The sequence below is a fragment of the Larkinella terrae genome, assembly GCF_009668025.1.
GTDB lineage: Bacteria > Bacteroidota > Bacteroidia > Cytophagales > Spirosomataceae > Larkinella > Larkinella terrae.
The window spans coordinates 403,439-458,973 of sequence record NZ_WJXZ01000004.1; the positions used below are offsets into that span (position 1 = coordinate 403,439).

Sequence of the window (55,535 nt, forward strand, 5' to 3'; positions counted from 1 at the left end):
ATGTCGACAGTTTGAATGTGATGGCCAAACCGCTGGGCAATCTGACGGCCAGGTTTGAAAACACAACCGAACAACGGATTTCGACGGATGTGGCGCTGGTGGGTTCGGGAAACCAGGCGCGGGTGACCGGTTTTTACAAAGCTTCCGATCCGGCCAATGCGCTGGATTTCAAGGTTATTCTGGATTCACTGAGTGCCAGGACCATCGAAGCCTTCAGTTTCGGGCAATTGCGGCAAGCCAGCGGTCGACTGCGGGGCGAAGTCGATGTAAATGGTTCGATCGAACAACCGAGAATGAACGGTTCGATGTCGTTCGATTCGCTGGCGTTCAACGTTGCATACCTGAATGCCACCTACAAAATCGACGACGAAACCATCCGGTTTAACGAAAAAACCGTTACGTTCCAGGATTTCAGCGTCCGCGACGCCCTGAACCGCACGCTGACCACGAACGGAACCATTACGATCCGGAAACTGCCGGACGTGGCTTACAACCTGAACATCAAAGCCGACAAGTTTCAGGTACTGAATGCCACCCGGAAAGATAACGATCTGGCGTACGGCAACGCGGCCATTAGCGCCAATCTGAACATTCGCGGAAGTGGGACCAGCCCGACCATCAACGGTTCTGTCAAGCTCGAAGACGAAAGCAAGGTGACGCTGGTGCTGCCCGATCAGAGTTCGACCGTGAACGAAGCGCGCGAAATCGTCACGTTCATCGATCACAAAGACACGCTGGCGCTGCGCAAATACCTGGTGGCGATAAAACCGGACACGACCCTGCCCCGCGTGGCCTTTCAGAACCTGAACAACGCCCAGATCGACCTGAGTCTGGAAGCCAATGAGAAGTCGGAAATTACGATTGTGGTGGATGAACTCAACGGCGATAACCTGCGCATCCGGGGCAACGCCCAGTTGAACGTGGGCATCAGCCAGAGCGGGGCGATTTCACTGCTGGGTCGCTACGACGTTACCGAGGGGGAATATTCGTTGACGTACGAAGTGCTGAAACGCAAGTTTTCGATCCAGAAAGGCAGCTACATTACCTGGACGGGCGATCCGTTGCGGGCGCAGCTCGACATTACGGCTGTTTACCAAACCACGGCGACGCCCGCCAACCTGATTGCGAACGAAACCAGTGAACAACTCCGCACGGCGTCGAAACAGAAAATCCCGTTCAACGTATTGCTGAAAATGAAAGGACAACTGGCGGCTCCCGACATCAGCTTCGACATTTCGATGCCGGAATCGGACTTTCTGGCGTCACAGACCGTTATCGATGCGGTTAATTCCAAACTGACCCAGTTGCGGCAGGACCCTTCGCAGTTGAACAAACAGGTTTTCGGATTGCTCGTACTGGGCGGTTTTATCGCCGAGACCTCATCCAGCTCAACGGGGGGGGGGATCAATACGGAAGAAATCGCCCGGAACAGCGTGAGTAAAATTCTGTCGGATCAGCTGGAAAAATTCGCGTCCAGCCTGCTGAAAGGGTTTGATGTCAATTTTGATCTGCTATCGTCGAGCCAGTCGGCGGGGGTTAATAACACGGTGGGCTCCCGAACCGACCTGAACGTGGGCGTATCGAAGAGCTTTTTGCAGGGCCGCCTGACGATTTCGGTGGGTCGCAATTTTGTGCTGGAAAGCAATAATTCCACCATTACCCGCAACCCGAACGAAGTCTTTGATAATCTGTCCTTAAACTACAACCTGACCCGCGATGGCCGGTACATGCTGCGGGGCTACCGCAAGAGCGATTACCAGGCCGTTTTGGAAGGTTATGTCATTGAAACCGGCGTCGGGTTTGTCATTACGGTCGATTACAACCTGTTAAGCGAGATATTTCGGAAATCGGCGGAAAAAGAGAATCAATGAGAAAGAGTTTAGGACATATTGTTGCTTTTCTTGCGCTAACCGGCTGTCATGTGGCCCGACACATTCCGCCCGGGGAGAAGCTGTATATGGGTACCGAAATCAACGTGCAAACGGATTCGACGGTTTCCAAAAGTGAAAAAGAACAGATTGAAACGCAACTGGCCGATCTGGCCCGCCCGAAACCAAATAAGAAACTGTTCGGCTATCCGTATAAAGTCGGGCTGTATTACCTGATGGGCGAACCCAAAAAAGAGAAGGGATTCCGGGCCTGGTTCCGGCGGAAATTCGGAGAGGCACCGGTTTTTGCAAGTGCCAAAGCCCTGTCGTCCAACTCGTTGATCTGGATGGCATTTCTGGAAAACGAAGGATTTTTTCGCTCCACGGTTTCCGGCAGTCTGCGCGACAACCCGGACAGTTCGAAAAGCTACCAAACCGTCGGCGTGTATCAGGTGCAGGTACAACCCCGGTATTACATCGATTCGGTCGCGTTCCTGATGGACTCGACGACGCTGCGAAAACCGATGGAGCAGATCAAAAAGCGGACGCTGCTGAAAAAGGACAATCCGTACCGGTTTGACGTGATTAAACTGGAGCGCGAGCGGATTACGCAGGGATTGCAGCGCCAGGGCTTTTTTTATTTCCAGCCCGATTTTATTGCGGTTCTGGCCGACAGTGCCCAGGGCAACCACCGTACGCGACTGTATCTGGCCATTAAACCGGAAACGCCCCGGGCAGCTTTATTACCGTACTCGGTTCGGGATATTTATGTGTACCCCAACTACAGCCTGTCGTCCAACACCACCCGGAGGGATACCGCCCAGGAGCAGGCGGTTGAGTTTGCCAAACTAAAAATTGTAGACCCCGCGGGCGTATATAGTCCCAAGCTTTTTCGGGATATCATTGCGCTTCGTCCCGGCAAACGCTACAACAGCCGGGCGCAGGAACAGACGCTCTCGCGGTTTGTGAACGTGGGCTCGTTCAAGTTTGTCCGGAACCGGTTTGAGCCGGATCAGCAGGGCGATTCGACGGTGATGGACGTTTTTTATTACCTGACGCCCTACCCGAAGAAATCGGCCCGGTTTGAACTGGCCGGAACCAGCCGTTCCAACAACCTCGTGGGGTCGCAAATCAGTCTGAACTGGCGCAACCGCAACGTGATGGGACGCTCGGAACTGTTTACCATCAACGCCAATACCGGGCTTGAATTTCAGATTGGTTCGCGGCAAAGCGGCATCACCAATTACCGCTACGGCATCCAAACCAGTCTGACCTTTCCGCGGCTGGTTTCTCCCATTCCGATCAAACACTACGAGCGCGGGCAGACCTTGCCCCAAACGACGGTTTCGTTGAGCTACGATTTGATTGTTCGCCGGGAGTATTATCACCTGAATTCCTTCCTGACCACTTTCGGATATAACTGGCGAAGCAGCCAGCAGATGGAACATAGTTTCCAGCCCATCAGCATCAACTACGTGCTACCCTCGAGTTATGGAGAAAAGTTCTTCGCAATGGAAGACGACCCGGCCACGCGGCAGCAATACATTAATATTTTGCGCTCCGAACAGCTGATTTTGAGTTCGTTATACACCTATAACCTCAGCTCGTCGCCCCGCGGAGAATCGGCGTATACGTACCGGTTGAGTGTGAACGTTGAACCCGCCGGGAACCTGGCGTCGTTACTGACCAATAAAGTCAACGGTTTAGGGGAAGAAGTGATCTTTGGCGTTCCCTATTCGCAGTTTTTCCGAACGGACGTCGATAGCCGCCATTTTTTCAAACTGTCACCGGGCATCACCTGGGCGAACCGGATATTCGCAGGTTTGGGGATTCCCTACGGAAATTCAAATCAATTGCCGTTTGTCAAACAGTATTTTGTCGGTGGGGCCAACAGCATCCGGGCTTTCCGGCCCCGGGCGGTGGGGCCGGGTACCTATACCCGAAATCTGGACGGATCGGTCATTTTGCAGGACGGGGGGGGCGATATCAAGCTCGAGTTTAACACGGAACTTCGGCCTAAATTCAATAAGTATTTTCAGGGTGCCCTGTTTCTGGATGTCGGCAACGTCTGGATGTATTCCGATAAAAGCGCCTACGGAGCGGGTACGCAGTTCAAGTCAGATTTTTACAAACAACTGGCCGTTGGAACCGGTCTGGGGTTGCGGATCGACGTTTCGTATTTTGTCGTCCGCTTCGACCTGGCGTTTCCGTTGCGAAAACCGTGGTTGCCCGAAGGCCAGCAGTGGGTGTTCGACCAAATCGATCCGGGCAGCAAGGCCTGGCGACGCGACAACCTGATTCTAAATGTGGCCGTCGGTTATCCGTTCTAAAAAACCGGTATCGTTTTCATTACCTGATCATTAACTTTTACAAGAGACTTCACAATAGTTTTGCTTTTAGCCTTCCAATTCCCTATCTTTGCGCTCTGATTCGCAAAAAGTGCCTTTTTGATACTATTGGGGTGCTTTTCTGCCTACCTGCATTTGTAAATTAACTTCTGAATTATACTTCATTATGGCAACTGATCTTCGATACCTGCGAAACATTGGTATCGCTGCCCACATCGACGCCGGTAAAACGACGACCACCGAGCGGATTCTTTATTACTCCGGGGTTAGCCACAAAATTGGCGAGGTACACGAGGGGGCCGCTACCATGGACTGGATGGAGCAGGAACAGGAACGTGGTATCACCATCACGTCCGCTGCTACAACCGTCAACTGGAAATACCGGGACCAGAACTACCATGTCAATATCATCGATACGCCGGGCCACGTTGACTTTACCGTTGAGGTAAACCGCTCCCTGCGCGTTCTGGACGGTCTGGTGTTTTTGTTCAGTGCGGTAGATGGTGTAGAACCACAGTCGGAAACCAACTGGCGGTTGGCCAATAACTATAACGTTGCTCGTCTGGGCTTCGTCAATAAAATGGACCGCGCCGGTGCCGACTTCCTGAACGTTTGTCAGCAGGTGAAAGACATGCTCGGCAGCAACGCCGTGCCGCTGCAATTGCCGATCGGTGCCGAAGATAACTTCAAAGGGGTGGTCGATCTGGTCAACTTCCGCGGTATCCAGTGGAACGAGCACGATAAAGGAATGACCTTCCAGGAGGTGCCCATTCCGGACGACATGCTGGAAGAAGCGAAAGAATGGCGTGAAAAACTCCTCGAAGCCGTCGCTGATTACGACGAGTCGCTGATGGAGAAATACTTCGAAGATCCGGAATCGATCACGGAAGACGAAATTCTGACTGCTTTGCGTCAGGCTACGATCGAGATGAAAATCGTGCCGATGTTGTGTGGTTCGTCGTTCAAGAACAAAGGTGTTCAGACGATGCTCGACTACGTGATGTCGCTGCTGCCGTCTCCGCTCGACAAACCGGAAATTAAAGGAACGAACCCCAACACCGATCAGGAAGTGGTTCGTCACCCGACGGAAAGCGATCCGTTTACGGCTTTAGGTTTTAAAATTGCCACGGACCCCTACGTAGGTCGGCTCTGCTTTGTTCGGGTTTATTCAGGTGTCCTGGATTCCGGTTCGTACGTTCTGAACACCCGTTCAGGCAACAAAGAACGGATTTCGCGGATTTTCCAGATGCACGCCAACAAGCAAAACCAGATCGACAAGCTGCGGGCTGGTGATATCGGTGCTGTTGTTGGTTTCAAAGATATCAAAACCGGCGACACGCTTTGCGACGAGAAAAACCCGATCATTCTGGAATCGATGATTTTCCCGGATCCGGTTATTGGATACGCCATCGAGCCGAAGAAAACCGCCGATCAGGACAACTTCTCGAAAGCTATTGGTAAACTGATCGAAGAAGATCCGACCCTGAAAGTGGAAACCGACGAAGAAACCGGTCAGACCATCATTCGGGGTATGGGTGAGCTTCACCTGGAAATCATCATCGACCGGATGCGTCGTGAATTCAAGGTAGAAGTGAACCAGGGTGCTCCGCAGGTTGCTTACAAAGAAACGCTGACGAAGAACTTCGAACACCGCGAATTGTACAAGAAACAAACCGGTGGTCGTGGTAAATTTGCCGATATCGTTTTCGAAATCATGCCGGGCGAAGAAGGCAAAACCGGTCTGGAATTCATCAACGGAATCGTGGGTGGGGTTATTCCGCGCGAATTTATCCCATCGGTCGAAAAAGGCTTCCGCGAAGCCATGTCAACGGGTCCGCTGGCGGGTTATCCGTTGGATTCGATGAAAGTACGGTTATTCCACGGTTCTTTCCACGACGTTGACTCCGACTCACTGTCGTTCGAACTGGCGGCCCGCCTGGGCTTCCGCGAAGCGGCTAAAAATGCCGGTCCGAAACTGCTCGAACCGATTATGGCCGTTGAAGTTTTGACGCCGGAAGAATACACCGGTCCGATCACGGGTGACCTGAACCGCCGTCGCGGGATCATGAAAGGGATGGACTCACGCGCCGGTTCACAGGTAATTAAGGCCGATGTTCCGCTGTCGGAACTGTTCGGTTACGTGACCGACCTGCGTACGATGTCGTCCGGACGTGCAACCGCCAACCTGACGTTCTCACACTACGAGCAAGTTCCAACCAACTTAGCGGAAGGAATCGTAGCGAAAGCCAAAGGAACGGTAAGAGCTTAATTTTAATAAATGAACAATTAATAATTAACAATGAATAGTACCTGCCGTACGCATGAAACCGTTCATTATTAATTGTTAATTGTTCATTGAAAATAAAAGGTCGCGCTGCCGGAGTAAATGGTTCTTTCGGCAGCGGATCAACCGCCGGTTTTAAAAACCGGTTTTCTCTCAGAACCACAAATTGTCATGAATCAAAAAATTCGGATTAAACTGAAATCTTTCGACCACATGCTGGTCGACAAGTCGGCTGAAAAAATTGTAAAGGCCGTAAAATCGACGGGTGCCATTGTGAGCGGCCCGATTCCATTACCGACTGAGAAAGAGGTTTTCACCGTTCTGCGTTCTCCGCACGTTAACAAAAAATCCCGGGAACAATTCCAGCTCTGCACCTACAAGCGTTTGGTCGATATCTACTCAACCAGCGCCAAAACTGTCGATGCATTGATGAAACTGGAGTTACCGAGCGGGGTAGACGTTGAAATCAAGGTATAAAGTTTAAATTCTTCAGTAACTTTCGTGAGAAAAGTTTTTTGGAGAATAAAAATAGCGTACCTTTGCAATCCGAAATCGAAGTAAGAGCAAAGACATAACTCGGGTGAAGGTCCCACAAGGAAACCGCATCTGACTATTTTAGTCCGGTAACACATGCATTTGTGTCAACCGAGCGAAAGGTCAGGTGGAACACGCCTGGCCTTTTTTGTTTTTACCCTGATCACGGAAATAGTTGAGAATAAATAAACTACGGTTTGGAATAAAAGGAAGTAATTCCTACCTTTGCACTCCGATTTTTTCGGGTTCATACTTATAAATTCCTGCTTTACAACCACTTATTTATGTCTGGTTTAATTGGAAAGAAGATTGGGATGACCAGTCTGTACAATGCTGACGGGCAGGCTCTGGCATGTACAGTTATTGAAGCTGGTCCCTGTGTAGTTACACACGTAAAAACGCAGGATAACGACGGCTACGTAGCTGTTCAGTTAGGTTACGGCGAAAAGAAAGAAAAACGTACCAGCAAACCGCTGCAGGGCCACTTCAAAAAGGCCGGTACGACGCCGAAGCGCAAGTTAGTTGAGTTCAAAACATTCGAACAGGAGCTGAGCCTGGGTCAAACCCTGCAAGCCACGGATGTTTTTGCCGAAGGCGACTTTGTCGATGTCGTCGGAACGGTTAAAGGTCGCGGTTTCCAAGGCGTTGTGAAACGTCACGGTTTCGGTGGTGTCGGTGGGCAAACCCACGGTCAGCACAACCGCGGACGTCACCCGGGTTCAATCGGTGCCTGCTCCTTCCCGTCACGGGTTTTCAAAGGTCTTCGGATGGCCGGCCGCACCGGTGGCAACCGGGTGAAAGTTCAGAACCTGCGCGTTCTGAAAGTGCTGGCAGAGCAAAATCTGATCGTTGTGAGTGGCTCGGTTCCGGGCGCAAAAAATTCGTTCCTCATTTTAGAAAAGTAAATCATGGAGGCAGCAATTTATAACTCGAAAGGAGAGGATACGGGCAAAAAGATCACTTTGTCCGATGATATCTTCGGAATTGAGCCAAGCGAGCACGCGATCTACTTGGATGTGAAACAGTATCTGGCGAACCAACGTCAGGGAACGCACAAAGCAAAAGAACGCGCCGAGAATGCTCACTCGACCCGCAAACTGAAGAAACAGAAAGGTACGGGCGGTGCCCGCGCCGGTTCCATCAAATCACCGGTTTTTGTTGGTGGTGGAACGATCTTCGGACCTCGCCCCCGCGATTATTCGTTCAAACTGAACAAAAAGGTAAAGCAACTGGCTCGTAAATCGGCTCTTGCTGCCAAAGCGCAGGGAAACAGCGTTTCCATCCTGGAAAACTTCACGCTGGAAGGACCACGTACGAAGTCATACATTGAATTTTTGACTGGTTTTGATGCGCTGAATACGAAAACCCTGTTGATTCTGCCCGAGGTAGATACGAACGTGGTTCTTTCAAGCCGTAACCTGCAAAAAGCAAAAGTAGCGACGGCTGACACGGTCAACACGTATGATCTGATGCACGCCGACCGTCTGCTGATTGCTGAAGGGGCTTTGTCGAAACTTGAATCTCTTCTCCAGTAATTGATTATGGAAAACGTACTGAAAAGACCGATCATTACCGAAAAAGTGACAGCCCAGAATAAGAAGGGACAATACGGTTTTGAGGTGTCGATGAATGCCAACAAAATCGAAATCAAAAAGGCTGTCGAGAAATTGTACGGTGTTACGGTGACGGAAGTGAATACGATGCGTTGCTTCGGACACATGAAGTCGAAAAGCACGAAAAAAGGTGCTGTAACGGCGGGCCGCACGTCAACCTGGAAGAAAGCAATCGTAACGGTTGCCGACGGAGAGATCATCGATATTTACGCTGAAGCATAAGCGCAACCACGAACGACTAAACGAAGTAGTTAGGAATCATGGGAGTTAAGAAACTGAAACCAACAACCCCGAGCCAGCGTTTCCGCGTGGCCCCGGATTTTGCCGACATCACAACGGACAAACCGGAACGGAGCCTGCTGGTTACGATAAAAAGAACCGGTGGCCGCAACAATCAGGGCCATCGTTCGATGCGCTACATCGGTGGCGGTCACAAAAAACAATACCGGGTTATCGATTTTAAACGCGATAAAACCGGTGTACCGGCAACGGTTAAAACAATCGAGTATGATCCTAACCGCTCGGCCCGGATCGCCCTGTTGTTTTATGTAGATGGCGAGAAGCGTTATATCATTGCCCCGCAAGGCATCACCGTTGGACAGCAGGTCATTTCAGGTCCGTCTGTTCCGCCGGAAGTCGGAAACGCGCTGCCGCTGTCGGCTATGCCGATCGGTACCATCGTTCACAACGTGGAGCTGAAGCCCGGTAAAGGAGCCGCAATGGTTCGGAGCGCCGGAACGTACGCTCAGTTGGTTGCCCGCGAAGACAAGTATGCCATTCTGCGGATGCCTTCGGGCGAACAACGGATGGTGCTGGGAACCTGCATTGCCACGGTAGGCTCGGTTTCGAACCCAGATCACATGAACGTGAGCATGGGTAAAGCCGGTCGGAACCGCTGGTTGGGTATCCGCCCCCGCGTTCGTGGTGTTGCCATGAACCCGGTCGATCACCCGATGGGTGGTGGTGAAGGACGGGCATCCGGTGGTCACCCACGTTCACGTACGGGTCTGTACGCGAAGGGCAAGAAAACCCGCCCGGTGAACAAGTATTCAGATCGTCTGATCATTAGTAAACGGAAAAAATAAGAAGTAGATGGCACGCTCACTCAAAAAGGGTCCCTACATAGATTTTCGTCTGGAAAAAAAGGTGGACACCATGAACGATTCAGGACGGAAGTCCGTAATCAAAACCTGGTCTCGCCGATCAATGATTTCTCCGGATTTCGTTGGCCACACGTTCGCGGTGCACAATGGCAACAAGTTCATTCCGGTGTATGTCACCGAAAACATGGTTGGTCATAAGTTGGGTGAATTTTCACCAACCCGTAACTTCCGGGGGCACGTTGCGAAGAAAGACAAAGGCAAACGGTAAAAACAGTTTTCAGTTTTTGGTTTACGGTTTTTAGTTCTTCCATAAACTATCAATCATAAACTACAAACCATAAAAAAATGGAAGCAGTAGCAAAGCTAAAAAATGTGCCTTCGTCTCCTCGTAAAATGCGGCTGGTGGCCGATTTGATCCGGGGTCAGAAGGTTAGCAAAGCGTTGGGTATTCTGCGTTATCAACCCCAGGCCGGTGCCGCTCTGCTGGAAAAGCTGGTGCTCTCGGCGGTTGCTAACTGGCAGCAAAAAAACGGAGACGAACGCGCTGAAGACGCTGATCTGTACGTAAAGACGATTTTCGTCGACGGCGGTCGGATGCTGAAACGTCTGCGTCCTGCACCACAAGGTCGCGGCCACCGGATTCGCAAACGCTCTAACCACGTTACGGTCGTGATTGAAAGTGCCGCCGAATCACTGACGCTTGCACCCGTAGTTTCAACAGAAAACGCAGAATAACAAGACAATAAAATGGGACAAAAAGTAAACCCCGTTGGTTTTCGGCTTGGTATCGTCAAAGGATGGGACTCAAGCTGGTATGGCGGCAAAGAGTTTCCTGATAAGCTGGTTGAAGACGAAAGAATTAGAAAATATATTCAGGCACGTATTCCGAAAGGATCCATCGCCCGGGTTGTTATCGAGCGGACTCTGAAGCGGATCACCCTGACCATTCACACGGCCCGTCCGGGTATTGTGATTGGTAAAGGCGGTGGCGAGGTCGATAAGATCAAGGAAGAGCTGAAGAAAATCACCGGAAAGGACGTTCAGATCAATATTTTCGAAATCAAACGTCCGGAAATCGATGCGAAACTGGTCGGCGAAACGATTGCTCAACAATTGCAGGCACGTATTTCTTACCGTCGTGCGATGAAGCAGGCAATCAGCTCGGCAATTCGGGTAGGCGCTCAGGGAATTAAAGTTCGCGTATCGGGTCGTCTGGGCGGTGCTGAAATGGCCCGTACGGAAGAATACAAAGAAGGACGCGTCCCCCTGCATACCCTTCGTGCCGATATTGACTACGCTATTTCTGAAGCTCAGACGATTTACGGAAAAATCGGTATTAAAGTCTGGGTTTTCAAAGGTGAACTGTACGGCAAACGTGATTTGTCACCAGCGGCTCAGATTACCGCAGCTCAGGCGGATCGCGGCAACGACCGCGGTGAACGCCGGAATGATCGCGGAGATCGCCGGGGTGAACGCGGTGGCGAAGGCGACCGGGGTGATCGTCGCCGGGGTCGGAATGATCAAAACCGTGGTGGTGGCGGAGGTCAACGTGGTGGACAAGGCGGTGGTGGCCAACGTGGCGGCCAGGGCGGAGGACAACGCGGTGGCGGAGGCCAGGGTGGTGGCCCACGCAAAAGATAGTAAGAACATCGGACGTCATACCAGGCACGTCCTTTAGATACGACTAAAGATGTTACAACCAAAAAGAACCAAGTTTCGCAAGCACCAAAAGGGCCGGGTGAAAGGCATCGCCGGACGAGGCCATGAAATCGCTTTCGGATCGTTTGCTATCAAGTCGCTGGAACCCGGTTGGATCACAGCCCGCCAGATCGAAGCGGCCCGTATTTCCGTAACGCGTGCTATGAAGCGTGAAGGCCAGGTTTGGATCCGTATTTTTCCAGACAAGGTAATCACGAAAAAACCGGCCGAGGTACGGATGGGTAAAGGAAAAGGGGCACCGGAATATTGGGTTGCGCCCGTAAAACCGGGCACCATTCTGTTCGAAGCCACCGGTGTACCGCTGGATGTTGCGAACGATGCCCTGCGTTTAGCAGCTCAAAAGTTACCGATCAAAACAAGATTCGTTGTTCGTCGGGATTATCAGGAAACAGAAGACTAACTCGGGAATCGGTTACCGGTTAGGTTTTAAAAACCGCCATCGGGCAACCACCAACACATTCAGTCATGAAAAAGAACGAGATTAAGTCGCTGACGGTTGAACAATTGAATGAGCAGGTAGCGGCTGAAAAAGATCGCTTGCAAAAGTTGAAGTTTGCGCACGCTATTTCGCCCATCGAAAACCCGATGCGGATTCGCACGACGCGCAAATTGATTGCTCAATTACTGACCGAGCTGACTGTTAAACAAAACGCCAGCTAATTAAACGGTATCGACTCATGGAGCAGCAAGAAAGAAATCTGAGAAAAGAAAGAATTGGTAAGGTAGTAAGCAACAAGATGGAAAAATCCATCACGGTTGCGGTCGATCGGAAAGTGCAGCACCCCATCTACGGGAAATTTATGCACCGTACGAAGAAGTTCATGGCTCATGACGAGAAAAATGAGTGCGGCATCGGGGATACCGTCCGCATCATGGAAACCCGTCCGCTGAGCAAGAACAAATGTTGGCGATTAGTCGAAATCATTGAAAAGGCGAAGTAATCATGATCCAGCAAGAATCACGTTTGGGCGTAGCCGATAACAGCGGTGCCAAAGAAGTACTTTGCATTCGGGTACTGGGTGGAACCGGAAAGCGTTTCGCTACGGTTGGCGATAAAATTGTAGTGACGGTTAAGCAGGCACTTTCTTCGAGCAACATGAAGAAAGGAACTGTTTCGAAAGCAGTCGTCGTTCGGACGAAGAAGGAAATACGCCGGAAAGACGGATCGTATATCCGGTTTGAAGACAACGCAGCTGTACTGCTGAATAACAATGACGAGCCGCGCGGAACCCGCATTTTCGGACCCGTCGCCCGCGAATTGCGCGAGAAGCAATTCATGAAAATCGTTTCCCTGGCTCCAGAAGTATTGTAACCATGAAGAAAGCAGACACGCCTACGAAGTTACACATCAAAAAGGGAGATTCCGTTAAGGTGCTCTCTGGTAACTCGAAGGGCCAAACCGGTACAATCCTGCGCGTTTTGGTCGATAAACAACGCGCCGTGGTTGAAGGAGTAAACATGATCACCAAGCATGTGAAACCATCCGCAGCCAATCCGCAGGGAAGTTTGGAAAAACGCGAAGGAACCATCCACGTCAGCAACCTGATGGTGATCGATCCGAAAACGAACGAACCTTCCCGGACGGGCCGCAAACTGAATGACAAAGGCAAGTTGCAGCGGTTTTCAAAAAAATCGGGCAATTTCGTCTAATTGATTAGAAATCAGGAACGTATAAACAGATACGAAGGTGGCAACTCCGAGACTGAAAGAGAAATATACAAATGAGATTGTGGCTCAACTGAAGGAAAAGTTTCAGTACAAAAGCATCATGCAGGTGCCGAAACTGTCCAAGATTGTTGTCAACAAAGGGATTGGTGCCGCAGTCGCTGATAAGAAACTGGTTGATGTAGGCGTTGAAGAATTGACGATGATCACCGGCCAGAAAGCAGTGGCTACGATTGCGAAGAAAGCCGTTTCGAACTTCAAACTGCGCGAAGGCATGCCGATCGGGGCGAAAGTAACGCTGCGCGGTGAGAAAATGTACGAATTTCTGGATCGCCTGACCGCCGTTGCACTGCCCCGCGTTCGCGACTTCAAAGGAATTAGCGACAAAGGCTTCGACGGCAACGGGAACTACACGTTCGGTGTCCAGGAGCAAATCATCTTCCCGGAAATCACGATCGACAAAGTAAGTCGGATCTCCGGAATGGATATCACGTTCGTCACCACGGCGAACACGGATGAAGAAAGCTTTGCATTGCTGAAAGCGTTGGGGATGCCCTTCGCCGGTGGTAAAAAATAACGCATAAAGCGAATAAAAACATGGCAAAAGAATCCATCAAAGCAAGAGAGCGTAAGCGGATTGCCTTAGTTGCGAAATACGCTACCAAGCGTGCCGCACTGAAAGCTGCCGGAGACTACCTCGGGTTAGACAAACTGCCGAAGAACGCTTCGCCGGTACGTCTGCACAATCGGTGTAAGTTAACGGGCCGCCCTCGCGGATACATGCGGAAGTTTGGTATCTCCCGCGTAACGTTCCGTGAAATGGCGTCAGCCGGTAAGATCCCGGGTGTAACCAAGGCAAGCTGGTAACTTTCTCACCATCTTAGCATTTATCGAAACAATTCCCTAATTTTGCAGGCCATTTGAAAAAGGCATGCAGTTACTAATCAGGAGGAAATGAATACTGATCCCATAGCAGATTATCTGACTCGCATCAGAAATGCGATCCGCGCCAAGCACCGGGTCGTGGAAATTCCTGCTTCCAATATAAAGAAGGAGATCACTAAGGTACTCTTTGATAAAGGCTTCATTCAGAACTATAAGTTCGATGAAACCGGTCCGCAAGGAAGTATCAAGATTGCGCTGAAATACAATCCGGTTACGAAGCAGCCTGCGATCGTTGATTTGCAGCGCGTTAGCCGCCCGGGTCTGCGCCAATACAAAGGCGCAACGGATATTCCGCGCATTCTGAACGGCCTCGGTGTTGCCATCGTCTCGACCTCAAAAGGCGTGATGACGGACAAGGAAGCCCGGACGCTGAACGTAGGCGGTGAAGTATTGTGTTACGTATATTAATCAGAAACTATGTCACGCGTAGGTAATAAATCCATTGCACTGCCCGAGAAAGTGTCAGTTTCGGTCGAGAACGGTAACACCGTTACGGTGAAAGGTCCGAAAGGAACACTGTCGCAGAGCATCAATCCGGATATTAAGTTAGAAATCACCGACGGCGAGCTGAAAGTGGTTCGGCCGAACGACCAGAAACGCTTCAAAGCCCTCCACGGTCTGTACCGCGCTTTGGTTAACAACATGGTAACCGGCGTTAGCACGGGCTACCGTCTTGAGCTCGAAATCGTTGGGGTTGGTTACAAAGCCGTTTCGTCGAACAATGTTCTGCAATTGACGCTGGGGTACTCGCACGATATTTACGTGGCCATCCCGACCGAGCTGAACGTATCGACGGTAACAGAAAAAGGACAGAACCCGAAGGTAATTCTGGAAGGTATTGACAAACAATTGATTGGCGATGTTGCGGCCAAAATCCGCTCATTGCGTAAAGTAGAACCGTACAAAGGAAAAGGTATCCGGTTTGTGGGCGAGAAGATTCGTCGGAAAGCGGGTAAGTCTGCTTCCAAGAAGTAATAGGTGAACCATATAATAAGCACAGGCGAAAATGGCTGTCACGAAAGCAAGCAGGAGACTGCGTATTAAGAATCATATCCGGAATAAGGTTTCCGGAACGGCTGATCAGCCCCGGCTGTCGGTTTTTCGGTCAAATGCCCGAATTTATGCCCAGATCATTGACGATGAAAAAGGCCACACGCTGGTGAGTGCTTCATCGATTGATATCAACGGGAAAGATAAAAAAGGCGTTAACGTCGAACTCGCTAAGCAAGTTGGACAGGCTCTGGCTGAGAAAGCAACTACCAGCGGTATTACCCGGGTAGTTTTTGATCGCAACGGTTATTTGTATCATGGTAAGGTGAAAGCTTTGGCCGACGGTGCCAGAGAAGGAGGCCTTCAATTTTAAGCAACACAATGGTAACCAATACAAGACCTGCTAAAGTTAACGAGTCTGAACTGAAAGAACGCGTTGTTGCCATCAACCGCGTTGCCAAGGTAGTAAAAGGTGGTCGGCGTTTCAGCTTTGCCGCCATTATCGTTGTCGGCGATGGCAACGGTGTGGTGGGTTATGGCCTGGGCAAAGCCAACGAAGTAACGGATGCAATTGCCAAAGGAATTGAAGATGCGAAGAAAAACCTCGTACAGGTTCCTTTGCTGAAGCATACGGTTCCTCACGAAATGGAAGGTAAATTCAGCGGTGGTTTTGTACTGCTGAGACCCGCTTCTGCCGGTACGGGTGTAATCGCCGGTGGTGCAATGCGTGCGGTATTGGAAAGTGCCGGTATCCGCGACGTATTGGCCAAATCGAAAGGTTCATCCAACCCGCACAACGTGGTGAAGGCAACCATCGACGCGCTGCTGAAAATGCGGGCTCCGCATCAGGTGGCTTTCCAGCGGAGTGTGAAGCTGAGTAAAGTTTTTAACGGATAATATCCTTAAAACCGCAATAGAAATGGGACGGGTTAAAATAACACAGGTTCGCAGCATCATTAAGCGGCCAAAAACACAGAAACTGGCGATTCAGTCGCTGGGTCTGGGCAAGATCAACCGCAGCGTTTCATTGGAATACAATGACGCCATCGGTGGGATTATCCGTAAAGTTCAACATTTAGTTACAGTAGAAGAAATTTAAGATCATGAATCTGAATACACTTAAGCCTGCGGAAGGATCTATCCAGAAGCGCAAGCGAGTAGGTCGGGGTACGGGTTCTGGCATGGGTGGTACATCAACCCGTGGCCATAAAGGTGCCCAGTCGCGTTCCGGTTACAGCGCTAAGAAAAACTTCGAAGGTGGCCAGATGCCACTGCAGCGCCGGGTACCGAAATTCGGCTTTAAGAACATCAATCGGGTTGAGTATAAGCCGATTAACTTAGATACCCTTCAACAGTTGATCGAAAAAGCGGGGGTTACGTCGATCGATATCGATGTGCTGATGCAGCACGGTCTGGCTGGTAAAAATGATAAAATCAAAATTCTGAGCCGGGGTGAATTAGCTGGTGCGGTGGAAGTGAAAGCCCACGGGTTTTCGCAGAAAGCAGTGGAAGCTATTGAGAAAGCAGGCGGTAAAGCAATCACGCTCTAATCAGCGTGCTCGTCCAACAGTAGATTTAGCCAATATTTTTTCGTAAATTTGGTGACTTTTTTCGGACGAGCAGCTTGATACACTAATGAAACGATTCATCACGACCCTTCAGAATATTTTTTCGATTGAGGAACTGAGGACCCGCATTCTCAACACGTTGTTGTTTGTGACGGTTTTCCGATTCGGTTCTCAAATCGTACTGCCCGGCGTTGATCCGAGCAAATTGAATCTGACTCCGCAAGGGTTGCTGGGATTGCTCGATACCTTTTTGGGTGGAGCGTATAGCAAGGCATCGATTTTTGCGTTGGGTATCATGCCGTACATTTCGGCATCGATTGCCATTCAGTTATTGACGTTGGCGCTGCCTTACTTTCAGAAAATGCAGAAAGAAGGCGAATCGGGTCGGAAACGGTTGAATCAGATCACCCGCGTTCTGACCATTTTCGTTACCGCAGCGCAGGCCATTACGTACTTGACAACGACGATTCCGAACGAAGCCATCATGGTTAGTCCGGCAACTTTCCGAATTGTCTCGGTTTTCATCCTGACCGCCGGTACAATTTTCTGTATGTGGCTCGGGGAACGCATCACGGACAAAGGAATTGGTAACGGTATTTCCATGCTGATTATGATCGGAATCGTATCCCGGTTTCCAGGTGCGGTTTACGGTGAAGCCTTATCACGCGGTTCGGCCGGAGCATTGCTTTTTGTGCTGGAAATCGTTGCCCTGTTCTTTGTTGTCATGGGCGCCGTTGTGCTGACGCAGGCGGTTCGCCGGATTCCGATTCAGTATGCGAAGCAGGTCGTTGGAAATAAAGTAGTGGGTGGTCAGCGCCAGTATCTGCCATTGAAGCTGAATGCTGCGGGTGTAATGCCCATCATTTTTGCCCAGGCACTGATGTTCGTTCCCTCGCTGGTAGCTTCATTGTTCGCCGAGAAGAGTGATTTCGCCGGATCGGTACAAACGGTTTTTGCTGATTATACGTCCTGGCAGTATAACGTGTTGTTTGCATTTCTGATTATCGTCTTTACGTTTTTCTACACGGCGATTTCGGTAAACCCGAATCAGATTGCGGACGATATGAGACGGAGCGGAGGTTTTATTCCGGGTGTAAAACCGGGTTTTATGACTTCCGAATACATCGGTCAGGTATTGGACCGCATTACGCTACCGGGCGCCCTTATGCTGGCAATTGTGGCTATTCTGCCAGCTATTGCTTCGCTGCTTGGAATGACCCGCGCTTTCTCGCAGTTCTTCGGAGGTACATCGCTGTTGATTATGGTGGGTGTGGTTCTGGATACGCTGCAGCAAGTTGAAAGCTACCTGTTGATGCGTCGTTACGAAGGCCTGATGCAGTCAGGACGGGTAACGGGGCGCACGGAGAGCATAACGGCTTAAAAGAAATGATTTACCTGAAGTCGGACGCCGAAATAGAACTGATTAAAATCAGTGGGCAGGTTCTTGGTAAAGCACATGCTGAAGTAGCTAAGCGGATTCGTCCGGGAGTTACTACGAAAGAACTGGATCGTGTGGCCGAGGAATACATCCGTGACAATGGCGGTATTCCTTCTTTCAAAGGTTTTAATAATTTCCCGGCAGCCTTGTGTATTTCGGTTAATGAAACCGTCGTACACGGTTTTCCGAGTAAATATGAGCTGAAAGAAGGCGATATTATTTCAATCGATTGTGGCGTCAAGCTAAACGGATACCACAGTGACAGTGCCTATACCTATCCGATCGGTGAAATTAGCCAGGAAGTTCGGGATCTGCTGATTCGCACGAAACAGTCGCTGTATTGCGGAATCGAAAAGGCGATTGAAGGGAACCGGATTGGTGATATCGGATATGCCGTTCAAAGCCACGTGGAGAAGTTTGGTTATTCGGTGGTTCGGGAGTTAGTGGGACACGGCCTTGGCAAGAGCCTGCACGAAAGCCCGGAAGTACCGAATTACGGCAAACGGGGGCAAGGCGTCAAGCTGAAAGAAGGCATGGTAATCGCCATCGAACCAATGGTGAACCTCGGCAAGAAAAACATTGTTCAGGAACGCGATGGCTGGACCATTCGGACCGCTGACCGGAAGCAATCCGCTCATTATGAGCATTCGGTGGCGATTCGGAAAGGGCAGGCCGAAATTCTGACTACGTTCCAGTACATTGAAGAAGTAACGGCGAATACCAGCTTAATGATTGAAGTCAACGAAGTGACCATAGCGTAACGAATGGCAAAACAGACATCCATCGAACAAGACGGTACCATTGTAGAAGCACTCTCTAATGCCATGTTTCGGGTACAACTCGAAAATAAGCACGAGGTGATTGCGCATATTTCCGGGAAAATGCGGATGAATTACATTAAAATTTTACCGGGTGACCGCGTAAAACTGGAAATGTCTCCGTACGATCTCACCAAAGCAAGAATTGTTTATCGGTATAAATAAGGTTTAAAGTTTGTGGTTGATGGTTTACGGTAGGCTGATGCAGTGTACCGAAAACCGGAAACCGAGGACTGAAAACCGTAAAACGGAGTCGAACTCATGAAAGTCAAGGCGTCTATCAAAAAGCGCAGCGCTGAATGTAAAGTGATTCGCCGGAAGGGCAAGCTTTACGTTATTAACAAGAAGAATCCAAGGTATAAACAAAGACAAGGATAATCACTGAATATGGCACGTATTGCAGGGGTTGATATTCCCGACCGGAAACGCGGTGAAATTTCGTTGACTTACATTTTTGGCATTGGCCGTAGCTCAGCGCAGAAGATTCTGACCAAAGCAGGTGTTTCTCTGGATAAGAAAGTGAGCGAGTGGAACGACGAAGAGTCGAACGCCATTCGTACCATCATTAGCTCAGAACACAAGGTGGAAGGAGCGCTGAAATCGGAAGTCCAATTGAACATCAAACGCTTGATGGACATTGGTTGCTACCGCGGACTGCGCCACCGGAAAGGTCTGCCGGTTCGTGGTCAACACACGAAAAATAACTCCCGTACCCGGAAAGGGAAACGTAAGACGGTAGCAAATAAGAAGAAAGCAACTAAATAATAGGGTTTAAGGTTTGAGGTTTAAGTTTTAAAGAGACCAGGTAATCGGACCTTTAAATCTTAAACTTCAGACATTAAACGATCAACTGAAAAATGGCTCAGGCAAAACGCAAAGATAAAGCGAAAAAACGGGTAGTAGTGGTTGAACCCGTTGGGCAGGTTCACATTCGGGCTTCGTTCAATAACATCATCATTTCAATCACGAACAGCTCCGGGCAAGTAATCTCGTGGGCATCGGCAGGTAAAATGGGCTTTAAAGGTTCCAAGAAAAACACGCCGTATGCTGCTCAGACTGCCGCTCAGAACTGCGCTACCGTAGCCCACGATCTGGGTATGCGCAAAGCAGAAGTGTTTGTGAAAGGTCCCGGTTCGGGTCGTGAATCCGCCATCCGGACAATTCAAAACACCGGCATCGAAGTAATGTCGATCAAAGACATTACGCCACTGCCACACAATGGCTGCCGCCCTCCGAAACGCCGTCGCGTTTAATCGTTCATTCTCAGTTATGCGGTTCACTGTAGAGAAACCGCTTCATCCAATGAATACGGACAGGTGACATTGAGTTGTGTCTGTTCATTTCTATTCATTATTAGCTTACAATGGCAAGATACACAGGCCCCAAGGCCAAAATCTCCCGCAAGTTTGGTGAGCCGATTCTCGGCCCCAGCAAAGCGCTGCAAAAGAAACCTCACGCACCCGGCCAACACGGTCGCGGTCGGAAGCGGAAACAGTCGGAATACGCTGTTCAGCTGCAGGAAAAACAGAAAGTAAAATACATCTACGGTATTCTGGAGCGTCAGTTCCGCGGATTGTTCCATCGGGCCGTTGTGAAGCAAGGCATTACCGGTGAGAACCTGCTCAAACTCTGCGAAGCGCGTCTGGATAATACGGTTTATCGTTTAGGCATTGCTCCGACTCGTCGGGCCGCCCGCCAGTTAGTCTCTCACAAACACATTGCCGTTGATGGCGAAGTGGTCAACATAGCTTCGTACTCCCTGAAACCGGGTCAATTGATCAGTGTTCGGGAAAAATCGAAGTCATTAGAAGCCGTTACAACCAGCCTGTCGGCCCGCAACACGAAGCGCTACAACTGGTTGGAATGGGATCAGCAACAATTGCAGGGTGTGTTTACAAACTACCCGGAACGCGATCAGATTCCGGAGAATGTAAACGAGCAGTTGGTTGTCGAATTGTATTCTAAATAATAGTTTATAGTTTGCGGTTTATAGTTTATTGGTAACCAGTAGACTATAGACCGTAAAACCATAAACCACTTTTTTTGAACTGTTAACAACATAATCGTATGTCAATATTAGCGTTCCAAATGCCCGATAAAGTTGTCATGGAGCGAGCTGACGACTTTCACGGGTTGTTTGAGTTCAAGCCACTCGAAAAGGGCTATGGCGTGACCATAGGGAATGCGTTGCGGAGAATTCTGCTGTCATCGCTGGAAGGCTATGCCATTGCCAGTGTACGATTCCCTGGCGTACTGCATGAATTCTCGTCAATAGAAGGCGTCGTTGAAGACGTGACCGAAATTATCCTGAACCTGAAAATGGTTCGGTTTAAGAAAGTTTCGGACATGGTCGACAACAAAATTACTGTTACCATTAAGAATCAGTCGGTTTTAAAAGCCGGTGATATATCAAAATTCACGGCGTCATTCGAAGTGCTGAATCCGGAACTGGAGATCTGCCACATCGACGACACCCGTGAATTGGAAATGGAAATTCACGTTGAAAAAGGTCGGGGCTACGTTCCGGCCGACGAACCGCGTGCCAACGAACTGCCTTTCGGACATATTCCGATCGACGCCATTTATACGCCGATCAAAAACGTTCGGTACAGCGTCGAAAACACCCGGGTTGAGCAAAAAACCGACTATGAGCGGTTATTGCTGGACATCGAAACCGACGGTTCTATTCACCCGGAAGAAGCCCTGAAAGGCGCAGCGACCATTTTGATTCAACACTTCATGCTCTTCTCCGATCAAACGATGACGTTTGAAACCGCGAAAGCCGAAGAAGATAATGTCGTTGACGAAGAAATGCTGCACATGCGGAAGCTGTTGAAAACGCCACTGGCGGATCTCGATCTGTCTGTTCGGGCTTACAACTGCTTGAAATCAGCCGATGTGAAATCCCTGGGCGACCTGGTGCGGCTGGAGATTTCAGACATGATGAAATTTAGAAACTTCGGTAAGAAGTCGCTGACTGAGTTAGAGCAGTTGGTGGCCGAAAAGAATTTGACTTTCGGCATGGATATTACTAAATACAGATTAGACGAGGACTAGTACAATACCATGAGACACGGTAAAAAACATAATCACCTTAGCAGGACCCATTCCCATAGGGCGGCAATGTTGTCGAACATGGCATCCTCGCTGATTCTGAGCAAGCGCATCGAAACAACGGTTGCCAAAGCGAAAGAACTGCGGAAATACGTCGAACCCCTGCTGACCCGCGCAAAAGACGATACGTATCAGAACCGCCGGGTGCTTTTCTCGTACCTCCAGAACAAGGAGACGATGAAGGAACTGTTCAACGTTGTATCCGACAAGATTTCGAACCGGCCCGGTGGTTACACCCGGATCATCAAACTGGGAAACCGGATTGGTGATAACGCCGAAACCTGCATCATCGAGCTGGTTGACTTCAACGAAACCTTGTTGACGGCCGCATCCGAAGAACAAAAAGCAACCCGGACCCGTCGCGGTCGTCGGAGCGGAGGTCGCAAAGCTGATGAAACCGCTGAGGCCGCACCGGTTGCTGAAGCCAAAGTAGAAGACGTTCCAGCGGCTGAAGTAGTGACGGAAGAAGCTCCGGCCGCAGCAGGAGATGATCTGGCACTGGTAGAAGGCATCGGCCCGAAAATCGCCGAAGTACTGAACGGAGCTGGTATCACGACCTTCGCACAATTAGCCGACTCTACGCCGGAAGCTATCAAAGAAATTCTGGATAACGCCGGTTCACAATTTGCCATCCATGATGCCGGAACCTGGCCCCAACAGGCGGCTTTGGCCCGTGATGGTAAATTCGACGAGTTGAAAACCTTGCAGGATGAACTAAAAGGCGGTCGGGCTAGTTAATTAGTCATTGTGAAGAACGAACTCAAATACCAAACAGAGGGTTGACCGTAACGGGTTAACCCTTTTTTTTAACTGAAAAAATCCAGCGTAATTCATGAAACAGGTTCAGCAACCAGAGGCTTTACTGGTTTTGAAAGACGGGTCCGTGTTCAGAGGAACGGCCCTTGGTAAAATCGGAACGGCGGGTGGCGAAATATGCTTCAACACGGGCATGACCGGCTATCAGGAGATTTACACGGATCCTTCGTATTACGGACAGGTGATCGTCAACACGACCTCACACATCGGCAATTACGGCATTCAATACCGGGATGAGGAAGAATCGGGTAGCGTCAAAATCCGGGGAATGGTCTGTAACTTCTTTTCGCAGATCCACTCGCGGCACACGGCGGACGAGTCGTTGCAGGATTATTTTGAAAAGGCCAATATTGTCGGTATCAGTGGTATCGATACCCGGCAGGTGGTGCGGCACATCCGGGATAAAGGCGTCATGAACTGCATTATTTCGTCTGAAATTCTGGACCCGGCGGTTTTGCTGGATCGGCTGAATCAGATTCCGGATATGGAAGGACTGGAACTTTCGTCGGAAGTTTGTACCCAGAAAATATACGAAGTAGGCGACGCCAGTCGCTCTGATTTTAAAGTAGCGGTTCTGGATTTAGGTATTAAAAAGAGCATTCTGAATAACCTGGCGGGTCGGGGCGCACACTGCCGCGTTTTTCCGGCCAAAACGACGTTTGAAGAGATCAACGCCTGGAGTCCGGACGGTTTCTTCATCTCCAACGGTCCCGGCGATCCGGCGGCTATGCCTTACGCCGTTGAAACCGTTAAAAAAGCGCTGGAAACCGATAAACCGCTGTTTGGTATTTGCCTCGGTCACCAGATTCTGTCGCTGGCCAGCGGTATCAATACGTATAAAATGCACAATGGCCACCGGGGGCTGAACCATCCGGTGAAGAACCTGATTACGGGCCGTTGCGAAGTAACGTCGCAGAATCACGGTTTTGCCGTTATTGCCGACGAGGTGATGGAAAACCGGGATGTCGAACTGACGCACGTCAACCTGAACGATAAAACGATCGAAGGAATCCGGCGGAAAGACCGCCCGGCGTTCTCGGTGCAATACCACCCCGAAGCGTCGCCGGGGCCGCACGATTCGCGTTACCTGTTCGACGACTTTGTAAAACTGATCGAAGTCGAGGTGAAATAAACCAAAAACCGGCCAACAGGCCGGTTTTTTTGTCTAAAGACGAATCAAAAGCCAGAGCCGCAGTCCGATCTGGAGCTACCTTCAAGCCTTTGCGATATCGGTTGCAAACCACTGAACTTTCGCCGTTTGCTTGGGCGAATACCGGGCAGAGTAATTCTCGTATTCCAGCATTCGGTAGTGAAGCGAAAGCAGGTAAAGTTGGTAATCTTCCTCGGTAGGAATATCCAACGGGGGATCGATACAAAAATCCCAGGTGGGGTTCGGTTGAGCGATTGAATTGGCCATAAACCAGTTTAGAGAAATAGCCTGTAGGAGCGGTTTTCCGGAGCCCCTACAGACATGCATGACCGAGACAGAGAAAATAATAGTCTGCAATATTCATGAATTCACTCCAAACACACTCGCAATTTTTGGACAATTTCGCTCAATTTTCAGACAAAACGTTTCTGACGTACTCGGAGGGGGATAAAGTGAATAATTCCTTAAAACACTGGCCGAAATAAGAAGGACTCTCGAAGCCAACCCGGTAGGCCGTCTCCGAAACCGGGTAACCGGCTTTCAGCAAATCGGCGGCTTTGCGCAGGCGGTAATTGCGGATGAACTCGCTAACGGTCATCCCTAAGGTCGTTGACAATTTCCGGTTCAACGTACGGGAACTCATGGCGACCGCAACGGCCAGATCATCGACCGATAGCGTCGCATCGTCAATGTTTTTTTCCAGCGCCTGATAAAGTTGTTCGAGGAAGGCGTTTTCGTAAGCAGGAAGCGGGCTTGTTTCCGGTTTATTGAACTGAAGATTGTAAAATTTACGCAGCATTGACTGGTAATGCAGCAAATTGCTCACCCGAAGCTGCAACTCCCGGTGATCAAAGGGTTTGGTCAGATAATCGTTGGCTCCGACGGAAAGTCCTTCCAGCTTGCTTTCGGCAGCGGTTTTTGCCGTTAATAAAATGACGGCGATGTGGTTGGTCTGGGTCGTTTGCTTAATCAGCCGGCAGAGCTGAAAACCGTCCATAACCGGCATCATGAGGTCGCTCAGAACGAGATCAGGCAGCTCGGCCTGGCAAATTTCCCAGCCTTCCTGCCCATTGGCCGCCGTGATAACCCGGTATAAATCCGACAGTCCACTGGCAATTAACTGACGCAAATTGTCGTTGTCTTCTACGACCAGAATCACCGGTAGCGGTTCCTGAGAGGCCAGTTTCCGTTCCACTAACAGCTCAGCGGGCGGAGTTGTTACTTCCGGGCAGACCAGTTGCAAAGCGTCTGAATGAAGCAGCGGAAAAGCCGTATAGGATTGGCGAACCGGGCATTCAACGATCACGTTGGTGCCTTTGCCGAGCTCGCTTTCCACCCTTATTTTTCCTTTCAGCAGATCGGTGAGCTCCTTTACCAGCGCCAGACCGATGCCGGTTCCTCCGAAAGAGCGGGTGCGGGAATCATCGACCTGATAAAACCGGTCAAAAATATGCGGAATGTGTTCTTGCGGAATCCCCGTTCCGGTATCTGAAACGGATAGTCGCAGCGTAAGTTGTCCCTCGGCCGGAAGCGGGCTGGCTTCCAGCTTAACCTTAACCGATCCACCGGCGGCCGTATACTTTAAAGCGTTTGAAATCAGGTTATAGCTGATTTTTCCCCATTTATCGTCATCGAATGCCAGTTGCTCCGGAACGCGCTCTGATTGATACGTCAGTTCAACGCCTTTTGTCTCGGCCGTTATGCGGAATGAATCGACCAGATCGCCGATGAAGGTTGCAACGTCACCCTGAGATTCCCGAACTTTCAGACTCCCGGCTTCGAGTTTCGACAGATCGAGTAACTGATTGATTAACTGCAACAACTGGCGGGCATTCCGGTGGATAGTAACCATGGTGTTGCGCAGCACTGAGCTATCCGTTTTGGTTTCGTTGCCAGCGGTTTGCAGCAGTTGCTCAATGGGCGTAATTATGAGTGTTAGGGGCGTCCGGAATTCGTGGGTAATGTTGGCAAAAAACCGGTTTTTTACCTCTTCAACCAGCTTCCGGCGCTCGGCTTCCTGCCGCCGGATCGCCATTTGCTCGATGGCGTTATTGGCGGTTTGCAATTCGACGGTCAGCGCTTCCGATCGGGTAAAAGCCATCGAAAACCGGATCGCCAGCAACAGCGATTGACAGAGGGTAAAAACCATGACCGCCACGGAAAGCAGGTAATAGGTGTGAATGACTCCTGCCTGATAAAGCGTGTCGTTGATGACACACAGGGTCAACAAAATCATGTCGCAAAAAAGAATAAATCCGCCGTGTTTTTTAAGCTGGTTGGCCCGGAAGGAAATCCAGAAAAAATAACCGCATTCGAGTATTGCCAACGGGCTGATCAACGTGCCCCAGGCCGAATAAACGGTTGCCGGGGTCAGCAAAACCAGCGCAAAAAAAGCGATGTTCAAGGCCAGAATACTTTTCCTGACGACTTTCGAGAACAGATCCGGAAACAAATATTCCAGGTACAGGGTGATCCCGACAATGCCAACCGGAAAGGCGCAGTACAGAGCTTTACTGGCCACGAACCAGTTGGCATCCGGAAAAATCAAAAAAAATAAACTGCCTGAATTGAACAGCTCCCGAAACCCGGCCGTCAGACAAAGAATCCCAAATAATAAGGGCGCCCGGTCTTTTCTACGGAGTGCGTAAAGTACGAAGTGATAGACGCCGGTAATGAGCAGTGCCCCAATCATGAAAGCCGAAAGTAGCAGCGTTCTTTCCTGGCTCAGCAAAATGGTCGTCGGATTGCCAAATTGTAACGTTTTCCAGATACCGCCGTAGGCAAAATGGTAGTTGGCCACCTGAACCAGCACAAAGGCTTCTTTGCCGGGAACAGCGAAGGAAACCACTTTCGAATCGGTGCCCGGTTTCGCGGAACGGTCAGTCGCCAACTGACCGGTTTGGGTCACTAACTGGCCGTTAACGTATAGTTTATACGCCGTTCGGATGGCCGGGATGCGCAGGGACCAGATTTTACCCGACTCCGGAAGGATAATCCGTACGCCGTACGTGCAATGGCCGAGGTCCTGCGGAAATAAGATGGAACTTCCGGTGTACGAATGCCAGTCACCGGGGACAGAAATGTAATTCTGGCTTTTTATTAGGGCGTTTGAATCGACAAACTGATTCCATTTAAAAAACCACTTGCCCGTGAGCATTACCGGCTCCGCAGACTGGTACGAATACGAAGAAAGATCAATCACGCCCTTTTCGACAACGGCAGGCTGGTTTTTTTGCGCCAGCAAAACGTATGCCTGTGTGCTCCAGCAAAACGTGAGCAGTAACGTAAGGAGCCTGCGTTGAGAAATCGTAAAAATCAGCATAGGTCTTTCCCGCAGAAGACGCCATAGAATGGAGTCGGCTCGGTTAAATCGTCTTCGGGTAATAATTGCGTAATAACGAATGGCTTAATTGAAAAGGCATTCCCTACAAACCGAAAAAATCGCTTACTTTGTAGGGCAAAAATCGTGCTACAACCGATTCCCTGATAGAGGACGGGAGGTTCATTCGAGTCATTATCCAAAAACCGCCTGTCTGTTCATTGCATTAATTTACAGAATATTAACCAACTTTTTCAGACACAATGAGTATTATTCAGTCCATTCATGCCAGACAGATTCTGGATTCGAGAGGCAATCCGACCGTCGAAGTAGATGTACGTACCGAAAACGGTTTTTTGGGCCGGGCAGCCGTTCCATCGGGTGCTTCAACCGGTTCACACGAAGCCGTCGAATTGCGTGACGATGATCCGAAAAAGTACGTCGGCAAGGGCGTGCTGAGAGCGGTTCAGAACGTTAATGAACTGATTTTTCCGGAACTGGTAGGATCTTCGGTTTTTGATCAGAACATGATCGACCGGATTATGATTGAGCTGGATGGAACTTCCAATAAAGGCCGTCTGGGTGCCAACGCAATTCTGGGTGTATCGCTGGCCATCGCCAAAGCCGCTGCACAGGAAGCCGGTTTGCCGTTGTATCGCTACATCGGTGGTGTTAACGCCAATACGCTGCCCGTACCGATGATGAACATTCTGAACGGTGGTAGCCATGCTGATAACTCGATTGATTTCCAGGAGTTTATGGTAATGCCGGTCGGCGCGCCGAGCTTCTCGGAAGCCCTGCGTTGGGGAACGGAAGTATTCCACTCGCTGAAAAAAGTACTGAAAGGCAAAGGAATGTCGACCAACGTGGGCGACGAAGGCGGTTTTGCGCCGAACATTCCGTCGAACGAAGAGGCTATCCAGATCATTCTGCAAGCCATCGACAAAGCCGGTTACCGGGCGGGCCAGGATATTTACATCGCGATGGACGCGGCCGCTTCGGAATTCTACGAAGCCGAAACCGGAACGTACCACTTCAAAAAATCAACCGGCGACCGACTGAGCTCGTCTGAAATGGCGAATTACTGGAAAGAATGGGTTGATAAATACCCGATCATTTCCATCGAAGACGGCATGGCCGAAGACGACTGGAGTGGCTGGAAAGAACAAACCGAACTGATCGGCAAGAAAACCCAACTCGTTGGAGATGATTTGTTTGTAACCAACGTTACGCGTTTGCAGCAGGGCATCGACCAGGGAATTGCCAATGCGGTTCTGGTGAAAGTGAACCAGATCGGTTCGCTGACCGAAACCATCAACACGGTGAACCTGGCGAAACGCAATTCGTACAAAAACATCATGTCGCACCGTTCGGGCGAAACCGAAGACGCAACCATTGCGGATTTGGCCGTGGCTCTGAATACGGGCCAGATCAAAACCGGTTCGGCTTCGCGCTCGGATCGGATGGCGAAATACAACCAATTGCTGCGGATCGAAGAAGAACTGGGCGAAACCGCCTATTTTCCGGGTATAAAAATGTAAATTGAATAACCCCCGGTCTTGAAAAAGGCTGGGGGTTATCTTTCGAATCGTATGGTAAACAAGATTCTTCGGCTCGCCAAAAACTTCTATTTTGCAACCGGTATCGGTTTGCTGATCTGGATCGCGTTTTTCGACGCCAACGACATCATTTCGCAATTCCGCAACAGCGCGAAACTGAGCGATCTGGAAACCGATCTGGTTTATTACGACGAAAAAATCGAGGAAGTCGAAACCCAACGCCAGTCTATCCTGGGCAATGCGCGACTGCAGGAAAAATACGCCCGGGAAAACTACCTCATGAAAAAACCCAATGAGGACGTTTACGTGCTGGTCAACGAAAAAAATGAACCGATTGAGAAAGAATAGCTGATCTGCTGCGCGCTCCGATCCTTAGCTTCTATCCTTTCATCATCCATCGTTCATAATTCATCATTGAAAATGATCAACGTCCTGTTCGTTTGTCTGGGCAACATTTGCCGTTCGCCGGTGGCCGAAGGGGTTTTCCGGCAACTGGTGAAAGAAAACGGCCTGGAGACATCGATTCGATGCGACTCGGCTGGCACATCTTCCTACCACATTGGTGATCTGCCCGACCGCCGGACCCGCGAAAATGCCCTCGAACACGGCATTACGCTGACGCACCGTGCCCGCAAGCTGTCGGGCGAAGATTTGTCGCAATTCGATTACCTGGTGGCAATGGACGAAGCGAATTACGACGCCATTCAGTATTTCAGCCACCGCAGTATCGGCCTTTACAGCGAAGAAAATACGGTTTTACTCCGCGAGTTCGATCCGCAACCCGACAGTACGCCGGGCGGTTTGAGCGTGCCTGACCCCTACTACGAAGACGCAGCGGTTTTTGAACAGGTCTACCAGATTGTGTATCGTTGCTGTACCAATTTGCTGAATTACCTGGTTGAACAGCACCACCTGCAACCACAACCGGAGCGCCAGACCAAAAGATAAGCGCACGTCGGAACTGGCTTCAAATCCGAGAATTATTCACATTCTTACAATTTTATTCATTTGTTGAATAAGCTGTCAAATCAGCTTTGTATAATTATCTATTAGTCTGATAATTTCCATTAGATTAGAGAAATTTGGCAGTCAATTTGATCCATTACGAATCGATACGTTCAAAAATAGGCTACTTAAATTATGAGAATTAAAAAAGCCGTTATTACGGCTGCTGCGCGTGGTGAACGCCTGTATCCGGTTGCGGACACCATTCAGAAAGCCATGCTTCCGGTGATCGATACCGACGGTTTGCACAAACCGGTTATCCAGATTATTGCCGAAGAAGCCTTTGCCAGCGGAATCGAAGAATTATGCATCGTTTGCGCCCCCGGCGATGGCGACCGCTACCTGACTGCGTTCGCTTCGTTACGGGACAATCTTTTCAATTCATTCAAAGGCGTCGACTGGGCGAAGAAGGAAGCCGAAAAAATCGATCACCTACTGAGCCAGATTCAGTTTGCCGAACAACAGGAACCGCTTGGGTATGGTCACGCCGTTTACTGCGCCCGGGAATTTGTCAATAATGAGCCTTTTCTGCTGCTTTTGGGCGATTATCTCTACGTTTCGAATCTCAAACTGAAAAGCTGTGCGGCCCAGTTGCTGGAGCTGGCTTCACAGGAAAACTGCTCAGTTTCGGCCGTTAATCCGACGATCGAACACCAGATCGGGCGCTACGGGACGGTTACCGGGAAGCAGGAGCCCAACCGTTCGGGGGTGTATCAGATAGAAAAAATCATTGAAAAACCCACACTGAGTGTCGCCGAACTCGAACTGCAGACGCCCGGTTTGCGGGCCGGTTATTACCTCTGTTTTTTCGGCATGCACGTGTTTACACCTTCCATTTTTGGCATTTTACAGAAGTATATCGACCAAAGCAGTACCAACATTTTGCTGACCCCGGCTTTGCAGGAACTGGCCGAAACCGAAAATTACCTGGCACTGGAAGTCAAAGGAAACCGCTACGATTTAAGCCGGAAACATGGGCTGTTACGCGCCCAGATTGCATTGGGATTAGCGGGTGATGCCCACGGTGAAATCCTGTCGACAATGGTGGAATTATTGGCCGAAGCAAACAGCCGAACTGTCTGATATATGAATGTTTTTATAGAAACCATTATCTCGACTGATCCCGCCAAACGCAACCGTTCTTTTTATGAAATAAGTCAGCGGCTTTCGGCAAAAGAGTTGCTGGGACTGTTGCGGGAACTGGACGAGTTTCGGAAGTCGACGCCCAATTTATACGATAAAGTCAGAGCCATTCTTTTCCTGTATGCGGGTTTCCGGTTTTTCCTGATGGAGTCGGCGGAAACGCCACGGACCGGAAAAATTCCGTATGCCGGTTTTGAAGATTTGCTGGCCCGTCGGTTCGAACACGCCATCGCCACGTTTTTGCACGAACTGGATCAGCACGGCCCGGATGCGGCTCTGTTCAGCGCGTTGGCCGAAAGTTACCACCATCTATCGTTTCAGATTCTGGCCGATCAGGTACGGAAAAGCGTGCGGTCGAGCAAAGGAAATCAGTGGATGTTTCGGGTTGGGCACCGCGAAGAACACCCGATCCGGATTCATCCAGCATTACTGAAACGACCGGAAAATTCGCTCTTTTATCCTATTCTGCACGAACAGACGTCGGTGCGGATGGATTTGACCCACAGCGGCTGGTCGGATATTTTCTTCCTCGGGATGGATTATCCCGAAGGCGCGCGCGTAGTCAATATTTCCATTGATCTGGGCGTTTTCGGGCGCGATGCCGACATTCGGCCGCCGTTGAACTGCTACGTCCGCGTCATTCCCGACCCGGTTTTGCGTCTGACCAGCATCGACCTCAATACTACAAAAGACATCGACGATTTAGCCGATTTGTTCAATTTCGGTAATGACTATTTAAGTCTGGTCAAAGCGGGTGTGATTGCCTCGGGGCTCATTCCCCCCTCGTTCGAAAACACAAACCAGTCGTTGCCAGATATTCTGTCGCGGATCGTAGCGCCGGGTATGGGCATCGAACTGGTGACTAAAGTAAATGACATTCCGAAAGGCTCCCGGTTTGCGGTTTCGACCAACCTGCTGGGCTCGATTATCAGCTTGCTGATGCGGGCGACCAGCCAGACCCGGAATCTGGAAGGCGGTTTGGAAGAAAGCGAACGGCGGCTGGTGGCTTCGCGGGCCATTCTGGGCGAGTGGATTGGCGGTTCGGGCGGTGGCTGGCAGGATTCGGGTGGCGTCTGGCCCGGTATTAAAGCCATTCAGGGCACGTTTGCGCAGGAGGGCGATCCCGAATCGGGCATCAGTCGCGGAACGTTACTACCGCGTCACCGGGTGTTGCAGGGCGAGGACATTCACCCGGAAATGGGCGAAAAAATCATGAATTCGCTCGTGCTGATGCACGGCGGAATGGCCTCCAACGTCGGCCCGATTCTGGAAATGGTTACCGAGAAATACCTGCTCCGGGGCGATAAAGAGTGGAACGCCCGGCAGCAAACTAATCAGGTTTTCGACAATATCCTGGCTGCCATCAAAGAAGGCGATATTCAGAAATTGGGGGCCAATACCGCCCGAAACTGGGAAGGCCCGATCAAAACGATCATTCCGTGGGCGTCCACTTACTTCACTGAACAGATCATTTCCAAAGCAAAAACCGCCTTTGGCAACGACTACTACGGTTTTCTGATGCTCGGCGGAATGTCCGGGGGCGGAATGGGCATGTTTGTCAATCCGGCGGGTTACGAGGATTACAAAATGAAAGTGCTCGACATTCTGCGGAAAACAAAGGCGGAATTGTCGGCGTCGTTGCCGTTTGCGATGGAACCGGTTGTCTACAACTGGAGTATCAATTACAAAGGCACCTGGGCGAATCTGAAAGAAGGAAGCGACGCGTTGATGCCGGAGCAATATTACGGGATTCACGTGTCGGAACTGGTTCGCAAAGATCCCGCTTCGATTTCGTACATCCGGCGGGCCGAAATCGACTTGTTTACGACCTACTGCGAGAAAAATAACCTGGCATATCCGCTCCTGCGAACGATAATCAGTAATCTGTTCAAAGTTTCGGACCCGACTTCGCAGAGCAACCGCAGCGTAGAAAACGAAAAAGCGGATCGGATCAAGAAAGAAAACGGTTTCGATTACATCCAGCACGAAGAGATTCGGGAAGATTTGCAGAAAGGCCGTATCGGTCTGTCGCGCAACCGCTTACCAGCCGAAACCAGCATTGAAGATGTGCAGCCGGGCGATCTTGTGCAGTTTGACGAACTTACTACCACCGCGGCAAAAACCGGTGAAGCGGCTATTCGGGGCGGGAAAGTGGCGGTTTTGAGTTTGGCCGCCGGTGTCGGCAGCCGCTGGACCAAAGGTGCGGGCGTTATCAAAGCCCTGAATCCGTTTGTGGAAATTGACGGCAAGCACCGCAGTTTTCTGGAAATCCATCTCGCCAAAACCCGGAAAGTGTCGGAAACGTACGGCGGCATGATTCCGCATCTGGTCGCAACCAGCTATCTGACGCACGAACCAATCCGGCGGACGCTGGAAGAAACCGGTAATTTTGGGTATTCGGGAGCGACGTATCTATCGCCGGGCCGGTCGATTGGGCAGCGGTATGTGCCGATGGAGCGCGATCTGCGGTTTATGTGGGAAGAAATGCCGCAGGAAACCCTCGATGAAAACAAGCAGAAAGTGCGCGACGCCGTTCGTCAGACGATGATTGGCTGGGCCAAATCGAAAGGCGAAGGCTCGGATTACGTCGATAACATCGCGGCACAGCGGTTTTCGCCGTTGGGCCACTGGTACGAAGTTTCCAATCTGCTCCGCAACGGTGTTCTGGCGCAATTGCTGGCCGACCAGCCGCAGGTTGAAACGATTGTTTTACACAATATCGATACCCTCGGAATGGACGTGGACCCGGCGGTTTTGGGACATCACCTCGAATCGGGGAACATGCTGACGTTTGAAGTCGTGCCTCGTCGGATCGAAGATCGGGGGGGAGGGTTGACGCGCGTGAACGGTCACCTTCGGATGCTGGAAGGACTCGCGCAGCCGCGTGAAGAGGACGAGCTGAACCTGAGTTATTACAGTTCCAACACGACCTGGATCCAGATCGATCCGCTGTTGGCGCTGTTCGGTCTGACGCGGCAGGATTTGCAGGACGGCGACGAAGCCCGGCTGGCGAAGGCCGTCCGGAGCGTGGCTCACCGCATTCCGACCTATGTGACGATTAAAGACGTGAAATACCGCTGGGGCCACGGTCAGGAGGATATTTATCCGGTGGCGCAAATTGAAAAACTCTGGAGCGACATGTCGGCGCTGACCGACGTGCCGTGCGGGTATATTGCGGTTTCGCGGATGCGCGGGCAGCAGCTCAAAGATCCCGCTCAACTCGATGCCTGGGTCACCGACGGCAGCAAAGACTACATCGCCGGTTTGGGGACGTTTGACGTTTGATGGTTGCGAATGGTTAAATGGTTCTGATGGTTAAATGGCTGGATGATTTTGATGGTTAAAATGGTTAAAAAATGGTTACAGGGAGCAATGCCGCTCAAATTAATCATTCAACCATTTTTAACCATCAGAATCATTTAACCATTTTTAATTATCAGGACCATCCAGCCATTTAGTCATCCAAACCATCTTTAACCATAAAATAATGTCTTTTGCCGCTGATATTGTTAATTTCGAAGCATGAACAAGAAAGTCATTTTGATGATTCTGGACGGCTGGGGAATTGCCCGAAAGATCGATGTATCGGCCATTGATGCCGCCAATACGCCATTTATTGATTCGCTGTATACGAAGTATTCACACAGCCAGCTCGAAGCCTCGGGCCTGGCCGTTGGTTTACCGGCGGGTCAGATGGGCAACTCCGAAGTAGGGCACATGAACCTCGGCGCGGGGCGAATTGTGTATCAGGATTTAGTGAAAATCAACTTAGCGGTCGAACAGCATACCCTCGATAAAGAACCGGTTTTGCTGGATGCGCTGAATTATGCCAAAACCAACGGTAAAAAAGTCCATTTTATCGGGCTGGTGTCCGACGGCGGGGTGCACTCCCACATCGAACACCTGAAAGGATTGTGCACGGTGGCGCATGAACAGGGTTTGACGGATGTGTTCATCCACGCCTTTACCGACGGCCGCGATACCGACCCCAAAAGTGGCTACGGTTTTCTGGCCGATCTTGATAATCACCTGAAAACCAGTACGGGCCGGATTGCCACGATCATCGGGCGGTATTACGCCATGGACCGCGACAACCGCTGGGAACGCGTCAAGCTGGCGTACGATGCGATGGTGAAAGGCGTTGGCCACGACACCTGCGAGGTGGGCGGTGAATTGTCGGCCATTCATAAATCGTACGAAGAAGGTGTCACCGACGAGTTTATCAAGCCGATCATCGTAACGAATCCCGATGGCAGTCCGCTGACGACGATTCAGGATGGCGACGTGGTGCTTTGTTTCAATTTCCGCACCGACCGGGGCCGTGAAATCACGCTGGCGCTCAGCCAACGCGATTATCCGGAGCAGGATATGAAGAAATTGAATCTGTATTACGTCACGCTGACCAATTACGACAACGAATTTGTGGGCGTAAAAGTCATTTACGACAAAGATAACCTGACGAGTACGCTCGGCGAAGTGGTTTCGAAAGCGGGTAAAAAACAGATTCGGATTGCCGAAACCGAGAAATATCCGCACGTAACGTTCTTCTTTTCCGGGGGGCGCGAAGACGTGTTCGAAGGCGAAAGCCGCTTGCTGTGTCCTTCGCCCAAAGTGGCAACCTACGACCTGAAACCGGAAATGAGCGCGTTTGACATCCGCGACGCCATTATTCCGGAACTGGAGCGCGAACAGGTTGATTTCGTCTGTCTGAACTTTGCCAATACCGATATGGTGGGGCATACGGGCGTTTTTTCGGCCGTCGTAAAAGCCGCCGAAACCGTTGACCAATGCGCGCAGGCCGTGATTACCACGGCGCTGGCCCACGGTTATTCAACCATTGTGATTGCCGACCACGGGAATGCCGACTACATGATCAACGAAGATGGCTCGCCCAATACCGCTCACACGACCAACCCGGTTCCGTGTATTCTGGTCGATGACAATTTCCATCCGAAGCTCAACAACGGCGTTCTGGCCGACATTGCCCCCACGATCCTGCAACTGATGGGCATCGAACAACCCGCCGTGATGACGGGCCACAGTTTGATTGCGGAATAGAGTAAAATAGAGTAAAGAGATGAGAAGTGAGACAAGAGATGGTTACCGGTTTTTAGTCTCTCGTCTCACTTCTCTCTTCTTTGTTCTCAACAAAACTTTTCGACTCGGGTTGGTGTTCGCCAACTGGGTAACAAGCAGTGTACGCCCCCTGATTGGAAAGTCAGGGGTTATTTTTTATCAGGATGAAATTTAGTTACGGAATTGTTATTGTTCTGGGGATGGCCGCCTGTTCCAATCCGACCAAGGAAGCACCCGCCGGGACTTACTACGACCTGAAGTCGTATATCGAGCGGCAAATCAGCCAGTTGCAGAAACAACAGCCTACGGTGGTGAAACAGGCCGGTTTTGGTGATGACAAGGAACGGCAAACGACGAAAACCATCGACTGGAGTCGCGAGCTGGATTTGTTTCTGCAAGCGGATATCAATAAACAGGCGTATCAGTCCAGTTACCAGAAAAACCGCCCGGATTCGCTGACGTACGAATACGTTTTGAAACCGGGTGAAAACCTGCCGGTTAAGCAATTGCGCGTCGAACTGGACTCGGTTACCCGCCAACCCCGGCTGGTGAAAGCGACGTTACGAACGAAGAACTCCCTCTACGAATCGGAGCGAAACGTCTGGCTGGAAAGCAACAAAGGGGCCATCAAACATTATCACATCGAAGGATTTCAGCAACTGGCCTGGCTGGATGCCAAGCGGTTTTTGATTGACGGGGAGATAACGCCGTTCAGTGAAAAAACGTTAATTTGGAAATAATTAAACGTATAAAGCGATGTAACTAACACTGAAAGCGCCAACTGATTCTTTAGATACTGGTTTTTTGGAGGCTATTAAAGAACGCTTTGGGAAAAAGGAAGTTGAAATAACCGTAAAGGAAGTAGAAAATAATAAGCCTGTCGATCAGAAAGAACTCTTTCGAACGATGGAAGAGCTGCGTGAGCGATTTAAAGACATATATGTATATCCTAGTTTAAATCTTTCTGATTTGGCAAATGAAGTTAATTTGTGATTAATTGATTCAGATTAAATAACCGACAAAATCGCTATTTATTAGCCCCCGGTTGAAACCGGGGGCGCCAAATAAAACCCGAATTGATAGCCGTTTTAACGGTTTTCTAGGCATGGAAACCGTTAAAACCCTTCATTTGTCGGGTTATTTTCGCTTTCCCACAGCTGAAGCAGTGGGCTGATAGAAGGTATTTCGACGGATTCTTTAATAATCCCCGCCAGCGCCACCACCACCGAAGCTGCCGCCCCCAAAACCGCCGAAGCTGCTGCCTCCGCCACCACCTCCTCCGCCCCAATTACCGGACGAGCTGCCCCAGCCGGAAAAGGTGGACGTCGGGAAGGGAACCGGAAAGAATCCGCCACCCCGGTTTCGGTTGCTGCCGCCACCGCCCCGGTTCCGGCTGATCCAGATAATGACAACGATGATCACGAAAATGATAAGGAAGAAGATAATTCCGTCCCCGGCATCGCCATCGTCGGACGCGTCGGCTTTGAATTCACCGCTGGCGCGCTGGATGATTTCGGTCGTTGCTTCGTCTAAACCCGCGTACCATTCTTCCTTCTTAAAGTGCGGAGCGATAATCTGACTGACAATCCGCTTGGAAATGGCGTCGGTAATGGCGCCTTCCAGGCCGTAGCCCGTCGCAATAAACACTTTGCGGGTGGAAGGTACCCAGGTCAGAACCAGGCCGTTATTCTGCCCTTTCTGCCCCACGCCCCACTTCCGGCCCACCTGAAAACTGAAATCACCAATCGGGTAGGGCTCGGTCGATTTGACAATCAGAATGACGATCTGAGTGGAGGTCGAGTCGTTATAAACCCGCAGTTTTTCTTCCAGTCTCGCCCGCTCATCCGGTTGCAGAATGCCGACGTAATCATTCACCAGACGCTGCGGATTGGGTTTGTCCGGAATGACATCATCCTGTCCGTACGTCTGAAAAGCAAAGACGGCAAAAAGAAGAATCAACAGAATTCGAACCGGTAGGGCAATGCGATATGTGACGAAGGAAAGATTCATTTAGTGTGAAATTTCGTCGGAAAGCTCGTTGGTATCATCATCCAATCGAGGAAAATACTGCCGTAATTGCTGGCCTGCGCGCTCGATTCCCAGACAAAAACCGGTCGTAAACCGGCCGTTGCGGAAATTCTCGCGCATGACCTCTTTGGTGGTTTCCCAAAAATCCTTGGGAACAACCCGGTCGATGCCTTCGTCGCCCAGTACGGCAAACTTCCGGTCGTCGGTGGCCAGGTAAAACAGCACGCCGTTCCGCTGGGCGGTTTGATCCATGTTCAGTTGCCGGAAAACCTGCACCGCCCGCTCGATGACATCGGGAGTCGGACAAAGCAGTTCAATGTGAACCCGGATTTCGCCCGAGGTTTCCAGTTCAGCCGACCGAATCGCCTGAATGATCTCCTGCTGCTCTTCGGCAGTGAAAAGGTTGATTGCGGACATGAAAGGAATGACGGATTATGAACGATGAGTGATGAATTAGGAATGAAGTGTCGGAACATACATCGTTCATAATTCATCACCCACCATTTAAAACTGAACCGTTGGGGCGTTTTGGGCGGCTTGTGAGGCTTCGAAGAACCCTTTGGGCGAGAAACCGAAAATGCCCGCGAAAATGTTGGCCGGGAACGTACGTACGGAAACGTTGTAGTCTTTCACGGCCGCGTTAAAGTCGTTCCGCGCTACCGTAATGCGGTTTTCGGTCCCTTCCAGCTGCGACTGTAGTTCGGAGAAGTTCTGGGTGGCTTTCAACTGCGGGTAGTTTTCGGATACGGCCAGCAGGCGCGATAAGGTACCGCTCAACTGATCCTGCGCAGCCTGGAATTTCTGAACATTTTCGGGCGTCAGCTGATCTGCACTTAACTGAACGCTGGTAGCTTTCGAACGGGCTTCCATGACGGCCGTCAGCGTGCTTTTCTCAAAATTAGCGGCCCCTTTGACGGTGTTGACCAGGTTCGGAATCAGGTCGGCCCGGCGTTGGTACTGGGCCTGCACCTGCGCCCATTTTTCGCCGACGTTCGCGTCTTTTCCAACAATACCGTTATATGTGCTGCATCCGAAGAAACCAAAAATCAGAGCAATGACGATGACAATAATAAGACCTTTTGACATGGTTGTGTGTAGGTTAATGTGTTAGCAAAGATCATCAAAACCGGATCGGTATCGTGAAAATTTACAGGATCGGACGCTTTTGGCCGTAATTCATTCGCCGGGGTTGATGATTGGAAACCGGTACGGTTTTGCAAAAAGCGGTTTGGATCAATAACTGATTACTTCCACGAATTGATTGGTAAATTAGTAAAAATCTTGTTGTAACGCCGTTATTTAGCGGGTTACTCCAATGGGTAGACTTTAATTACTGGAAATATGAATCTTTCGCTTACCGGAAAAACCGCCATTGTCTGTGGCAGCACGCAGGGAATTGGCTACGCTTCCGCCGTTGAACTGGCCTTGTTGGGTGCCAATGTCACGCTATTGGCCCGAAATGAAGAGAAATTAAAAACCGCCGTGGCTTCGCTGGACACGAAATTGGGCCAGAAACACCAGTACCGGGTGGCCGATTTTGAGAATCCAAACGATGTCAAAACCGTCGTAGATGCCTATCTGGCAGAATTTCCAGAGGTTCACCTGCTGATCAACAACACCGGCGGTCCGGTGGGCGGGCCACTTATCGATGCCAAACTGGAGGAATTCACCAAAACCTTTGCGGCTCATCTACTGAATAATCAGCTCCTGGCGCAGGCCGTGGTGCCGTCGATGAAAAGGGCGGGATATGGCCGGATTGTCAACATTATTTCCACTTCCGTGAAACAGCCGATCGTCGGGCTGGGCGTTTCCAACACCATTCGCGGGGCGGTGGCGCAGTGGGCCAAAACGCTGTCGCTCGAACTGGCGCAATTTGGCATCACTGTGAACAATGTGTTACCTGGTTATACAAAAACCGCCCGTCTGGATGCTACCCTCGACAACCGGGCGAAGGCGCAACAGAAATCGCGGGCTGAAATTGAAGCGCAGATGCGGGCCGAAATTCCGATGGGGCGGTTTGTCGAACCGGAGGAAGTGGGGGCCGCAGCCGCTTTTCTCTGCACACCTGCAGCCGCTGCCATCAACGGAATTAATGTACCGGTGGATGGTGGAAAAACCGGAGGGTTGTAAATTGAAAATGGCCGGTTTTGGGATATCTGATAAATTCTGGTCGCATAGCGACCCAATGTTTGTAGAAATGCAGCCGGGTTGACTATATGGGTCGCGTAGCGACCGAACGAAAAATCGAGTTAGATCGCTACGTGACCTGAGAAGAATGAATCGATCGGTTTTTGCTACAAACATAAAGTCGCTATGCGACTCAAATGCCTGTTCAAATCCTTCAGCTGTAAACCGGGAAACTACCGCCGGAACCGCTCGAACGACTCCTGCAAGGGCTTGAACCGCTCTTCGGTAATCGGGAAATCGCCGTACCAGATGTATTCAAACTGCGTCGTCAGGGATTCAAATTCCGGCTGCCGGGGCGACTGTGCCAGTTCGTAGACGTAACTACGGTTGGTTTTGTTCGGTTTCCAGTCAATCAGGTTGTGATTACTCAGGTGTTTCAGCGTTTGCAGGTAGAGCAGCCGCACCGCCAGCCGGTAATTCCGCTGTTCGATGGCCGCTTCGATTTGCTGCTCAAAATCGATTTCGTGGATGTTTTCCGTCAGGGTCTCGTATTCCAAAGCGGTACTGCTGGCTCCCTTACTAAAAATGAATCCCAGAATTTCGGCTTTAATCAACAGCCAGATCACCACCCCGGCGGCCATCGCCAGAATCACATACTGCCAGAAATTCTGGTAGGATTTACTCCGCATAAACTCGTTTACTTTCCGCCAGAACCAGGTCCAGAATTTAGCCCACAAGCTATTGGCCGGTTTCAGATCCTGGCCGTATTGATACTCGCGGTCGTTGCGGAAGTCGTCGAGTCGGGCGGTTTTGGGTTTGCGAATCAGCACCGGACTGCGGTCGTCGGGTGCGGGTTGCGCCTGCACCGTATCTTTCGGCTGGGGAACGGGCAACTGCGCCCAAACCGGAAAACCGCCGAGGTTCAGCAACAACAAACTATAAATCAGTCGCTTAATAATCGCCTTCATTGTTGGAACGGGGAATGGGCGGAGGCAAAGGCGAGCCAATGCTGTCGATTGCTGAGAGAATGCTGCGGCCATCCCGCAATTCAACCAGGTTAAAGTATTGAAAAGCAATGCCTAACGCGATAAGCGACGAAACCACCACACCGCCCACCGTACTCAGAATGCTGGTCAGAATGGTGACGTAAACCGGCACGTTCGGAGCCAGTTTCAACGCCACCATCATGCTGACACCGGCTGCCGGGACGTTGAAGGCAAAGCTGAGAATGTAAGCAATGAAGCTGATGATGATGATCAGTCCGAACGTCGACCACCATTTGTCGCGGATCAAATCGAAACTGCGCCCTATAAAAGAACCAACCGAACCCTCTTCGAAAACCACAATGGGCAACGCCAGCGTAAACACTACGCCCAGGTAAATGCCCGGAATCACCAGAAACAGCGTGGCAACGACGACGAGCATACCGACAACCAGCCAGGTGACGAGCGCCCGCCCCAGCGCGTTCTGAACTTCGGCCCAAACCGCTTCCACGGTTATTGGCTCACCGGAGTTGCGGTTGTATACTTTCAAATGGCCGTAAACCGTCAGATTGACGAGCAGCGGAATGAACATCGCCAGCACGATCGCAACGATGTAATACGGACTCGAAAGCTGCTGGAGCATCCAGGAATTCATCTGGGTCTTACTGCCAATGGTGGGCTGAACCGACCACATCGACGCCGACGCGATCCCCGAAGCAATGCCCGCAATCAGGGCCGGAGCCCCGGCAATGTACAGCAGCGCCATGCCGAGGGTGCGAATATTTTTGACCGCGTACTGAACCGTAGCGTTGATCTTCTCGCCGAAATCGCGCGTTTGGTATAAGTTCATAGTGTGGAGTTTATAGTTTTTAATTTATGTCTTAGATTTTCAATAGTTTGCTTTTTGACTATAAATCAGAAACGATAAGAGATTGTCCAAAAATAGTAAATCATGTTTTCTATGTTGCCCCCAACCCCCTAAAGGGGGCTTTAGCACACCGATTAAAGCCCCTTTTAGGGGGTTGGGGGCAAAGCGAAAGAAGGAAAATTATAAAGTTTAGACAGTCACTAAACTAGTTAAACTTTTTTTCCAGCCGGATCGGATACAGAATAAAATACCAGATGATGAACGCAGCCGACGCCAGGATAATAATCGAACTGACCACCGGAGGCAACGGCAGGCGCGTAACGAAGCTTTCCAGAAAACCCGCCGTGATGAAAACCGGTACCAGACCGATCACGATTTTTAGCCCCTGTTTGGCTCCCCGTTTGAACGACTCCAGCCGCGACCAGGTTCCCGGAAACAACAGGCTGTTGCCGAGCGTCAGACCGGCGCTCCCCGCAATCACAATCGCCGAAATTTCGAGCGTTCCGTGAATCCAGATGGTCAATACCGACGGCAGCAGCAGGCCCCGTTCGTAAAAAAAATACTGAAAAGCGCCCAGCATGACGCCGTTCTGAAACATCACCGCAAGGGTGCCAAACGACGCAAACAGGCCCAGAATGAACGCAATGAACGAAACCCGGATGTTGTTGACGGTAATGCCCAGAAACATATCGGCCTGCCCACCGCTTTTGTAAACCGCCAGCGGATCGCCTTTCCGGATGTTTTCGAGCGTCATGTTGACGTAATCGTCGCCCAGAATCAGCCGGACGAAGGTGTCATCGTTGGCCGCCGAAACCCAGCCGAGGGTGGCCGCAACCAGAAACACAAGGAACGACACCAGCAAAAGCCGGTGCGATTTCCGAAACAGCAACGGCAGTTCAATTTTCCAGAACTGCACGAACCGGCCGCGGTCTTCGCGTTTGTTGAGCATCAGCCGCCGATGCATGGTGGCCGCCAGCCCGTTGAGGTAGCGCGTAACGGGCGAAGTTGGATAAAACGTCCGCGCGTACGACAGATCGTCGGTCAGTTCAATAAACCGTTCGGTCAGAATGTCGGGGTCGGTGCGGTCGTTGGCGGTAATCGGTTCGCTTTCGATTTCCTGCCACTTTTCCGTATTTCGTTTGATAAAAACTGCTTCACGCATGAAAAAACCGGGTTATGGGCCGAAACCCATTGGGTCGGATAAGTTGCAAAGCAAATCCCATATTTCAAAACCGCTCATCAAAACCGGGGCTATACCGTCGATTTCGTTCACGAATAGTCGTTGTCAAAGGGTTTCTCCGTAAGTTTGCAGTTTCGGTGCGTATTTAAATCAGGTATGAAAATATTGTTTGACCATCAGGCCTTTACCGGAGTGCGCTACGGAGGAGTATCCCGGTATTTTTACGACCTGATGGTATCGCTTCAGCAGAAAGGGGTTGAAACCCAGCTCTCGCTCTTGTTTTCCAACAACGCCTATTTGCTGGAAAGTGACGCGTTTCGGGTGCAGTCTTTTCCGTATTTTCTGGGTTTTATGCCCACCAATATGCTTTTTTCCCAGGTAAACCGGTTGTGGAGCATCGCGCAGTTGAAGCGGAATCAGTACGACGTTTTTCACCCGACGTTCTTTCATCCGTACTTTCTGAACCACGCGAAAAAACCGTTCGTCCTGACGTATCACGACGCGATCAAAGACAAGTTTGGCGCCGAATTCGGTCACATCGACAATGCCTCAAAGGACCTGAAACAAACGCTGCTGGACCGTTCGGCGCAGGTGATTGCAGTTTCGGAAAATACCAAACAGGACCTGATCGAGTTGTTCCGAATCAAACCGGAAAAAATAACCGTCGTGCATCACGCAACGGTTTTTCAGAACCTGAACGTGCCCGAAACCTTTCAGATTCCTGTTCCGGAAGCGTATTTGCTGTACGTAGGCACGCGCAACGATTACAAGAATTTTGCCTTTTTCCTGAAAGCCATTGCGCCGACGCTCCACAAAAACCGTCCCATTCAACTGATTTGCGCCGGGGGCGGAGCGTTCAATGCGGAGGAAATTCAGTCAATCCAGCAGCTCGGCCTGACGGACCAGGTCGTTCAACGCGGCATCGACAGCGATTTTGCCCTGTTCCGGTTTTATCAGCAAGCGCTGGCCTTTGTCTATCCGTCACTTTACGAAGGTTTCGGAATCCCGATTCTGGAGGCTTTTGCGGCCGGTTGTCCAGTGATTCTGAGTCGGGCGTCCTGTTTTCCGGAAGTGGCGCAGGACGCGGCTCTGTATTTCGATCCACAATCGGAAGCGGATTTGCGGCAGCAGGTCGAAAAAATAATTGCCGACGATTCGCTGCGCCAGTCGTTGATCCGGAAAGGGTACGAGCGCGGAAAATACTTTTCGCTGGAAAAAACGGCGAGCCAAACACTACAGGTTTATCAACGTATTGCATAAGTGAACAGAGCGAAGAAAATTCTGCTTTTTGATACAATCATCGACGGGCATCACGCTGATTATCTGACGCATTTGATTACATACTGGATCGCAAACCGGCTCCAAGGCGAATTGATTGTCGTGACGCAGCAATCGTTTCAGAAGCAGTACGATGCGTTAACGAAACAAAAACCGGGGGCTGCAAACGTCCGGTTTGTGCCGATCTCGTCGTCGGACATTGAAATCGTCCACGGAGCGTCGATGGCTACGCGTTCGTTCAAGGAATGGAATTTGATGCTGAAATACATCGGAATGCATGAACCCGATCACGTCCTGCTCATGTATTTTGACCTTTTTATGCTGGCAAGCTGGCTGGGCCGTTCGGCACCCTGTGCGGTTTCCGGGATTTATTTTCGTCCGGATTTTCATTACAAAGTGCGGCCCGGCATCAAGGCCAAACTGAATGATGCCCGGAAAAAAATAACCCTGAAAGCGGTTTTGGGCGGTAAAAGTCTGGCGAATCTGTTTTGCCTGGATCATTCGGCGGTGGATGGGTTGCGGCAGTTAAGCCCGTACATCAAAATCTGGCCTCTGGCCGATCCGGTCGAATCGTACGATATTATGCCCGCCGAAGTCGAACAGTTGCGCGCAAACCTGCAAATTGAACCCAACCGCCGGATTTTGCTGCTGTTTGGTCACCTCGACGACCGGAAAGGCATCGAACCGTTGCTGGAAGCGATGAAACGCTTGCCGGCGCAACAGAAAAACCGCCTTTGTCTGGTGCTGGCCGGGCCGATCCAGCCCGACTTCCGGGCGCTGGTGGAACGTAAAATCGCCGAGGTGGGCCCCGACGTGCAGGTTGTCCGGGTGTTTCGGGAAATAAAAGGGCGCGAAATTCAGGTTCATTTTGAGCTATCGGACTACGTTCTGGCGTTATACCAGCACCACGTCGGCATGGCGTCGGTGGTGGTGCGGGCTGCGGTTTCCCGAAAACCGGTTCTGGCGTCGGATTACGGTTATCTGGGCCATCTGGTGCAATCCGAAGAGCTCGGTGCGGTAACGGACGCGACCTCGCCGGACGCCATTCGGTCGCTGCTGGAACGCGTTGTGACCACCGAAATTCCGTATTCGGAAGCCCGTCTGCAAAAGTTAGCGGAACAGAATTCGGACGTTTATTTTGCAGAGACTATTTTTAACCATCTTTAACCCTGTCAGCGGTCGGAGACCCTGACAGCGGTTATTAATGATTCTAGTATAACTCACCGCTGTCAGGGTCTCCGACCGCTGACAGGGTGTAATCGTATGACGGTTTCGATTCTGACATCCCAAAACGTTACGCTGGAGTACGAACCCGCCAGCCTGGGCGACCGTATTCTGGCGTTGCTGCTCGATTACCTGATTTTTTTTGGGTGGATAATCCTGTACGCGATTCTGGTGGCGCAACTGCCAACCGTATTCCGGAGTAATTTCTGGACCGGTTTATTTTTGCTGTTGCCGTTCATGCTTTATGATTTAGTGTGTGAAGTGTTTCTGAATGGGCAAAGTCTGGGAAAAATCGCAATGAAAATCCGGGTGGTCATGCTCGACGGATCGCAACCCGGCCTGGGGGCGTATCTGCTTCGCTGGCTGCTCCGGCTCATCGAATCGCCCTTTTTTCTGGGCGGGATGGTGGCCGTTATTACGATTGCCGTGAATGGAAAAGGGCAGCGGGTGGGCGATATTGCGGCCGGAACCACGGTTGTGAAACTAACCCGGCCCGTCTCGCTTGCTCAGGTGATCTACCGGGCGTTACCGGAGGATTACCAGGTTCGTTTTCCCGAAGTGGCCCAATTGTCCGACCGCGACCTGAACATTGTCCGGGAAGCCCTGCGGCAGAACAACCCCGAAATTAGCGGGTTGGCCGCCAACAAAGTAAAACAAGTCATCGGCGTTCGTTCGGATCTGGACGATACCACGTTCCTCCGGACGCTGATCAACGATTATCAGTTTTTGGCAAACTGACGTACCTACGGACGAAAGTCCGTAATTTTGAATGGTATGAATTAGGGTTTACTCCCCACTTGAACGAATCTCACGGACGAAAGCCTGCGCGGCCCGGTCCGTGGGTACAAAATAGAATGAAAGATCAAATCAAAACACTGGCCCGGCAATACGCTGCCGATATCGTTGCCAACCGGCGACACCTGCACGCCAATCCGGAATTGTCGTTCAATGAATACAATACGGCCCGGTTTGTGGCCGAGCAACTCAAAGCCATCGGCCTGACTCCGCAGGAAGGCGTTGCCAACACCGGTCTGGTGGCGCTGATCGAAGGCCGGAAAACCGGTTCGTCGGAAAACCGGGTCGTAGGTCTGCGCGCCGACATGGACGCCCTGCCGATTCACGAAGCCAACGATGTGCCGTATAAATCGACCGTCGAAGGTGTTATGCACGCGTGCGGGCACGATGTTCATACGTCGTCATTGCTCGGAACTGCGCGCATTTTGCAGGAACTCCGTGACCAGTTTGAGGGAACCGTCAAGCTGGTTTTTCAACCGGCGGAAGAGAAAGCACCCGGTGGCGCTTCGCTGATGATCAAGGACGGCGTCCTGGAAAATCCGTCTCCGGCCAGTATGCTCGGACAGCACGTCGCACCGAATGTTCCGGTCGGAAAAATCGGTTTTCGGGAAGGCATGTACATGGCCAGCACCGACGAACTGTATCTGACCGTGATCGGAAAAGGCGGCCACGGCGCGATGCCCGACCAGCTCATCGACCCGGTTTTGATTGCGTCGCACATCATCGTGGCACTTCAGCAGATCATCAGTCGCAACCGCAAACCGGCCAATCCGTCGGTGCTGTCGTTTGGGCGGTTTGTTGCCGACGGCGTGACGAACGTCATTCCGAACGAAGTCAAAATCGAAGGGACGTTTCGCTGCATGGACGAAGAATGGCGGGAAGACGGGTTACGGCGGATGAAAAAAATGGCCGAAGGCATGGCCGAAGCGATGGGCGCGGTTTGCGAATTTACCGTCGTGCGCGGGTATCCGTTTCTGAAAAACCACCCCGAACTGACCCGCCGGATGCGTTCGGCCGCAACGGAATACATGGGTCCCGAAAACATCGTGAACCTGGATTTGTGGATGGCGGGCGAGGATTTTGCCTTCTATTCGCAGGTCGTCGATTCGTGTTTTTACCGCCTTGGCACCCGCAATGAAGCGCGTGGCATCATTTCCGGTGTTCACACGCCTACCTTCGACATCGACGAGTCGGCACTCGAAATTGGCGCCGGTTTGATGAGCTGGCTGGCAGTGGAGGAGTTGCGAGTGAAGAGTTAAAAAACCTATAAACCTGTAAGGTCTTCAAGACGGGGTCGCTTAGACCTTACAGGTTTATAGTAACGTAGTCAACAACTTTTGGTATGGTATGAACTACAAATGGCTGTCGGTTTTGCTGGTTACGATTGGCTTATCGGCCTGTTCGACTTCGACGGTTTTCATTGTTCGGCACGGCGAAAAGGTGAGTGAGGCCGATACGACCAGTTTGTCGGCCGTTGGCTTCGAGCGCGCTCAGGCGTTGGCTGACCGGCTGGAGGATGAGCGGATCAGCCGGATTCTGACCACGCCGACCCGCCGGACGCAGCAAACCGCCGGACCGCTGTCCCGGCACCTCAACCTGCCCATCGAGTCGTATCCGGCCAAACCGGTCGGTGCGGTCGTAGAAATGGTGCAACAAACGAAGGGCAGGAATATCCTGGTGGTCGGCCACAGTAACACGATTCTGGAGATCGCGCAGGGGTTGGGAACCAAACCATCAAAGGCTAAAATCGAGTCGGAAGATTTTGATAACCTGCTGGTAGTGAAGTTGAAAAGAGGGTTGTTTGGAAAGTCGGTTCGGTTGGAGGAGGAAACGTACGGCAAACCGACTCCGCCGTAAAAACCGCCTTCATGCGTTAAACCGAACCGGAATGGGGAATGAGAAACCGGGCAATTTTTCGCCGGTTTGGGAGTTAATAATGTAGTGTTTACTCAAATAGAGATGGATTGATGGGTTTGCGAATTGTGAGATTGTTCTTTGTTTTTTGTTTGATGTGGCTGGTCGAAACCGGCGTTGCGAGGGCTCAGGAAACGGCCACAACGGGGTCAACATTCCCGAATCGCTATACGGGTCGGCAGATCGTCGTGGAAGTTGGAAGTGAGACGGACCGACCGGAATACCGCCTGTTGGACAACGGGTTGATGTATTACCGGGAAGGTTCCGAAGGCGGTTTTACGAAGTTGGGCCAGCAAAAAAAAGACACGACGCAGCGGACGTTTGCAACGCTGGAGCAGGAGTGTAAAATCAAAACCGCCAAGATTGAAAAACCGGAAAACCCGGACGTAACCATCACCTGGAAACGGGCCAAAACCGAGTTTGCGGTGGGCTGGGAAAAGCGCAACGCTCCCGAGGTGTACGAAAAGTTTTACGAAAAATTCATGTCGTTCTTCCCCAGGAACAAGCAGAAATAACTAAAAAAGCCCCGAAACTGCGCAGTTTCGGGGCTTTTTAATTTACTCTGATCAAATTTCGGCTTCAGGACTTCGCGGGCGGCCGTTTGGAAGGAGCAACTTTCATTGGTGATCTTTCAGACTAAAATTAATTGGCAGGTTGTATTTCACCCGCACCGGTTTTCCATCCTGCGTTCCCGGTTTCCAGCGGGGCATGGCTTTGATCATCCGAACGGCTTCTTCGTCGGCACCAAAACCGATGCCTTTCAGAATCTGAATATCCTGCATGCTGCCGTCCGTGTTGATGACGAACGAGAGAAAGACCCTGCCGCTGACGTGGGCGCGGAGGGCGGGTTCCGGGTATTTCATGTTATTAATGATATAGGCTCCCAGAGCGGGCATGCCACCCGGGAATTCGGGATTTTTATCAACCACCGTAAAAATTTCACCGTTACCGTCATCCACCATTTTGCGGTCTAGCAAATCCCTGAACTTGGTGTTGTTGGCGTGTTTCGGAATTCGGGGCGAACCGGTCCAGTAGCTGGATTGCGTGCCGTCGTTGGGTTGGGCCAGCCGAACGTAAATAGCATCCTTGCCGTTGACCGGAACTTCGATACTCTGGTGGCCGACAAATGAAACCACCAGGGTTCCATTGGCGGGTACTTTGAGCTGGTATGCGCCGTTGGCGTCGGTGTTGGTGCCTGCCTGCGATCCTTTCAGGACAATATTGGCACCCGGTATCGGCGTATTGTTGGAGCTGAAAATCTGGCCGGAAAGCGTGATCGGTCCCTGACTGACCACCTCTTTCTTCGACTGGTCTTCGCAGGCAGCCACAAAGACGAACAGACTGGCAATCAGCAGGGTGGCAAAACCGTACTTGGCGATGGCCCAGCGACTGGTTTCTGATTTCTGCAACATGATAATCCGTTGTTTAAGGGTGGACGATTGAAAAAAAGGCGTGACAAATGCCGACTGTTTAGGGCCAAATGTGTAGGCAATCAATCGGTTATCGAATCGGCGTTGACAGAAGCGGAGCCGGGTGGAGAAGGGTTTTGTTGCTTTCATGACAACCTTAGTTTTTGGAAGTGGCTTTGATGGTATACGTCGTCTTGGTGTGATCAACTTCAATCCGTTCCAGACTGCTGGGGTTCAGCTTCTGAAATTCTTCCCGGGTGATCGTTTTCCCATCCAGCACAAAATCAACGGCTTGGCTGCCAAAACCGGGCTGGGTCGTCGTCTGGATGGTTTCGCCCATGACTTTCTGTTTGGACGTCACCTCAATGACCCCGTTTTGCCCTTCGTTCCCGTAGATGGATGTTGCCGAAGCTCCTTTCAAAACGTTGATGGATGCGATGCTGTTGGGACCGATGGTGGTCGCCAGAGTCTCGGTAGAGGCCAGTTTTTTTCCGTCAACGATATACAGCGGTTTAGCATTCGGATCAGTACTCAACGGAGTGCGGATGATGACATTGGCCGGGCTCGAATTGTCCTGAATGACCTGCCCACTTCGTTTGTCTTCCTTGCCTTCCAATTGAAACTGAATGGGCAGAACGTACTGCGTCATCACCGGTTTGCCATTCTGAATCCCCGGTTTCCAGCGCGGCATCTGGCTGACAACCCGCACCGCTTCTTCGTCGCAGCCCGCCCCGATGCCTTTTTTCACGCGTAGCCCGGTAATGTCGCCCTGCGAATCGACCGTGAATTGCACGAAAACCGTCCCCTGCGTATGGGTCTGACGAGCCTCTTCCGGGTAGCGAACATTTGTGGCCAGGTATTGCCCGAGGGCGCTCATTCCCCCCGGATACTCCGGACTTTGCTCGACCACTGTAAATACGGGGCCGCTTGCGTTCGAAGGCGTTGTTGCTGAGGTTGTCGCCGGTTTCGGACTTACACCATACCCGACGACCACCACGGGTTGTAATGATTTTATGCTGGAGGTCAACGTAAAATCCAGGGTTTTGTTACCCGAAACTGCTTTTGTCTGGCTCTCGAAACCCACATAACTGGCAACGAGTCTGGCGTCGGTCGGCACGTTTTTTAGTTCGTAACGGCCCTGCGCATCGGTTTGAAAACCGTTCGTTCCGTTCAGAACGACTACCGTTGCGCCCGCCAGCGGTTTTCCATTGGTATCGGTGACTTTTCCCGAAACCGTTATTTTCTCGTCAATAACCGGCGCAACCAATTGGGTGATTTCCTCGCGCGCCGTGGTCATCGCCAGCAGGCTCAGCAGCAACGGCAACACAAGTATGTATTTCCCCAACGCCCATCGGCTGGTGGCCCGGCGTTGCAGCATCAGGATCCGTTCCTTGATCAGGGAAGGCTTGAAAAAACCGTTGGTTAGTGTATTGGGCTGAATGCCAAAGGCGTAGTTCACCAGAAAAGTAGCGTATTCGTGTTTGTCCTCGGCCTGGGCGTCGGCCAGAAACTCGTGCACCTGCTGAATCGATCGTTTGTATAGAATCAACACCGGATTCATCCAGAACATCAGTTGAACGACCTCCAGCAGCAACACATCAAAGCTGTGCCATTGCCGGATGTGAACCAGTTCGTGAGCCACGATCGGCGTGTTGCTGGTCTGCGCATCCCGGCGGCACAGCACCAGAAACCGGAAAAACGAGAAAGTCGGCACGCGCTCATCCGACGGCAGCACCAGCGTGTAATCGTCCACAGCGTGCCGCTCGGAGCGCCGGATCAGCCGGCCAATACCGGTCACCTGAAGCAGCAGCCGGAGCAGCAAAACCACCGCCACGGCGCCGTAAAACCAGTAACCGATCGTTTCCCAATCCGGTCCGGTGGGTTCCGGGGCCGTCACCGTGACGGGCAATGCGAAGACCATCACCGGCACGGGAATCGTTTCGACGGTTTCGGTCGGCAATTCGATGAAGGGCAATACCAACGAAAGCAGAACCGACGCCAGCAGGTAAAGCCGGTTGAGCCGGAAAAACGTGTGTTTTCGCAGCCACAGCCAGTAACAGCCGTAGAACAGCACCAGAAACAGGTTGGCTTTGAGCAGGTAATCGAGGGCTGCGTTCATGATTCTTTTTTACGGTTTAGGAGTTCGATGATTTCGTCGGTTTCTTTCAGGCTCAGATTGCGATCCTTGACGAAAAACGATACCAGTTTTTTCAGCGAATTGTCGAAATAACCCGACATGAGCTGTTCCATTTCGAAGCGTTTGTATTCTTCCTCCGTAATCAGCGGGTAGTACTCGTGCGTTTTGCCGTAGGCGCGGTAGCCCACCAGACCCTTCTTTTCGAGGATGCGGATAATCGTCGAAACCGTGTTGTAGGCGGGTTTAGGTTCGGGAAGCTCCGTGAGAACATCCTTGACAAATCCCTTTTCGATTTTCCACAACACCTTCATGATTTCCTCTTCGGCATTGGTCAGTTCGCGAACTTGCATATCGGGTAAAAGTGGGATGACTGAAATGTTGAAATCAAATATATGACTAATGATTTAGTTTTACAACTAATACATTAGTTTTTTGTTTGGAAAAATGTTTTTATTGGGTTATTTGGGGATGGCGTGACGACAAATGGCAACTAAAAACCGCTTCGATCTGGCTGAAGCGGACCTGCTGCAGATGGGTTTGGGTTAATCGATCAACTGGTTAAATCAGGAGAGGTGAACCGGGAATATCACTTTACTTCCCCGGCGACCGGTTTTTGGCCTGCTTTCACCCAGTTTCGCAACTGATCGAAAACCGCTTCGGTCTGGCCGGGCGTAAACCGGCAATGGCCCTGTCCGTTCGTAAACTTCATGACAAAAAGCCGGTCGTTGCCCGCCTGACGGACAATGGCGTCGTAAGCCGTTCCGTTTTCCGGCGGAATCAGTTCGTCGTAAGTCGTGTGAACCAGCAAAACCGGGTCGCTGATTTTACCACTGTAATACGTATAAGGGCCTAGAAATGACCGGGCTCTGGGCTGAGCCATTAGCCGAATGGCCCGGCGGTTGACGAGCGCGTCGTCCGGAAAACCGCTGTACAATGCGTTGGTATTATCGAATGGATTTCCGCCCGCTTGCTGGCTGATGTCGCGGTAGATTTCCTGAAAAAACCAGAGAACGCTCGGCAGGTCTTTGTATTTGATGGCAAACCGCCGGGCAAACTGCTGCCCGGTCAGCGAATCGATTGCGAGTTTCTGCGCGATACTTTCTCCCGAAATTGGTTTTGCGGTTCCGTTGGCGAGTTTTTCCAGCGTCAGCGTATTAGGAAAAAGCGCGTCGAATGTGACCAGCATCTCAAACAAATGCCCCTGAAGAAATTGGGATATGTGCTCCGAAACGGGGCAGAACGGCAAAGCGCCCTGGTAATGTTGCGGATATTTTTCGATGGTTGCCAGCGTGATCATGCCACCCATCGAATGACCGGTAATGAACGTAGTGTCCGGCTGGCCGTATTTTTTGACGAAATATTGCCGCAAGGCTTCCGTATCGTCAACGCCCTCGGAAACCGCCCAACCCTGCCGCCGGTAAGCCGATTGCGCCACGGCAAATCCTTTTTTCAGGAAAGGAGTCATCCATCCGCCACTCAAAGGACCATGTTTACTACCGATGGTTTCATAGCCGTGGGCGTACAGGAGTAATCGTTTTGGCCCACCGGCCTGGTTCCAGTTGGCGGGAAAATCGATCCGGTAGCGGGCCTGACCGATGATTCCGGTATCGGCACTTGCCACCGACGACGACTGGCCCGCTGCGGTCAGCACGCTTAGGAAAAAGACGAAAAAGGGAATAAGTCGGGTCATGGTTCAGGCTGAAAATAAACGGAATACGCAACCGAGTTAGCGCAATAGATCGAAAAAACCTAACGCCTTTCCCGAAAACCGTGCCGAGTTACACCGTTTTATTCCAACCAGCCCGGCACCTTTTTCCGGTTTTATTGTTGTTCTATAACAATAGAACTATTGCGTGATAATCGGAATCAGAAATGAAGTTAAGTGTTTTAGATCAGTCGCCGATTCGGAAAGGCAGCACCGCCCGCGAAGCGTTGCAGGAAACCGTCGCACTGGCCAAATGGACTGAAGAATTGGGCTACACCCGGTTTTGGGTGGCCGAACACCACAATGTTACTTCGTTAGCCGGAACGACGCCGGAAATATTAATCGCTCACCTGGCCGGACAAACGAACTCCATTCGCGTGGGCTCGGGCGGGGTGATGCTGCCGCACTACAGCGCGTTGAAAGTGGCCGAAAATTTTCGGATGCTGGAAGCGCTTTTCCCCGGCCGCATCGACCTCGGCATGGGCCGCGCCCCCGGTGGCGACCGCGTTACGGCCAGCCTGCTGAACCCGACCAATACGTTTAGCGAACAGGATCTGGTGCAGCAACTCTTTGATCTACAGAATTATCTGAATGATCGCTACGCGCCGGGCAGCGCTCAGGCGCAGGTACGGGCCATGCCGGTTCCGCCATCCGTGCCGGAGCAGTGGGTGCTGAGCTCTACGGGTCATAGCGGTTTGCTGGCGGCCCATTTTGGCATGGGATTTTCCTTCGCGCATTTCATCAATCCGCACGGCGGACCCGAAGCCGTGCAGCATTACCGGAGCCGGTTTCAGCCCTCCGAGAACCTGGAAGAGCCGCAGGTCAACGTTGCGTTTTTCGTTTTCTGCTCCGACGACCCCGAAGTGGTCCAGCGGCAACAGGCGATGGTCGACTACCGGTTTTTACAGTATGAACTTCGGGGGAGAGTGAATCCGTTCGACTACAACGATCTGAAAACCGTCTCGTATTCGCCCGCCGAAGAAGCGCGGATTCAGCACAATCGGCAGCGGATGATTATGGGTAGTTCGGAGGAAGTGAAAAAGCAACTGCTTAAAATGGCCGATCAGTACGAAGTCGATGAACTGATGCTGGTCAATGTGGCCTCGGAGTTTGAAGAGCGCCTGGAATCCTACCGACTGCTGGCGGAGGTGTTTGAGTTGAAGGGCGTCATTGCCTGACGGTGGTCCCCACTTCGTTATTCGGTGTTCGTTATTCAATATTATTAGGAGTTTGTAAACCAAATATCGAATAATGAATAACGAACACCGAATAACGAAGTAGAATCTTAAACGAGAATCATAACCTACTTCTTCTTATACGCAATCCGGAAAATGGTTCCGTTGAGATCGTCGGAGACGTACAGCGAGCCATCGGTTCCCTGCGCCAGACCACAGGGGCGGTGCTGAACGGGGCCGGTTGGTTTGGCGAGATCGATGCCGGCAAAATTGTCGGCGAAAATCTCCCACGGTCCCGACGGTTTTCCGTTTTTAAACGGCACAAACGCTACCATATACCCTTTCTGCAATTCGGCCGACTGGCTGTGGAACGCCACGAACGCGCCATTGCGGTATTTTTCGGGAAACATCGTTCCGGTGTAAAACAACAAACCGTTCGGAGCCAGGTGCGCCGGAAACGCCACCACCGGATTCATCGCTTTTTCGCCACCGGTTTTTTTGCCATCGCCACCGTATTCCGGGGCAAGAATCTTCTTCTTCTGAATGTGGTCGTAATAGACATACGGCCAGCCGCCGTCCGCGCCTTTTTTCACTTCGTACATGGTTTCCGCCGGTAATTCCGCGCTTTGCTTGGGCG

General features: G+C 51.1%; 63 protein-coding genes (2 of these 63 running past the window's edge). 50 read left to right on the top strand and 13 right to left on the bottom strand.

Annotation, left to right across the window (positions count from 1 at the left end; all coding sequences use genetic code 11):
* From GJJ30_RS08745 to carA, 34 genes are all read left to right on the top strand, one after another.
* On the top strand, positions 1–1,871 hold the 3' end of the coding sequence (locus GJJ30_RS08745; RefSeq protein ID WP_310588216.1) for a translocation/assembly module TamB domain-containing protein. The gene continues 3,151 nt to the left of window position 1, outside the view; 1,871 of the gene's 5,022 nt are visible here — the last part of the coding sequence; its start codon lies beyond the left edge, outside the window; the stop codon is at positions 1,869–1,871.
* Positions 1,868–4,198 carry a translocation and assembly module lipoprotein TamL gene (gene tamL, locus GJJ30_RS08750; protein ID WP_229313037.1) on the top strand — a complete coding sequence of 777 codons (2,331 nt, stop codon included), beginning with the start codon at positions 1,868–1,870 and terminating at the stop codon, positions 4,196–4,198. The genes GJJ30_RS08745 and tamL overlap by 4 nt, the downstream gene beginning before the upstream one ends.
* Before the next feature lie 184 nt (positions 4,199–4,382).
* Positions 4,383–6,485, top strand: a complete 2,103-nt coding sequence (fusA, locus tag GJJ30_RS08755) for an elongation factor G (protein WP_154174760.1) — start codon at positions 4,383–4,385, stop codon at positions 6,483–6,485.
* Between the two features lie 186 nt (positions 6,486–6,671).
* Positions 6,672–6,977 carry a 30S ribosomal protein S10 gene (rpsJ, locus tag GJJ30_RS08760; RefSeq protein ID WP_154174761.1) on the top strand — a complete coding sequence of 102 codons (306 nt, stop codon included), beginning with the start codon at positions 6,672–6,674 and terminating at the stop codon, positions 6,975–6,977.
* A 341-nt stretch (positions 6,978–7,318) separates the two neighbouring features.
* Complete coding sequence (gene rplC, locus GJJ30_RS08765; RefSeq protein WP_154174762.1) at positions 7,319–7,939, top strand: 50S ribosomal protein L3; 621 nt, start codon at positions 7,319–7,321, stop codon at positions 7,937–7,939.
* A gap of 3 nt (positions 7,940–7,942) precedes the next feature.
* Positions 7,943–8,569 (top strand): 50S ribosomal protein L4, encoded by a 627-nt coding sequence (gene rplD / locus GJJ30_RS08770; protein WP_154174763.1) that lies wholly within the window; start codon positions 7,943–7,945, stop codon positions 8,567–8,569.
* 6 nt (positions 8,570–8,575) lie between these two features.
* Positions 8,576–8,869: a 50S ribosomal protein L23 gene (gene rplW / locus GJJ30_RS08775; RefSeq protein WP_154174764.1), complete on the top strand. Its 294-nt coding sequence runs from the start codon at positions 8,576–8,578 to the stop codon at positions 8,867–8,869.
* Positions 8,870–8,907: 38 nt separating this feature from the next.
* Positions 8,908–9,732: a 50S ribosomal protein L2 gene (gene rplB / locus GJJ30_RS08780; RefSeq protein WP_154174765.1), complete on the top strand. Its 825-nt coding sequence runs from the start codon at positions 8,908–8,910 to the stop codon at positions 9,730–9,732.
* Positions 9,733–9,739: 7 nt separating this feature from the next.
* Positions 9,740–10,018, top strand: a complete 279-nt coding sequence (gene rpsS, locus GJJ30_RS08785; protein WP_124878978.1) for a 30S ribosomal protein S19 — start codon at positions 9,740–9,742, stop codon at positions 10,016–10,018.
* A gap of 77 nt (positions 10,019–10,095) precedes the next feature.
* A complete protein-coding gene (gene rplV, locus GJJ30_RS08790) occupies positions 10,096–10,485 on the top strand; it encodes a 50S ribosomal protein L22 (protein WP_154174766.1) in 390 nt (129 codons plus the stop codon).
* Positions 10,486–10,497: 12 nt separating this feature from the next.
* Complete coding sequence (gene rpsC / locus GJJ30_RS08795) at positions 10,498–11,391, top strand: 30S ribosomal protein S3 (RefSeq protein ID WP_154174767.1); 894 nt, start codon at positions 10,498–10,500, stop codon at positions 11,389–11,391.
* A 49-nt stretch (positions 11,392–11,440) separates the two neighbouring features.
* Positions 11,441–11,869 carry a 50S ribosomal protein L16 gene (gene rplP / locus GJJ30_RS08800; RefSeq protein ID WP_154174768.1) on the top strand — a complete coding sequence of 143 codons (429 nt, stop codon included), beginning with the start codon at positions 11,441–11,443 and terminating at the stop codon, positions 11,867–11,869.
* Positions 11,870–11,934: 65 nt separating this feature from the next.
* On the top strand, positions 11,935–12,129 hold the full coding sequence (rpmC, locus tag GJJ30_RS08805; RefSeq protein ID WP_154174769.1) for a 50S ribosomal protein L29: 195 nt from the start codon (positions 11,935–11,937) through the stop codon (positions 12,127–12,129).
* 17 nt (positions 12,130–12,146) lie between these two features.
* Complete coding sequence (rpsQ, locus tag GJJ30_RS08810; protein ID WP_038119974.1) at positions 12,147–12,410, top strand: 30S ribosomal protein S17; 264 nt, start codon at positions 12,147–12,149, stop codon at positions 12,408–12,410.
* A gap of 2 nt (positions 12,411–12,412) precedes the next feature.
* The gene (rplN, locus tag GJJ30_RS08815) at positions 12,413–12,781 is read left to right on the top strand and encodes a 50S ribosomal protein L14 (RefSeq protein WP_111626186.1); all 369 of its coding nucleotides are present in this window, start codon (positions 12,413–12,415) and stop codon (positions 12,779–12,781) included.
* Positions 12,782–12,783: 2 nt separating this feature from the next.
* Positions 12,784–13,119, top strand: a complete 336-nt coding sequence (rplX, locus tag GJJ30_RS08820) for a 50S ribosomal protein L24 (RefSeq protein ID WP_154174770.1) — start codon at positions 12,784–12,786, stop codon at positions 13,117–13,119.
* Positions 13,120–13,156: 37 nt separating this feature from the next.
* A complete protein-coding gene (gene rplE / locus GJJ30_RS08825) occupies positions 13,157–13,711 on the top strand; it encodes a 50S ribosomal protein L5 (protein WP_310588217.1) in 555 nt (184 codons plus the stop codon).
* A 20-nt stretch (positions 13,712–13,731) separates the two neighbouring features.
* Positions 13,732–14,001, top strand: coding sequence for a 30S ribosomal protein S14 (gene rpsN, locus GJJ30_RS08830; RefSeq protein WP_114406378.1), 270 nt, complete (start codon positions 13,732–13,734; stop codon positions 13,999–14,001).
* Positions 14,002–14,088: 87 nt separating this feature from the next.
* Positions 14,089–14,487, top strand: a complete 399-nt coding sequence (rpsH, locus tag GJJ30_RS08835; RefSeq protein ID WP_114406377.1) for a 30S ribosomal protein S8 — start codon at positions 14,089–14,091, stop codon at positions 14,485–14,487.
* Between the two features lie 9 nt (positions 14,488–14,496).
* On the top strand, positions 14,497–15,054 hold the full coding sequence (gene rplF / locus GJJ30_RS08840) for a 50S ribosomal protein L6 (RefSeq protein ID WP_154174771.1): 558 nt from the start codon (positions 14,497–14,499) through the stop codon (positions 15,052–15,054).
* A 31-nt stretch (positions 15,055–15,085) separates the two neighbouring features.
* On the top strand, positions 15,086–15,442 hold the full coding sequence (gene rplR, locus GJJ30_RS08845; protein WP_154174772.1) for a 50S ribosomal protein L18: 357 nt from the start codon (positions 15,086–15,088) through the stop codon (positions 15,440–15,442).
* 8 nt (positions 15,443–15,450) lie between these two features.
* Entirely contained in the window at positions 15,451–15,966 is a 516-nt protein-coding gene (gene rpsE, locus GJJ30_RS08850; protein WP_154174773.1) for a 30S ribosomal protein S5, read from the top strand.
* A 22-nt stretch (positions 15,967–15,988) separates the two neighbouring features.
* Positions 15,989–16,168: a 50S ribosomal protein L30 gene (rpmD, locus tag GJJ30_RS08855; protein ID WP_154174774.1), complete on the top strand. Its 180-nt coding sequence runs from the start codon at positions 15,989–15,991 to the stop codon at positions 16,166–16,168.
* 4 nt (positions 16,169–16,172) lie between these two features.
* Positions 16,173–16,619, top strand: coding sequence for a 50S ribosomal protein L15 (rplO, locus tag GJJ30_RS08860; RefSeq protein WP_154174775.1), 447 nt, complete (start codon positions 16,173–16,175; stop codon positions 16,617–16,619).
* Between the two features lie 85 nt (positions 16,620–16,704).
* On the top strand, positions 16,705–18,018 hold the full coding sequence (gene secY, locus GJJ30_RS08865) for a preprotein translocase subunit SecY (protein ID WP_154174776.1): 1,314 nt from the start codon (positions 16,705–16,707) through the stop codon (positions 18,016–18,018).
* Positions 18,019–18,023: 5 nt separating this feature from the next.
* On the top strand, positions 18,024–18,836 hold the full coding sequence (map, locus tag GJJ30_RS08870) for a type I methionyl aminopeptidase (RefSeq protein WP_154174777.1): 813 nt from the start codon (positions 18,024–18,026) through the stop codon (positions 18,834–18,836).
* A 3-nt stretch (positions 18,837–18,839) separates the two neighbouring features.
* Positions 18,840–19,058, top strand: a complete 219-nt coding sequence (gene infA, locus GJJ30_RS08875) for a translation initiation factor IF-1 (protein ID WP_038119936.1) — start codon at positions 18,840–18,842, stop codon at positions 19,056–19,058.
* Between the two features lie 96 nt (positions 19,059–19,154).
* The gene (gene rpmJ / locus GJJ30_RS08880) at positions 19,155–19,271 is read left to right on the top strand and encodes a 50S ribosomal protein L36 (protein ID WP_038119933.1); all 117 of its coding nucleotides are present in this window, start codon (positions 19,155–19,157) and stop codon (positions 19,269–19,271) included.
* 9 nt (positions 19,272–19,280) lie between these two features.
* Complete coding sequence (gene rpsM, locus GJJ30_RS08885) at positions 19,281–19,658, top strand: 30S ribosomal protein S13 (protein WP_154174778.1); 378 nt, start codon at positions 19,281–19,283, stop codon at positions 19,656–19,658.
* 92 nt (positions 19,659–19,750) lie between these two features.
* Positions 19,751–20,146 carry a 30S ribosomal protein S11 gene (gene rpsK / locus GJJ30_RS08890; protein WP_114406367.1) on the top strand — a complete coding sequence of 132 codons (396 nt, stop codon included), beginning with the start codon at positions 19,751–19,753 and terminating at the stop codon, positions 20,144–20,146.
* Between the two features lie 110 nt (positions 20,147–20,256).
* Positions 20,257–20,862: a 30S ribosomal protein S4 gene (rpsD, locus tag GJJ30_RS08895; protein WP_154174779.1), complete on the top strand. Its 606-nt coding sequence runs from the start codon at positions 20,257–20,259 to the stop codon at positions 20,860–20,862.
* A gap of 98 nt (positions 20,863–20,960) precedes the next feature.
* Positions 20,961–21,950, top strand: a complete 990-nt coding sequence (locus GJJ30_RS08900; RefSeq protein WP_124878996.1) for a DNA-directed RNA polymerase subunit alpha — start codon at positions 20,961–20,963, stop codon at positions 21,948–21,950.
* A gap of 9 nt (positions 21,951–21,959) precedes the next feature.
* Complete coding sequence (gene rplQ / locus GJJ30_RS08905) at positions 21,960–22,745, top strand: 50S ribosomal protein L17 (RefSeq protein ID WP_154174780.1); 786 nt, start codon at positions 21,960–21,962, stop codon at positions 22,743–22,745.
* Between the two features lie 94 nt (positions 22,746–22,839).
* Positions 22,840–23,955, top strand: coding sequence for a glutamine-hydrolyzing carbamoyl-phosphate synthase small subunit (gene carA / locus GJJ30_RS08910; RefSeq protein ID WP_154174781.1), 1,116 nt, complete (start codon positions 22,840–22,842; stop codon positions 23,953–23,955).
* A gap of 81 nt (positions 23,956–24,036) precedes the next feature.
* On the opposite strand, the gene GJJ30_RS08915 is transcribed toward carA, so the two are convergent.
* Both GJJ30_RS08915 and GJJ30_RS08920 read right to left on the bottom strand, forming a co-directional pair.
* Entirely contained in the window at positions 24,037–24,240 is a 204-nt protein-coding gene (locus GJJ30_RS08915) for a hypothetical protein (protein WP_154174782.1), read from the bottom strand.
* 139 nt (positions 24,241–24,379) lie between these two features.
* The gene (locus GJJ30_RS08920; RefSeq protein ID WP_154174783.1) at positions 24,380–27,295 is read right to left on the bottom strand and encodes an ATP-binding protein; all 2,916 of its coding nucleotides are present in this window, start codon (positions 27,293–27,295) and stop codon (positions 24,380–24,382) included.
* 260 nt (positions 27,296–27,555) lie between these two features.
* On the opposite strand from GJJ30_RS08920, the gene eno reads away from it, so the two are divergent.
* The 8 genes from eno to GJJ30_RS08960 all read left to right on the top strand — a co-directional run bounded on the left by eno (position 27,556) and on the right by GJJ30_RS08960 (position 37,068).
* Positions 27,556–28,833, top strand: a complete 1,278-nt coding sequence (eno, locus tag GJJ30_RS08925; protein ID WP_154174784.1) for a phosphopyruvate hydratase — start codon at positions 27,556–27,558, stop codon at positions 28,831–28,833.
* Between the two features lie 51 nt (positions 28,834–28,884).
* Positions 28,885–29,199, top strand: coding sequence for an FtsB family cell division protein (locus GJJ30_RS08930; protein ID WP_154174785.1), 315 nt, complete (start codon positions 28,885–28,887; stop codon positions 29,197–29,199).
* 72 nt (positions 29,200–29,271) lie between these two features.
* Entirely contained in the window at positions 29,272–29,799 is a 528-nt protein-coding gene (locus GJJ30_RS08935; RefSeq protein WP_154174786.1) for a low molecular weight protein-tyrosine-phosphatase, read from the top strand.
* A 192-nt stretch (positions 29,800–29,991) separates the two neighbouring features.
* Entirely contained in the window at positions 29,992–30,939 is a 948-nt protein-coding gene (locus GJJ30_RS08940) for a UTP--glucose-1-phosphate uridylyltransferase (RefSeq protein WP_154174787.1), read from the top strand.
* Positions 30,940–30,942: 3 nt separating this feature from the next.
* The gene (locus tag GJJ30_RS08945; protein ID WP_154174788.1) at positions 30,943–34,284 is read left to right on the top strand and encodes a UTP--glucose-1-phosphate uridylyltransferase; all 3,342 of its coding nucleotides are present in this window, start codon (positions 30,943–30,945) and stop codon (positions 34,282–34,284) included.
* A 237-nt stretch (positions 34,285–34,521) separates the two neighbouring features.
* Positions 34,522–36,057: a 2,3-bisphosphoglycerate-independent phosphoglycerate mutase gene (gene gpmI, locus GJJ30_RS08950; RefSeq protein ID WP_154174789.1), complete on the top strand. Its 1,536-nt coding sequence runs from the start codon at positions 34,522–34,524 to the stop codon at positions 36,055–36,057.
* Positions 36,058–36,239: 182 nt separating this feature from the next.
* Positions 36,240–36,815 (top strand): hypothetical protein, encoded by a 576-nt coding sequence (locus GJJ30_RS08955; protein WP_229313041.1) that lies wholly within the window; start codon positions 36,240–36,242, stop codon positions 36,813–36,815.
* Between the two features lie 64 nt (positions 36,816–36,879).
* Positions 36,880–37,068, top strand: coding sequence for a hypothetical protein (locus GJJ30_RS08960; RefSeq protein ID WP_154174790.1), 189 nt, complete (start codon positions 36,880–36,882; stop codon positions 37,066–37,068).
* A 204-nt stretch (positions 37,069–37,272) separates the two neighbouring features.
* On the opposite strand, the gene GJJ30_RS08965 is transcribed toward GJJ30_RS08960, so the two are convergent.
* From GJJ30_RS08965 to GJJ30_RS08975, 3 genes are all read right to left on the bottom strand, one after another.
* Entirely contained in the window at positions 37,273–38,085 is an 813-nt protein-coding gene (locus GJJ30_RS08965; protein ID WP_154174791.1) for a TPM domain-containing protein, read from the bottom strand.
* Positions 38,086–38,520, bottom strand: coding sequence for a TPM domain-containing protein (locus tag GJJ30_RS08970; protein WP_154174792.1), 435 nt, complete (start codon positions 38,518–38,520; stop codon positions 38,086–38,088).
* An 87-nt stretch (positions 38,521–38,607) separates the two neighbouring features.
* Positions 38,608–39,189 carry a LemA family protein gene (locus GJJ30_RS08975; RefSeq protein ID WP_154174793.1) on the bottom strand — a complete coding sequence of 194 codons (582 nt, stop codon included), beginning with the start codon at positions 39,187–39,189 and terminating at the stop codon, positions 38,608–38,610.
* A gap of 255 nt (positions 39,190–39,444) precedes the next feature.
* Here GJJ30_RS08975 and GJJ30_RS08980 point away from each other — a divergent pair, with 255 nt between their 5' ends.
* Complete coding sequence (locus GJJ30_RS08980; protein ID WP_154174794.1) at positions 39,445–40,233, top strand: SDR family oxidoreductase; 789 nt, start codon at positions 39,445–39,447, stop codon at positions 40,231–40,233.
* A 230-nt stretch (positions 40,234–40,463) separates the two neighbouring features.
* On the opposite strand, the gene GJJ30_RS08985 is transcribed toward GJJ30_RS08980, so the two are convergent.
* From GJJ30_RS08985 to GJJ30_RS08995, 3 genes are all read right to left on the bottom strand, one after another.
* Positions 40,464–41,198 (bottom strand): DUF4129 domain-containing protein, encoded by a 735-nt coding sequence (locus GJJ30_RS08985; protein ID WP_154174795.1) that lies wholly within the window; start codon positions 41,196–41,198, stop codon positions 40,464–40,466.
* The gene (locus tag GJJ30_RS08990) at positions 41,182–42,063 is read right to left on the bottom strand and encodes a hypothetical protein (protein WP_154174796.1); all 882 of its coding nucleotides are present in this window, start codon (positions 42,061–42,063) and stop codon (positions 41,182–41,184) included. The genes GJJ30_RS08985 and GJJ30_RS08990 overlap by 17 nt, the downstream gene beginning before the upstream one ends.
* Positions 42,064–42,286: 223 nt before the next feature.
* Complete coding sequence (locus GJJ30_RS08995; RefSeq protein ID WP_154174797.1) at positions 42,287–43,243, bottom strand: stage II sporulation protein M; 957 nt, start codon at positions 43,241–43,243, stop codon at positions 42,287–42,289.
* Positions 43,244–43,417: 174 nt separating this feature from the next.
* On the opposite strand from GJJ30_RS08995, the gene GJJ30_RS09000 reads away from it, so the two are divergent.
* From GJJ30_RS09000 to GJJ30_RS09025, 6 genes are all read left to right on the top strand, one after another.
* Positions 43,418–44,521 carry a glycosyltransferase family 4 protein gene (locus GJJ30_RS09000; protein WP_154174798.1) on the top strand — a complete coding sequence of 368 codons (1,104 nt, stop codon included), beginning with the start codon at positions 43,418–43,420 and terminating at the stop codon, positions 44,519–44,521.
* Positions 44,522–45,706 carry a glycosyltransferase gene (locus tag GJJ30_RS32575; RefSeq protein ID WP_154174799.1) on the top strand — a complete coding sequence of 395 codons (1,185 nt, stop codon included), beginning with the start codon at positions 44,522–44,524 and terminating at the stop codon, positions 45,704–45,706.
* Positions 45,707–45,802: 96 nt separating this feature from the next.
* On the top strand, positions 45,803–46,501 hold the full coding sequence (locus tag GJJ30_RS09010) for an RDD family protein (RefSeq protein ID WP_154174800.1): 699 nt from the start codon (positions 45,803–45,805) through the stop codon (positions 46,499–46,501).
* Between the two features lie 116 nt (positions 46,502–46,617).
* Positions 46,618–47,817: a M20 metallopeptidase family protein gene (locus GJJ30_RS09015; protein WP_154174801.1), complete on the top strand. Its 1,200-nt coding sequence runs from the start codon at positions 46,618–46,620 to the stop codon at positions 47,815–47,817.
* A gap of 88 nt (positions 47,818–47,905) precedes the next feature.
* Positions 47,906–48,415 (top strand): phosphoglycerate mutase family protein, encoded by a 510-nt coding sequence (locus tag GJJ30_RS09020; RefSeq protein WP_154174802.1) that lies wholly within the window; start codon positions 47,906–47,908, stop codon positions 48,413–48,415.
* 131 nt (positions 48,416–48,546) lie between these two features.
* A complete protein-coding gene (locus GJJ30_RS09025) occupies positions 48,547–48,987 on the top strand; it encodes a hypothetical protein (protein WP_154174803.1) in 441 nt (146 codons plus the stop codon).
* 102 nt (positions 48,988–49,089) lie between these two features.
* On the opposite strand, the gene GJJ30_RS09030 is transcribed toward GJJ30_RS09025, so the two are convergent.
* The 4 genes from GJJ30_RS09030 to GJJ30_RS09045 all read right to left on the bottom strand — a co-directional run bounded on the left by GJJ30_RS09030 (position 49,090) and on the right by GJJ30_RS09045 (position 53,708).
* Entirely contained in the window at positions 49,090–50,031 is a 942-nt protein-coding gene (locus GJJ30_RS09030) for a TonB family protein (RefSeq protein WP_154174804.1), read from the bottom strand.
* A gap of 7 nt (positions 50,032–50,038) precedes the next feature.
* Positions 50,039–52,000, bottom strand: a complete 1,962-nt coding sequence (locus GJJ30_RS09035) for a M56 family metallopeptidase (protein WP_154174805.1) — start codon at positions 51,998–52,000, stop codon at positions 50,039–50,041.
* Positions 51,997–52,368, bottom strand: coding sequence for a BlaI/MecI/CopY family transcriptional regulator (locus GJJ30_RS09040; protein ID WP_124879024.1), 372 nt, complete (start codon positions 52,366–52,368; stop codon positions 51,997–51,999). The genes GJJ30_RS09035 and GJJ30_RS09040 overlap by 4 nt, the downstream gene beginning before the upstream one ends.
* Positions 52,369–52,604: 236 nt before the next feature.
* Entirely contained in the window at positions 52,605–53,708 is a 1,104-nt protein-coding gene (locus GJJ30_RS09045; RefSeq protein WP_154174806.1) for an alpha/beta hydrolase family protein, read from the bottom strand.
* Between the two features lie 182 nt (positions 53,709–53,890).
* Here GJJ30_RS09045 and GJJ30_RS09050 point away from each other — a divergent pair, with 182 nt between their 5' ends.
* On the top strand, positions 53,891–54,901 hold the full coding sequence (locus tag GJJ30_RS09050) for an LLM class flavin-dependent oxidoreductase (RefSeq protein WP_154174807.1): 1,011 nt from the start codon (positions 53,891–53,893) through the stop codon (positions 54,899–54,901).
* A 125-nt stretch (positions 54,902–55,026) separates the two neighbouring features.
* On the opposite strand, the gene GJJ30_RS09055 is transcribed toward GJJ30_RS09050, so the two are convergent.
* A protein-coding gene (locus tag GJJ30_RS09055) for a PQQ-dependent sugar dehydrogenase (RefSeq protein ID WP_154174808.1) crosses the window boundary here: on the bottom strand, positions 55,027–55,535 show its 3' portion. The gene runs 769 nt beyond the window's last position; only the last 509 of its 1,278 coding nucleotides appear in the window; its start codon lies off the right edge, out of view; the stop codon is at positions 55,027–55,029.

What these genes read in the sequence shown, in the direction of transcription:
- tamL (WP_229313037.1), top strand. Translation starts at nt 1,868, where the DNA reads ATGAGAAAGAGTTTAGGACATATTGTTGCTTTTCTTGCGCTAACCGGC.
- fusA (WP_154174760.1), top strand. Translation starts at nt 4,383, where the DNA reads ATGGCAACTGATCTTCGATACCTGCGAAACATTGGTATCGCTGCCCAC.
- rpsJ (WP_154174761.1), top strand. Translation starts at nt 6,672, where the DNA reads ATGAATCAAAAAATTCGGATTAAACTGAAATCTTTCGACCACATGCTG.
- rplC (WP_154174762.1), top strand. Translation starts at nt 7,319, where the DNA reads ATGTCTGGTTTAATTGGAAAGAAGATTGGGATGACCAGTCTGTACAAT.
- rplD (WP_154174763.1), top strand. Translation starts at nt 7,943, where the DNA reads ATGGAGGCAGCAATTTATAACTCGAAAGGAGAGGATACGGGCAAAAAG.
- rplW (WP_154174764.1), top strand. Translation starts at nt 8,576, where the DNA reads ATGGAAAACGTACTGAAAAGACCGATCATTACCGAAAAAGTGACAGCC.
- rplB (WP_154174765.1), top strand. Translation starts at nt 8,908, where the DNA reads ATGGGAGTTAAGAAACTGAAACCAACAACCCCGAGCCAGCGTTTCCGC.
- rpsS (WP_124878978.1), top strand. Translation starts at nt 9,740, where the DNA reads ATGGCACGCTCACTCAAAAAGGGTCCCTACATAGATTTTCGTCTGGAA.
- rplV (WP_154174766.1), top strand. Translation starts at nt 10,096, where the DNA reads ATGGAAGCAGTAGCAAAGCTAAAAAATGTGCCTTCGTCTCCTCGTAAA.
- rpsC (WP_154174767.1), top strand. Translation starts at nt 10,498, where the DNA reads ATGGGACAAAAAGTAAACCCCGTTGGTTTTCGGCTTGGTATCGTCAAA.
- rplP (WP_154174768.1), top strand. Translation starts at nt 11,441, where the DNA reads ATGTTACAACCAAAAAGAACCAAGTTTCGCAAGCACCAAAAGGGCCGG.
- rpmC (WP_154174769.1), top strand. Translation starts at nt 11,935, where the DNA reads ATGAAAAAGAACGAGATTAAGTCGCTGACGGTTGAACAATTGAATGAG.
- rpsQ (WP_038119974.1), top strand. Translation starts at nt 12,147, where the DNA reads ATGGAGCAGCAAGAAAGAAATCTGAGAAAAGAAAGAATTGGTAAGGTA.
- rplN (WP_111626186.1), top strand. Translation starts at nt 12,413, where the DNA reads ATGATCCAGCAAGAATCACGTTTGGGCGTAGCCGATAACAGCGGTGCC.
- rplX (WP_154174770.1), top strand. Translation starts at nt 12,784, where the DNA reads ATGAAGAAAGCAGACACGCCTACGAAGTTACACATCAAAAAGGGAGAT.
- rpsN (WP_114406378.1), top strand. Translation starts at nt 13,732, where the DNA reads ATGGCAAAAGAATCCATCAAAGCAAGAGAGCGTAAGCGGATTGCCTTA.
- rpsH (WP_114406377.1), top strand. Translation starts at nt 14,089, where the DNA reads ATGAATACTGATCCCATAGCAGATTATCTGACTCGCATCAGAAATGCG.
- rplF (WP_154174771.1), top strand. Translation starts at nt 14,497, where the DNA reads ATGTCACGCGTAGGTAATAAATCCATTGCACTGCCCGAGAAAGTGTCA.
- rplR (WP_154174772.1), top strand. Translation starts at nt 15,086, where the DNA reads ATGGCTGTCACGAAAGCAAGCAGGAGACTGCGTATTAAGAATCATATC.
- rpsE (WP_154174773.1), top strand. Translation starts at nt 15,451, where the DNA reads ATGGTAACCAATACAAGACCTGCTAAAGTTAACGAGTCTGAACTGAAA.
- rpmD (WP_154174774.1), top strand. Translation starts at nt 15,989, where the DNA reads ATGGGACGGGTTAAAATAACACAGGTTCGCAGCATCATTAAGCGGCCA.
- rplO (WP_154174775.1), top strand. Translation starts at nt 16,173, where the DNA reads ATGAATCTGAATACACTTAAGCCTGCGGAAGGATCTATCCAGAAGCGC.
- secY (WP_154174776.1), top strand. Translation starts at nt 16,705, where the DNA reads ATGAAACGATTCATCACGACCCTTCAGAATATTTTTTCGATTGAGGAA.
- map (WP_154174777.1), top strand. Translation starts at nt 18,024, where the DNA reads ATGATTTACCTGAAGTCGGACGCCGAAATAGAACTGATTAAAATCAGT.
- infA (WP_038119936.1), top strand. Translation starts at nt 18,840, where the DNA reads ATGGCAAAACAGACATCCATCGAACAAGACGGTACCATTGTAGAAGCA.
- rpmJ (WP_038119933.1), top strand. Translation starts at nt 19,155, where the DNA reads ATGAAAGTCAAGGCGTCTATCAAAAAGCGCAGCGCTGAATGTAAAGTG.
- rpsM (WP_154174778.1), top strand. Translation starts at nt 19,281, where the DNA reads ATGGCACGTATTGCAGGGGTTGATATTCCCGACCGGAAACGCGGTGAA.
- rpsK (WP_114406367.1), top strand. Translation starts at nt 19,751, where the DNA reads ATGGCTCAGGCAAAACGCAAAGATAAAGCGAAAAAACGGGTAGTAGTG.
- rpsD (WP_154174779.1), top strand. Translation starts at nt 20,257, where the DNA reads ATGGCAAGATACACAGGCCCCAAGGCCAAAATCTCCCGCAAGTTTGGT.
- GJJ30_RS08900 (WP_124878996.1), top strand. Translation starts at nt 20,961, where the DNA reads ATGTCAATATTAGCGTTCCAAATGCCCGATAAAGTTGTCATGGAGCGA.
- rplQ (WP_154174780.1), top strand. Translation starts at nt 21,960, where the DNA reads ATGAGACACGGTAAAAAACATAATCACCTTAGCAGGACCCATTCCCAT.
- carA (WP_154174781.1), top strand. Translation starts at nt 22,840, where the DNA reads ATGAAACAGGTTCAGCAACCAGAGGCTTTACTGGTTTTGAAAGACGGG.
- GJJ30_RS08915 (WP_154174782.1), bottom strand. Translation starts at nt 24,240, where the DNA reads ATGGCCAATTCAATCGCTCAACCGAACCCCACCTGGGATTTTTGTATC.
- GJJ30_RS08920 (WP_154174783.1), bottom strand. Translation starts at nt 27,295, where the DNA reads ATGCTGATTTTTACGATTTCTCAACGCAGGCTCCTTACGTTACTGCTC.
- eno (WP_154174784.1), top strand. Translation starts at nt 27,556, where the DNA reads ATGAGTATTATTCAGTCCATTCATGCCAGACAGATTCTGGATTCGAGA.
- GJJ30_RS08930 (WP_154174785.1), top strand. Translation starts at nt 28,885, where the DNA reads ATGGTAAACAAGATTCTTCGGCTCGCCAAAAACTTCTATTTTGCAACC.
- GJJ30_RS08935 (WP_154174786.1), top strand. Translation starts at nt 29,272, where the DNA reads ATGATCAACGTCCTGTTCGTTTGTCTGGGCAACATTTGCCGTTCGCCG.
- GJJ30_RS08940 (WP_154174787.1), top strand. Translation starts at nt 29,992, where the DNA reads ATGAGAATTAAAAAAGCCGTTATTACGGCTGCTGCGCGTGGTGAACGC.
- GJJ30_RS08945 (WP_154174788.1), top strand. Translation starts at nt 30,943, where the DNA reads ATGAATGTTTTTATAGAAACCATTATCTCGACTGATCCCGCCAAACGC.
- gpmI (WP_154174789.1), top strand. Translation starts at nt 34,522, where the DNA reads ATGAACAAGAAAGTCATTTTGATGATTCTGGACGGCTGGGGAATTGCC.
- GJJ30_RS08955 (WP_229313041.1), top strand. Translation starts at nt 36,240, where the DNA reads ATGAAATTTAGTTACGGAATTGTTATTGTTCTGGGGATGGCCGCCTGT.
- GJJ30_RS08965 (WP_154174791.1), bottom strand. Translation starts at nt 38,085, where the DNA reads ATGAATCTTTCCTTCGTCACATATCGCATTGCCCTACCGGTTCGAATT.
- GJJ30_RS08970 (WP_154174792.1), bottom strand. Translation starts at nt 38,520, where the DNA reads ATGTCCGCAATCAACCTTTTCACTGCCGAAGAGCAGCAGGAGATCATT.
- GJJ30_RS08975 (WP_154174793.1), bottom strand. Translation starts at nt 39,189, where the DNA reads ATGTCAAAAGGTCTTATTATTGTCATCGTCATTGCTCTGATTTTTGGT.
- GJJ30_RS08980 (WP_154174794.1), top strand. Translation starts at nt 39,445, where the DNA reads ATGAATCTTTCGCTTACCGGAAAAACCGCCATTGTCTGTGGCAGCACG.
- GJJ30_RS08985 (WP_154174795.1), bottom strand. Translation starts at nt 41,198, where the DNA reads ATGAAGGCGATTATTAAGCGACTGATTTATAGTTTGTTGTTGCTGAAC.
- GJJ30_RS08990 (WP_154174796.1), bottom strand. Translation starts at nt 42,063, where the DNA reads ATGAACTTATACCAAACGCGCGATTTCGGCGAGAAGATCAACGCTACG.
- GJJ30_RS08995 (WP_154174797.1), bottom strand. Translation starts at nt 43,243, where the DNA reads ATGCGTGAAGCAGTTTTTATCAAACGAAATACGGAAAAGTGGCAGGAA.
- GJJ30_RS09000 (WP_154174798.1), top strand. Translation starts at nt 43,418, where the DNA reads ATGAAAATATTGTTTGACCATCAGGCCTTTACCGGAGTGCGCTACGGA.
- GJJ30_RS09010 (WP_154174800.1), top strand. Translation starts at nt 45,803, where the DNA reads ATGACGGTTTCGATTCTGACATCCCAAAACGTTACGCTGGAGTACGAA.
- GJJ30_RS09015 (WP_154174801.1), top strand. Translation starts at nt 46,618, where the DNA reads ATGAAAGATCAAATCAAAACACTGGCCCGGCAATACGCTGCCGATATC.
- GJJ30_RS09020 (WP_154174802.1), top strand. Translation starts at nt 47,906, where the DNA reads ATGAACTACAAATGGCTGTCGGTTTTGCTGGTTACGATTGGCTTATCG.
- GJJ30_RS09030 (WP_154174804.1), bottom strand. Translation starts at nt 50,031, where the DNA reads ATGAAAGCAACAAAACCCTTCTCCACCCGGCTCCGCTTCTGTCAACGC.
- GJJ30_RS09035 (WP_154174805.1), bottom strand. Translation starts at nt 52,000, where the DNA reads ATGAACGCAGCCCTCGATTACCTGCTCAAAGCCAACCTGTTTCTGGTG.
- GJJ30_RS09040 (WP_124879024.1), bottom strand. Translation starts at nt 52,368, where the DNA reads ATGCAAGTTCGCGAACTGACCAATGCCGAAGAGGAAATCATGAAGGTG.
- GJJ30_RS09045 (WP_154174806.1), bottom strand. Translation starts at nt 53,708, where the DNA reads ATGACCCGACTTATTCCCTTTTTCGTCTTTTTCCTAAGCGTGCTGACC.
- GJJ30_RS09050 (WP_154174807.1), top strand. Translation starts at nt 53,891, where the DNA reads ATGAAGTTAAGTGTTTTAGATCAGTCGCCGATTCGGAAAGGCAGCACC.